This is a genomic window from Bradyrhizobium sp. LLZ17 (assembly GCF_041200145.1).
Lineage (GTDB): Bacteria > Pseudomonadota > Alphaproteobacteria > Rhizobiales > Xanthobacteraceae > Bradyrhizobium.
In genome coordinates, this window is record NZ_CP165734.1 from 7561682 (window position 1) to 7616242 (window position 54561).

General features: G+C 63.5%; 54 protein-coding genes and 6 pseudogenes (2 of these 60 only partly in view). 24 read left to right on the top strand and 36 right to left on the bottom strand.

What is annotated here, in order from left to right:
* From AB8Z38_RS35965 to AB8Z38_RS35975, 3 genes are all read left to right on the top strand, one after another.
* Positions 1 to 6: the end of a hypothetical protein gene (locus AB8Z38_RS35965; RefSeq protein WP_369722265.1), read on the top strand. Its footprint begins 201 nt before the window's first position; only the last 6 of its 207 coding nucleotides appear in the window; its start codon lies beyond the left edge, outside the window; its stop codon occupies positions 4 to 6.
* Positions 3 to 224, top strand: a complete 222-nt coding sequence (locus tag AB8Z38_RS35970) for a hypothetical protein (RefSeq protein ID WP_369722266.1) — start codon at positions 3 to 5, stop codon at positions 222 to 224. The genes AB8Z38_RS35965 and AB8Z38_RS35970 overlap by 4 nt, the downstream gene beginning before the upstream one ends.
* Before the next feature lie 119 nt (positions 225 to 343).
* Positions 344 to 1261: an NAD(P)/FAD-dependent oxidoreductase gene (locus AB8Z38_RS35975; RefSeq protein ID WP_369722268.1), complete on the top strand. Its 918-nt coding sequence runs from the start codon at positions 344 to 346 to the stop codon at positions 1259 to 1261.
* A 69-nt stretch (positions 1262 to 1330) separates the two neighbouring features.
* Here the strand turns inward: AB8Z38_RS35975 and AB8Z38_RS35980 are convergent, their stop codons facing one another.
* From AB8Z38_RS35980 to AB8Z38_RS36000, 5 genes are all read right to left on the bottom strand, one after another.
* Positions 1331 to 1480, bottom strand: a complete 150-nt coding sequence (locus tag AB8Z38_RS35980) for a hypothetical protein (protein ID WP_369722270.1) — start codon at positions 1478 to 1480, stop codon at positions 1331 to 1333.
* 201 nt (positions 1481 to 1681) lie between these two features.
* Positions 1682 to 2026 carry a response regulator gene (locus AB8Z38_RS35985; RefSeq protein WP_369722271.1) on the bottom strand — a complete coding sequence of 115 codons (345 nt, stop codon included), beginning with the start codon at positions 2024 to 2026 and terminating at the stop codon, positions 1682 to 1684.
* A gap of 34 nt (positions 2027 to 2060) precedes the next feature.
* Positions 2061 to 3221 (bottom strand): sensor histidine kinase, encoded by a 1161-nt coding sequence (locus AB8Z38_RS35990; protein ID WP_369722272.1) that lies wholly within the window; start codon positions 3219 to 3221, stop codon positions 2061 to 2063.
* 80 nt (positions 3222 to 3301) lie between these two features.
* The gene (locus tag AB8Z38_RS35995; RefSeq protein WP_369722273.1) at positions 3302 to 5209 is read right to left on the bottom strand and encodes a CheR family methyltransferase; all 1908 of its coding nucleotides are present in this window, start codon (positions 5207 to 5209) and stop codon (positions 3302 to 3304) included.
* Positions 5206 to 5445 carry a type II toxin-antitoxin system ParD family antitoxin gene (locus AB8Z38_RS36000; RefSeq protein ID WP_148777175.1) on the bottom strand — a complete coding sequence of 80 codons (240 nt, stop codon included), beginning with the start codon at positions 5443 to 5445 and terminating at the stop codon, positions 5206 to 5208. Before AB8Z38_RS36000 ends, AB8Z38_RS35995 begins: the two co-directional genes overlap by 4 nt.
* A 322-nt stretch (positions 5446 to 5767) precedes the next feature.
* Here AB8Z38_RS36000 and AB8Z38_RS36005 point away from each other — a divergent pair, with 322 nt between their 5' ends.
* Complete coding sequence (locus AB8Z38_RS36005) at positions 5768 to 6166, top strand: hypothetical protein (RefSeq protein WP_369722274.1); 399 nt, start codon at positions 5768 to 5770, stop codon at positions 6164 to 6166.
* 17 nt (positions 6167 to 6183) lie between these two features.
* On the opposite strand, the gene AB8Z38_RS36010 is transcribed toward AB8Z38_RS36005, so the two are convergent.
* Positions 6184 to 7155 (bottom strand): Crp/Fnr family transcriptional regulator, encoded by a 972-nt coding sequence (locus AB8Z38_RS36010; RefSeq protein WP_369722275.1) that lies wholly within the window; start codon positions 7153 to 7155, stop codon positions 6184 to 6186.
* Between the two features lie 497 nt (positions 7156 to 7652).
* Between AB8Z38_RS36010 and AB8Z38_RS36015 the strand changes: the two are divergent.
* Both AB8Z38_RS36015 and AB8Z38_RS36020 read left to right on the top strand, forming a co-directional pair.
* Positions 7653 to 9367, top strand: a pseudogene (locus AB8Z38_RS36015) (SDR family oxidoreductase).
* A 105-nt stretch (positions 9368 to 9472) separates the two neighbouring features.
* Complete coding sequence (locus AB8Z38_RS36020; protein WP_369722276.1) at positions 9473 to 10783, top strand: hypothetical protein; 1311 nt, start codon at positions 9473 to 9475, stop codon at positions 10781 to 10783.
* A 5-nt stretch (positions 10784 to 10788) separates the two neighbouring features.
* On the opposite strand, the gene AB8Z38_RS36025 is transcribed toward AB8Z38_RS36020, so the two are convergent.
* On the bottom strand, positions 10789 to 11742 hold the full coding sequence (locus AB8Z38_RS36025; RefSeq protein ID WP_369722277.1) for a DUF305 domain-containing protein: 954 nt from the start codon (positions 11740 to 11742) through the stop codon (positions 10789 to 10791).
* Here AB8Z38_RS36025 and AB8Z38_RS36030 point away from each other — a divergent pair.
* On the top strand, positions 11716 to 12348 hold the full coding sequence (locus tag AB8Z38_RS36030) for a hypothetical protein (protein ID WP_369722278.1): 633 nt from the start codon (positions 11716 to 11718) through the stop codon (positions 12346 to 12348). The two genes, AB8Z38_RS36025 and AB8Z38_RS36030, sit on opposite strands and share 27 nt — an antisense overlap.
* A 25-nt stretch (positions 12349 to 12373) precedes the next feature.
* On the opposite strand, the gene AB8Z38_RS36035 is transcribed toward AB8Z38_RS36030, so the two are convergent.
* A complete protein-coding gene (locus tag AB8Z38_RS36035; RefSeq protein ID WP_369722279.1) occupies positions 12374 to 13096 on the bottom strand; it encodes a DUF72 domain-containing protein in 723 nt (240 codons plus the stop codon).
* Between AB8Z38_RS36035 and AB8Z38_RS36040 the strand changes: the two genes are divergently transcribed.
* Complete coding sequence (locus AB8Z38_RS36040) at positions 13095 to 13427, top strand: hypothetical protein (RefSeq protein WP_369722280.1); 333 nt, start codon at positions 13095 to 13097, stop codon at positions 13425 to 13427. The genes AB8Z38_RS36035 and AB8Z38_RS36040 overlap by 2 nt on opposite strands.
* Positions 13428 to 13445: 18 nt before the next feature.
* Here AB8Z38_RS36040 and AB8Z38_RS36045 read toward each other — a convergent pair whose 3' ends face one another.
* The 6 genes from AB8Z38_RS36045 to AB8Z38_RS36070 form a co-directional block, all read right to left on the bottom strand.
* Positions 13446 to 14678, bottom strand: coding sequence for a Zn-dependent hydrolase (locus AB8Z38_RS36045; RefSeq protein ID WP_369722281.1), 1233 nt, complete (start codon positions 14676 to 14678; stop codon positions 13446 to 13448).
* On the bottom strand, positions 14671 to 15456 hold the full coding sequence (locus AB8Z38_RS36050; RefSeq protein ID WP_369722282.1) for an ABC transporter ATP-binding protein: 786 nt from the start codon (positions 15454 to 15456) through the stop codon (positions 14671 to 14673). Before AB8Z38_RS36050 ends, AB8Z38_RS36045 begins: the two co-directional genes overlap by 8 nt.
* Positions 15453 to 16226 (bottom strand): ABC transporter permease, encoded by a 774-nt coding sequence (locus AB8Z38_RS36055; RefSeq protein ID WP_369726694.1) that lies wholly within the window; start codon positions 16224 to 16226, stop codon positions 15453 to 15455. Before AB8Z38_RS36055 ends, AB8Z38_RS36050 begins: the two co-directional genes overlap by 4 nt.
* A gap of 69 nt (positions 16227 to 16295) precedes the next feature.
* Positions 16296 to 17240 carry an ABC transporter substrate-binding protein gene (locus AB8Z38_RS36060; protein WP_369722284.1) on the bottom strand — a complete coding sequence of 315 codons (945 nt, stop codon included), beginning with the start codon at positions 17238 to 17240 and terminating at the stop codon, positions 16296 to 16298.
* A gap of 106 nt (positions 17241 to 17346) precedes the next feature.
* Entirely contained in the window at positions 17347 to 18075 is a 729-nt protein-coding gene (gene hutC / locus AB8Z38_RS36065) for a histidine utilization repressor (protein ID WP_369722285.1), read from the bottom strand.
* Complete coding sequence (locus AB8Z38_RS36070) at positions 18072 to 19430, bottom strand: formimidoylglutamate deiminase (RefSeq protein WP_369722286.1); 1359 nt, start codon at positions 19428 to 19430, stop codon at positions 18072 to 18074. The genes hutC and AB8Z38_RS36070 overlap by 4 nt, the downstream gene beginning before the upstream one ends.
* Positions 19431 to 19529: 99 nt before the next feature.
* Here AB8Z38_RS36070 and hutI point away from each other — a divergent pair, with 99 nt between their 5' ends.
* From hutI to hutU, 3 genes are read left to right on the top strand one after another with little or no spacing between them, the layout of a single operon-like run.
* A complete protein-coding gene (gene hutI / locus AB8Z38_RS36075; RefSeq protein WP_369722287.1) occupies positions 19530 to 20744 on the top strand; it encodes an imidazolonepropionase in 1215 nt (404 codons plus the stop codon).
* The gene (hutH, locus tag AB8Z38_RS36080; RefSeq protein ID WP_369722288.1) at positions 20741 to 22300 is read left to right on the top strand and encodes a histidine ammonia-lyase; all 1560 of its coding nucleotides are present in this window, start codon (positions 20741 to 20743) and stop codon (positions 22298 to 22300) included. Before hutI ends, hutH begins: the two co-directional genes overlap by 4 nt.
* Before the next feature lie 28 nt (positions 22301 to 22328).
* On the top strand, positions 22329 to 23999 hold the full coding sequence (gene hutU, locus AB8Z38_RS36085) for a urocanate hydratase (protein ID WP_369722290.1): 1671 nt from the start codon (positions 22329 to 22331) through the stop codon (positions 23997 to 23999).
* A gap of 64 nt (positions 24000 to 24063) precedes the next feature.
* On the opposite strand, the gene AB8Z38_RS36090 is transcribed toward hutU, so the two are convergent.
* On the bottom strand, positions 24064 to 24981 hold the full coding sequence (locus AB8Z38_RS36090; RefSeq protein ID WP_369722291.1) for a hypothetical protein: 918 nt from the start codon (positions 24979 to 24981) through the stop codon (positions 24064 to 24066).
* Between the two features lie 320 nt (positions 24982 to 25301).
* Here AB8Z38_RS36090 and AB8Z38_RS36095 point away from each other — a divergent pair, with 320 nt between their 5' ends.
* Entirely contained in the window at positions 25302 to 26111 is an 810-nt protein-coding gene (locus tag AB8Z38_RS36095; protein ID WP_369722292.1) for an extracellular solute-binding protein, read from the top strand.
* Here AB8Z38_RS36095 and AB8Z38_RS36100 read toward each other — a convergent pair.
* Positions 26085 to 26783 (bottom strand): ABC transporter permease, encoded by a 699-nt coding sequence (locus AB8Z38_RS36100; RefSeq protein WP_369726695.1) that lies wholly within the window; start codon positions 26781 to 26783, stop codon positions 26085 to 26087. The genes AB8Z38_RS36095 and AB8Z38_RS36100 overlap by 27 nt on opposite strands.
* 419 nt (positions 26784 to 27202) lie before the next feature.
* Between AB8Z38_RS36100 and AB8Z38_RS36105 the strand changes: the two genes are divergently transcribed.
* Complete coding sequence (locus AB8Z38_RS36105) at positions 27203 to 28054, top strand: 3-hydroxybutyryl-CoA dehydrogenase (protein ID WP_369722294.1); 852 nt, start codon at positions 27203 to 27205, stop codon at positions 28052 to 28054.
* A 137-nt stretch (positions 28055 to 28191) separates the two neighbouring features.
* Entirely contained in the window at positions 28192 to 28656 is a 465-nt protein-coding gene (locus tag AB8Z38_RS36110; RefSeq protein ID WP_369722295.1) for a group III truncated hemoglobin, read from the top strand.
* Between the two features lie 51 nt (positions 28657 to 28707).
* Here AB8Z38_RS36110 and AB8Z38_RS36115 read toward each other — a convergent pair whose 3' ends face one another.
* On the bottom strand, positions 28708 to 28968 hold the full coding sequence (locus AB8Z38_RS36115) for a hypothetical protein (RefSeq protein ID WP_369726807.1): 261 nt from the start codon (positions 28966 to 28968) through the stop codon (positions 28708 to 28710).
* On the opposite strand from AB8Z38_RS36115, the gene AB8Z38_RS36120 reads away from it, so the two are divergent.
* Together AB8Z38_RS36120 and AB8Z38_RS36125 are read left to right on the top strand one after the other, a co-directional pair.
* Positions 28919 to 29578 (top strand): ubiquinol-cytochrome c reductase iron-sulfur subunit, encoded by a 660-nt coding sequence (locus AB8Z38_RS36120; protein WP_369722296.1) that lies wholly within the window; start codon positions 28919 to 28921, stop codon positions 29576 to 29578. The two genes, AB8Z38_RS36115 and AB8Z38_RS36120, sit on opposite strands and share 50 nt — an antisense overlap.
* 106 nt (positions 29579 to 29684) lie before the next feature.
* Positions 29685 to 31412: a methanol/ethanol family PQQ-dependent dehydrogenase gene (locus AB8Z38_RS36125; protein ID WP_369722297.1), complete on the top strand. Its 1728-nt coding sequence runs from the start codon at positions 29685 to 29687 to the stop codon at positions 31410 to 31412.
* Between the two features lie 223 nt (positions 31413 to 31635).
* On the opposite strand, the gene AB8Z38_RS36130 is transcribed toward AB8Z38_RS36125, so the two are convergent.
* From AB8Z38_RS36130 to xoxF5, 7 genes and pseudogenes are all read right to left on the bottom strand, one after another.
* Positions 31636 to 31896 (bottom strand): hypothetical protein, encoded by a 261-nt coding sequence (locus tag AB8Z38_RS36130; protein ID WP_369722298.1) that lies wholly within the window; start codon positions 31894 to 31896, stop codon positions 31636 to 31638.
* 56 nt (positions 31897 to 31952) lie between these two features.
* Positions 31953 to 34265 (bottom strand): molybdopterin cofactor-binding domain-containing protein, encoded by a 2313-nt coding sequence (locus AB8Z38_RS36135; RefSeq protein WP_369722299.1) that lies wholly within the window; start codon positions 34263 to 34265, stop codon positions 31953 to 31955.
* A gap of 1 nt (position 34266) precedes the next feature.
* On the bottom strand, positions 34267 to 34719 hold the full coding sequence (locus AB8Z38_RS36140) for a (2Fe-2S)-binding protein (protein WP_369726696.1): 453 nt from the start codon (positions 34717 to 34719) through the stop codon (positions 34267 to 34269).
* Between the two features lie 655 nt (positions 34720 to 35374).
* A pseudogene (gfa, locus tag AB8Z38_RS36145) lies at positions 35375 to 35937 on the bottom strand (S-(hydroxymethyl)glutathione synthase).
* Positions 35938 to 35970: 33 nt separating this feature from the next.
* Positions 35971 to 37080, bottom strand: coding sequence for an S-(hydroxymethyl)glutathione dehydrogenase/class III alcohol dehydrogenase (locus tag AB8Z38_RS36150; RefSeq protein WP_369722301.1), 1110 nt, complete (start codon positions 37078 to 37080; stop codon positions 35971 to 35973).
* A gap of 59 nt (positions 37081 to 37139) precedes the next feature.
* Positions 37140 to 37630: pseudogene (locus AB8Z38_RS36155) on the bottom strand (c-type cytochrome, methanol metabolism-related).
* A 110-nt stretch (positions 37631 to 37740) separates the two neighbouring features.
* A pseudogene (xoxF5, locus tag AB8Z38_RS36160) lies at positions 37741 to 39544 on the bottom strand (lanthanide-dependent methanol dehydrogenase XoxF5).
* A gap of 518 nt (positions 39545 to 40062) precedes the next feature.
* Between xoxF5 and AB8Z38_RS36165 the strand changes: the two are divergent.
* Positions 40063 to 41031 carry a helix-turn-helix domain-containing protein gene (locus AB8Z38_RS36165; protein WP_369722302.1) on the top strand — a complete coding sequence of 323 codons (969 nt, stop codon included), beginning with the start codon at positions 40063 to 40065 and terminating at the stop codon, positions 41029 to 41031.
* A 142-nt stretch (positions 41032 to 41173) separates the two neighbouring features.
* Here AB8Z38_RS36165 and AB8Z38_RS36170 read toward each other — a convergent pair whose 3' ends face one another.
* From AB8Z38_RS36170 to AB8Z38_RS36180, 3 genes are read right to left on the bottom strand one after another with little or no spacing between them, the layout of a single operon-like run.
* Positions 41174 to 42100 carry a transporter substrate-binding domain-containing protein gene (locus tag AB8Z38_RS36170; protein WP_369722303.1) on the bottom strand — a complete coding sequence of 309 codons (927 nt, stop codon included), beginning with the start codon at positions 42098 to 42100 and terminating at the stop codon, positions 41174 to 41176.
* Positions 42097 to 42444: a cytochrome c gene (locus tag AB8Z38_RS36175; RefSeq protein ID WP_369722304.1), complete on the bottom strand. Its 348-nt coding sequence runs from the start codon at positions 42442 to 42444 to the stop codon at positions 42097 to 42099. Before AB8Z38_RS36175 ends, AB8Z38_RS36170 begins: the two co-directional genes overlap by 4 nt.
* A 19-nt stretch (positions 42445 to 42463) precedes the next feature.
* On the bottom strand, positions 42464 to 44128 hold the full coding sequence (locus AB8Z38_RS36180) for a methanol/ethanol family PQQ-dependent dehydrogenase (RefSeq protein WP_369722305.1): 1665 nt from the start codon (positions 44126 to 44128) through the stop codon (positions 42464 to 42466).
* A gap of 335 nt (positions 44129 to 44463) precedes the next feature.
* On the opposite strand from AB8Z38_RS36180, the gene AB8Z38_RS36185 reads away from it, so the two are divergent.
* The 4 genes from AB8Z38_RS36185 (at position 44464) to AB8Z38_RS36200 (ending at position 46353) form a co-directional block, all read left to right on the top strand.
* On the top strand, positions 44464 to 44856 hold the full coding sequence (locus AB8Z38_RS36185; protein WP_369722306.1) for a calcium-binding protein: 393 nt from the start codon (positions 44464 to 44466) through the stop codon (positions 44854 to 44856).
* Between the two features lie 171 nt (positions 44857 to 45027).
* Positions 45028 to 45108, top strand: a complete 81-nt coding sequence (pqqA, locus tag AB8Z38_RS36190) for a pyrroloquinoline quinone precursor peptide PqqA (RefSeq protein ID WP_018460299.1) — start codon at positions 45028 to 45030, stop codon at positions 45106 to 45108.
* Positions 45109 to 45136: 28 nt separating this feature from the next.
* Positions 45137 to 46042: a hypothetical protein gene (locus tag AB8Z38_RS36195; protein ID WP_369722308.1), complete on the top strand. Its 906-nt coding sequence runs from the start codon at positions 45137 to 45139 to the stop codon at positions 46040 to 46042.
* Between the two features lie 101 nt (positions 46043 to 46143).
* On the top strand, positions 46144 to 46353 hold the full coding sequence (locus tag AB8Z38_RS36200) for a hypothetical protein (protein ID WP_369722310.1): 210 nt from the start codon (positions 46144 to 46146) through the stop codon (positions 46351 to 46353).
* Positions 46354 to 46496: 143 nt separating this feature from the next.
* Here AB8Z38_RS36200 and AB8Z38_RS36205 read toward each other — a convergent pair whose 3' ends face one another.
* The 4 genes and pseudogenes from AB8Z38_RS36205 to AB8Z38_RS36220 all read right to left on the bottom strand — a co-directional run bounded on the left by AB8Z38_RS36205 (position 46497) and on the right by AB8Z38_RS36220 (position 49312).
* Positions 46497 to 46850, bottom strand: a complete 354-nt coding sequence (locus AB8Z38_RS36205) for a hypothetical protein (RefSeq protein WP_369722312.1) — start codon at positions 46848 to 46850, stop codon at positions 46497 to 46499.
* A 47-nt stretch (positions 46851 to 46897) separates the two neighbouring features.
* Positions 46898 to 47609 (bottom strand): annotated as a pseudogene (locus AB8Z38_RS36210) (ABC transporter ATP-binding protein).
* Positions 47599 to 48336 carry an ABC transporter permease gene (locus AB8Z38_RS36215; RefSeq protein WP_369722313.1) on the bottom strand — a complete coding sequence of 246 codons (738 nt, stop codon included), beginning with the start codon at positions 48334 to 48336 and terminating at the stop codon, positions 47599 to 47601. Before AB8Z38_RS36215 ends, AB8Z38_RS36210 begins: the two are co-directional and overlap by 11 nt.
* 1 nt (position 48337) lies before the next feature.
* A complete protein-coding gene (locus AB8Z38_RS36220) occupies positions 48338 to 49312 on the bottom strand; it encodes an ABC transporter substrate-binding protein (RefSeq protein WP_369726697.1) in 975 nt (324 codons plus the stop codon).
* 87 nt (positions 49313 to 49399) lie between these two features.
* On the opposite strand from AB8Z38_RS36220, the gene AB8Z38_RS36225 reads away from it, so the two are divergent.
* The gene (locus tag AB8Z38_RS36225) at positions 49400 to 49759 is read left to right on the top strand and encodes a hypothetical protein (protein WP_369722314.1); all 360 of its coding nucleotides are present in this window, start codon (positions 49400 to 49402) and stop codon (positions 49757 to 49759) included.
* Between the two features lie 191 nt (positions 49760 to 49950).
* Here AB8Z38_RS36225 and AB8Z38_RS36230 read toward each other — a convergent pair.
* Together AB8Z38_RS36230 and AB8Z38_RS36235 are read right to left on the bottom strand one after the other, a co-directional pair.
* Positions 49951 to 50770: pseudogene (locus AB8Z38_RS36230) on the bottom strand (quinoprotein dehydrogenase-associated SoxYZ-like carrier).
* Positions 50771 to 50824: 54 nt separating this feature from the next.
* On the bottom strand, positions 50825 to 51751 hold the full coding sequence (locus AB8Z38_RS36235) for a quinoprotein relay system zinc metallohydrolase 2 (RefSeq protein WP_369722315.1): 927 nt from the start codon (positions 51749 to 51751) through the stop codon (positions 50825 to 50827).
* Between the two features lie 120 nt (positions 51752 to 51871).
* Between AB8Z38_RS36235 and AB8Z38_RS36240 the strand changes: the two genes are divergently transcribed.
* Positions 51872 to 52753, top strand: a complete 882-nt coding sequence (locus AB8Z38_RS36240; RefSeq protein WP_369722316.1) for a substrate-binding domain-containing protein — start codon at positions 51872 to 51874, stop codon at positions 52751 to 52753.
* On the top strand, positions 52750 to 53307 hold the full coding sequence (locus AB8Z38_RS36245; RefSeq protein ID WP_369722317.1) for a PQQ-dependent catabolism-associated CXXCW motif protein: 558 nt from the start codon (positions 52750 to 52752) through the stop codon (positions 53305 to 53307). Before AB8Z38_RS36240 ends, AB8Z38_RS36245 begins: the two co-directional genes overlap by 4 nt.
* A 100-nt stretch (positions 53308 to 53407) precedes the next feature.
* Here the strand turns inward: AB8Z38_RS36245 and AB8Z38_RS36250 are convergent, their stop codons facing one another.
* The 3 genes from AB8Z38_RS36250 to AB8Z38_RS36260 all read right to left on the bottom strand — a co-directional run.
* Positions 53408 to 53707, bottom strand: coding sequence for a copper-binding protein (locus AB8Z38_RS36250; RefSeq protein WP_369722318.1), 300 nt, complete (start codon positions 53705 to 53707; stop codon positions 53408 to 53410).
* A gap of 135 nt (positions 53708 to 53842) precedes the next feature.
* Entirely contained in the window at positions 53843 to 54457 is a 615-nt protein-coding gene (locus tag AB8Z38_RS36255) for a hypothetical protein (protein ID WP_369722319.1), read from the bottom strand.
* A protein-coding gene (locus AB8Z38_RS36260; RefSeq protein WP_369722321.1) for an ABC transporter permease crosses the window boundary here: on the bottom strand, positions 54454 to 54561 show its 3' portion. It continues 741 nt past the right edge of the window; the window shows 108 of its 849 coding nt (coding positions 742–849); its start codon lies off the right edge, out of view; the stop codon is at positions 54454 to 54456. The genes AB8Z38_RS36255 and AB8Z38_RS36260 overlap by 4 nt, the downstream gene beginning before the upstream one ends.

Genomic DNA, 54561 nt, shown 5'->3' on the forward strand with positions numbered 1-54561 from the left:
CAATGACCATGCACAGCATCAGGCATTACCGCGCTTTCCAGATCGACCCGAACGGTCACGTTTTTGGTTGCATCAATCTCGTCTGCGGCGACGATGAAGAGGCAAAGCGCCAGGCGGCTTCGCTCGTGCTCACCCATCGCATCGAGCTATGGCGGCTCGACAGGCGCATCGCTCGTTTCGACCTGCCCAGTGAGCGCGCTGACTCTGCCGGCCTCATTGGCTAGCTCGAAGCTGCATTGCGATTGCGCTCTGCTCGCCCCGCGGTTCGGAACTGCGCGTTGCGGCCTGGGTTGGTCGATGGCTCGCGCTGCGCGAGTTCGATCCCGAAGGCAGGTTCTCCGCGATGACGGGTCTCGATGAAACAAGCGCGGCGATGCCGCTTGATTGCCTGGTCATCGGCGGCGGGCCGGCCGGCTTAATGGCTGCGATCTATCTCGCACGCTTTCGGCGCCGCGTATGCGTCGTCGACGCCGGTGCAAGCCGCGCTGGCCTCATTCCGCGAAGCCATAATGTTCCCGGCTTTGCGCACGGCCTGTCCGGCAGCGAGTTGCTTGCACGGATGTCGGCGCAATTGGCCGAGCTTGGGGTGGCGCGAGTGAGCTCCGAGGTCAGCGATCTCGCGCCGGGCCCGGATGGGTTTCGCGCCGCATGGGCCGGAGGCGAGGCCGACACCAGGGCCATCGTGCTCGCCTGCGGGATCGTGGATAACCATCCGCCGTTCGAGCAATGGCGGACCGCGGTCGCGGACGGTCTTCTGCGCTACTGCCCGGTTTGCGACGCGTATGAAGCGATCGACCGCCGCATCGGTGTCGTCGGTCCGCCGGCTCACGCCGCAAGCAAGGCTCTGTTCCTGCGCGGTTACTCGCGCGACGTGACCCTGCTAGCGACCGAGCGTGCCGATGCCGACGCAAGAGCGCGACTGGCCGCGGCCGGGGTGGAGATCGTGGAGGCCGCCGATATGCAATTGAAGCGCCGGGGTCGCAGGCTCGAAGCCTGCTTCAACGGAGGCGACAGCGCGGAATTCGATGTCGTCTACCCCGCGATGGGAGCCGAGGTGCGCTCAGCGCTGGCGGTCTCGCTGGGCGCGGAACATACGTCGGATGGATATCTCAGGATCGATGATCATCAGCGCACGTCTGTCGCCGGCCTGTATGGCATCGGGGACGTGGTGACTGACCTGCATCAGATCTCCGTCGCGTTCGGCCACGCGGCGGTGGCTGCCTGTGCGATCAACAACAGCCTGCCACGACGTCTGGTGTAAGCCGGTCGACCCACAGCCGCTGCTCCGGAACGCGCGCGTGCTGCTGAAGCCAAGTCCTATCGCCAAGTCCTATCGCGAGGCGCGCTTCTGCGGATCATCGCGGCGCTGCGCCGCCTCCGTATTGGCGTCGAGTTGCGCACGCTCGCCTCTGCGCAACCGGCCGCTCTTCATGATGCCGTACAGGATCGCCCCGCCGAGAATGAAGGCGCCTATGAACATCAGCCAAACTGTCGTAGCCGAGAAATCTCCAAGAAGCATTCCGACGCCGCTATTGCCCATATCCGCTCCTCGCTCTGCCTTCCCAGGACGGAAAGTCGGGGCACGCGCCAAGGTTCCTCCGCCGCAGATATCGCCGACGAGGGCCGGTTGAGCAGGCGCCGTTCCCGCTGCGCACAGGCGCAGGAGGGCAAGGACGTCGCTTTAAGCCGCGCGATTGTTGAACAATGCACCAAACACTGAAAGCAGAGTGGCTTGGTCGAACGGCTTTTCACATCGCGGATGATCCCGGTAGCGACCCTCGAGCGCATCCCGGCCGTATCCGGTCGCAAACAGGAATGGAATGGAGCGCGCGACAAGCGCATCGGCGACCGGATAGGAGTTGCTGCCATGCAGATTGATGTCGAGGATGGCGCCGTCGAAGCTGCCGGGCTCGTTCTCGACCAAGGCAAGTGCTTCCTCCAGTGAACCGACCGGACCGACGACGTGGAAGTCCGCTTGCTCCAGGAAGTCGGTCAGAACCTGAGCGAGCAAATAGTCGTCCTCCACGACGAGAATCCTGCGGACTCGAAGGGTTGCAGCTTCACCCGTCACTCAATGCTCCCTGTCTTGCGGCGGCATCCGTCGCCGGGAGCGGCAATTCGATGCGGCAGAGAACCCCATCCTCGCCGAACGAAAGCTTGGTCTTGGCGCGCAAGGTGTACGCGAGCGCCCGCTCGATAAGGTCTCGTCCAAAGCCCTTGCGCGCCGGCTTCGAGAGCTTCGGGACTCCGGTTTCCTTCCAGTTCAGCAGCAGAGTCGGAATGCTCTCGCCGTTGGTCTGAATGCTCCAGCGGACCTCCAGTTTCCCTTGGCTCTCCCTGAGCGCCCCGTACTTGATGGCGTTCGTCGCAAGTTCGTGCAGGGCAAGTCCGAAGGTCTGGACCAGTTCGAATCCGAGGGCGACCGGCGGGCCGGACACCGATACCCTCTCGTCGGCCGCGCCGACGGCCTGCAATTCAAGTCGAATGATATCGCCAAGGTCGATGTGATCGTCCATCGATCCGCTGACAAGGCTCTGAACCCGGCCGAGCGCCGCAAGCCTGGTCAGGAAAGCTTCCAGCGAACCGCCCTTGCCGAGGGTCTGTTGAGCCAGTGACTGCACAACGGACAACAGGTTCCGGGTTCGGTGTTGAAGCTCGGCGATGAGAACCCGCTGCCGCGCCTCCGAGCGCGTCAGGCTGGTGACATCGATGAACGTGACGATCAAGCCTTCGATCTTGTGGCCGCCATCCCGATAGGGAGCCAGCCGCACCAAATAGTGAGGGCCTTGTCCTTCGCCACCGACCCGTCTCTCGATCGGCTCCGCGCTTGCAAACACCTTCGCAATGTCGTCTGCAAAGCCCGCAAGGCTCAGCTTGCTTGAAAGATCCGTGATCGGCCGTCCCTTATCGGTGGGAAGTATGTTGAAGACCTTCGTGACCGCCGGGGTGAAGCTGCGAATGACGAGGTTTCTATCGAGAAAAACCGTCGCGACGTCGGTACTTTCGAACAGATTCTGCAGATCGTTGTTGGCGCGGTCCAACGCGTCCACCTTGCCGTTGAGCTCGGCGTTGACGGTGTGAAGCTCTTCATTGACCGATTGCAATTCTTCCTTCGAAGCTTCGAGTTCCTCATTGGTTGACTGCATTTCCTCATTGACGGAGACGAGCTCTTCATTGGAGGACTTCAGCTCCTCGAGCGCCGTTTCGTACTCCTCGATCATGGACTGCAGGCGATCCCGGGTCTCGCGTAGCTCGCGCTCGGTATGTGCGGCCGCCCCGTCATGACTGACCCGAGCCCGGTTCAGCGCCTCCTCCCGGCTGAGCACAGGCCCCTGGTCGGAAAAAGAACCAGGTAGAGCGGTTCGCCTGCGGTCCGGTTGCCCAGCGGCTCGATCGTCACATCGACGATCTGGACGCCACCTTCCTCGCTGTCCAGCGAGATGCCGTTGCGCGCGGCCGTTCGTCCGGTCTCGACAGCTTCGCGGAACAGCGTTCGCAGGTCGAGCCGGAGGCTCTTGCGAGCCATCGTCAGCAGCTGCCGCGTCGGTGCCCCCGCCGGCGCTTCCAGATATTTGCCGGTCCGTGTCGAGTAGTAGACGACGTCGCCGTCGTGATTGACCACGACATGCGGAGGAGCGAAATGCTCGACGACCTGCTCCTCCACCGCCTGGCGCAGGGCAAGGCCGGCGAGCGGCTGCCGCCGCGCCACGAGCTCCGTACCCGGTCCCGGGCGCAGGCCCTGCAGCGCAATGGGAAGGCGTATTGGAGAGGCCGAATCGGCCCGCCGACGAAAAATCCGGTGTTTCTTCTCGACCGGCGCAAACAATTCGGCGAACTGGCTGACGTTCTCGGCCGAGCCGAGGAACAGGTAGCCTTCCGGACGCAATGCGTAATGGAAGGTCGGGATGACCTGGTTCTGCACGTCTGCCCCGAAGTAGATCAGCAGGTTGCGGCAGGACACCAGGTCGATGCGCGAGAAAGGCGGATCGCGAATGACGCTGTGCGGCGAAAAGATGCAGAGCTCGCGGACGTCCTTGGAGACGACGTAGCTGCCGCCATCCGACACAAAGAAGCGCTTGCGCCGCTCGGGCGATACGGTATCCAGCAAGGCACCGGGGTAGCGGGCTGCCCGCGCCACCGAAAGCGCGCGGTCGTCGATGTCGGTTGCAAAAATCTGCACCCGCGGTACGGCGGTCAATTGGTCCATATGCTCCCGCGTCAGGATCGCGATCGAGAACACTTCCTCTCCGGTGGCGCACCCCGGGACCCAGATTCGAACCGTGTCGTCGGCGCCGCGCCCCTCGAACAGCTTGGGAATGACTGACGCGGCGAGCGCCTCGAAGGCATCTTCGTCGCGGAAGAAGTTCGTGACGTTGATCAACAGATCGCGGAACAGGGCGCCGACTTCGGGAGGCTCCTGCCTCAGCCGCTCCACATAGGCCTCGACCGTCGTGAGTTGGGTCACCTGCATGCGGCGCTGGACGCGGCGGATGAACGTCTTGGTCTTGTAGCCGCTGAAGTCGTGGCCAATCTGATTGCGCAGGATCCCGTAGATTTCCGGCAGGGCCTGGCTGATCGTCAAATCATCTGCGCTGTCGGCCACGCCATTGACCATCTGTTCGAACAAATGGTTGGCCCGGACAAACTCGACCAGCTTCGTCCCCATGTCCTCGACCGGAATGGCGAAATCGATCAAGCCGGTCGAGATTGCAGCATCCGGCATATCCGGATGCTGGGGGCCGAAGCCGTCGCCGACCTGCGCAAAGGTAATCCCGCCGCGCTCCTTGATCGCCTTGACGCCAAGCGTGCCGTCGGAATCTCCTCCGGAGAGAATGACGCCACCGGAGAGCTCGCCGATATCGACCGCCAGCGCACTCATGAAGATGTCGATCGGCTTGCGCTCGCGGCGAGTATTGTTTTTGCGCAGGGTCAGCCGTCGGTTCTCGATACTAAGGATGGAATCCGCAGGCATCACATAGATGTTGTCGACCTCGACGGTCATGGCGTCGGCGGCGACCCGCACCGGCAGGTCCGTATAGCGGCTCACGATCTCATGAAGGAGACTTTCCCGGTCGGGACTGAGATGGGTCACGATGACCAGCGCGAGCCCCGGTTGTGGAGGCAGGCCGCGAAAGAATCCTTCCAGCGCTTCGATGCCGCCGGCTGACGCGCCAAGGCAGATGATGGGAAAGTCTGCTGTGTCGGTCACGATCGTGGACTCCGCGACCGTGCGGCAACGCCGTTAACCTTGGCTCCGGTAAGCGGTCGCTTGGTCAGGCCGGGCCAGGATGAAGGCTGCGATTGCGAAGCGTCTCTCTCCAGCAGGCGCAGTGCCGCCCTGACGACCTCGCTCGATGTCCGGAAACGGCCCGAGGCGACTTGTGCAGAGATGAAGTCGCAGAGTTCGCCCGTGAGGGACACGTTCAGGGTGTGCTTGCTGGGCATTTGCGGAGCTCCGCTGGGTGGCAACCTCTGCTACCCTCGCAGCAAACGAGCCCGTGTCAAGAACGGGATCGCCCCCTGGTAGGTTCCAAAGTCACGGTTCGTCGCGTACACCGCCGGGATCGTTCTGCGATGGAGCAAGACGAGCGAGCCAAGCGCCGGTCCGACGCCCGGCAGCGAGTATCGTCACGATATCTGTAAGTGGATAGGACGTATCGGCTCGGATCGGTGTATGATCTGCGGCAAATAGTTGAGAATGCCCAGGCACGACCAGCCGGTGACGGCGTTGTCGGCAGATTGATGCCTCTGAGGAAAGGACGCCGCGATGCCGCGTTTCTTTTTCGACTTCAGTTCGGGCGGCACGGTTGTTGCCGATGATGTCGGGACGGAATTTCCCTCGCTCGAGGAGGCGTATCTCGACGCGTGCCAGTCCGCCCTGGAGATATCTTTCGAGAAGCTTCGCATCCGCCGCGATCCCAACCTCGATTCGGTCGAAATCCTGGACGCCCGACGCCAACCCTTGATGCAAGTGCCGTTCTCGGATGTGCTTCGTCCGAAGCCTTCGTCGTCGCCTGCCAGACAAGGTCAATGCACCGAGATCGCCAGCTCCTACCAGCAGCAATTGACCCGCGGCAAACGCCTCAAGGCCGAAATCCGCGAAGAGCTGAGAAAAATGCAGACGACATTCGGCGCCATCCGCGCCAACCTTGAACGTCTCAAATAAGGAGACCGATCTCGAGACTAGCTGCGGGCACCATCACTCGAATCCAGCGCCTGCACCGGGTCGAGATACTCTGGGTCGAATTCGGCGGCCTCATACAGCCCTTCTCTGTCGACGATGGTGAGCCGGCCCCGGCTGAGGTCGACCAGTCTCCGGTTGCGGAGCTGTTGCAAGACCCTGTTCACATGGACGGTCGACAACCCCAGAATGTCGCCGAGTTCACGCTGCGTCAGGGGGAATTCGAAATCCTCGGAGCCGCTCCTGCCGGCCAGTGAACGACAGGCGATTTCGCACAGGAGATGAGCTAGGCGTGCCTCAGCCGGCTTGCGGCCTAGCCAGATCAGCCACTCCCGCTGGATCGCCGCCTTCCACGACGTTTCGCGCCATAGCGCCCGCATGATCGTGGGTCGCTGTTCCAGGAGCGGATACAATTCGGCGCCTGCAATCGACAAAACCAGCGCGGGCGAGAAGGTGCTGATCGAATTGCCGCAGCGACCGAGCACGAAATCTCCCGGATTGAGAGGATCGCCGGGCAGGAAAATGGAGACGATCTGCTGGCTGCCGTCTTCCAGGGTGCGGGTGGCGCGAGCCGCGCCGCTGCACAGCAGGAGCAAGGGGGCGGATTCGGATCCTTCTTCGACGATCAGTTCGCCCTTGGCGAAGTTTCGCGCCTGCGCAATCGAAAGCAGCGCCTGCTGATCCGCAACCGACAGCACCATTCGGAGCGCGAACGTCGTGAGCAAGGGGGTCAGATTGGGTGCGATCGGTTGTGCGGCTATCGTGGGCGCCATCTGGGCACCTCTTTGTGCAGAGGATGCTGGGGTGAGCTCCATCCAGGCCCGCAATTCGGCATAGAACTCCAGCAGGCTCGCCTCGTTCAGCAGCAGTGTTCTGAGGTGGCCTTCCTTGGACACGGCCATGGCCCGCCGTTCGGATGCGAGCTGTTGAAGCTCGCCGACAGTTCGGCCCTGTATGGTCAGGCGATGCAGCATGCCCGGGTGCCCTCTGCACTTAGAACGAAGTACAGCTTTACCGGTTCCCTGCAAGTTCCAACTTCCTTTCCGGGGTTCCCCAGGTCTCGGTGGAGTTCGGGAACTTTCAATTCCGCCGACAATTGTCGCCGCAAAATCAATGGGAAATGACCTGTGCGGCGGACAGTTTGGAGCGGCATCCTGACCGCGTCTGTGGCGGTTGACTCAATCACATCTGCTTCAGCCCACGGGGCGGCGGGGAGCCAGCCGCGGTTCGGACAGAGCGGGAGGAGGAACCGCCAGCGCAGCGGCCCTATCGGTGGGACGGTGACCCTCGGCCGGTCGAAGGAGAGGGATGCGGGTTCTAAGAACCATAGACCCGATTGCCGGTTGAGCCTCGATACCCGATCGATGTGGAGCAGCATATGCGCGAGAACGTCCAGCATGACGGCCTGACACAGGTTTCGAACGATATCTGGATATTCGATGCTGCACCGATTCAGGCCGCGGGTCTTCCGATGCCGCTGCGCATGACCGTCGTAAGACTCTCGAGCGGCGATCTGCTGCTGCATTCTCCCGTAAAATATTCACCGACGCTGCGCGCGCAGCTGGAGCGCCTGGGGACGATAAAATACCTGCTTGCGCCCAACGTCGCGCACTGGATGTTCTTGCGCGACTGGCAAACTGCTGTGCCCCACGTGGTCACGTTCGCTGTGCCGGGCCTGGCGAGCCGCAATCAGGTTCGTCGGTCCGGCGTTCGCATCGACCGCGAGCTCGGCGATGGAACTCCAGGTGAATGGGCAAACGACGTCGAGACTGTTCTGGTAAGGGCCCCGTTGTTCTGCGAGGCCGAGCTGTTCGACAAGCGCAGTCGAACGTTGATCCTGACGGACATCGTGCAGAACATTGATCCCGGCATGTTTCCGGGTGCGTCGAGACCTGTCGCCGGCCTGCTTGGCGTCACAAAGCCGGGCGGAATGGCTCCGGTCTACCTGCGCCTTCTGCTGCGCCTTGGTGGTCGTTCTGTCCAAGCGGCGGCACTGAGAATGGTCAGCTTCGTGCCGGAGCAGGTGATCTTCGCGCACGGCGACTGGTTCGACAGCCGGGGAACGGAGCGTCTGCGCCACTCGCTGCGCTGGCTGCTTCCCCAAAGCGGTTCAGGACGCGTGGCCGGACAAAAGGAAATGGCGGGAACACGCGTCGTCATCACCGGAGCCTCCAGCGGCATCGGGCGCGCGGCGGCGCTGGCCTTTGCCGAGAAGGGCGCGACTGTGGTCCTCGCCGCCCGACGTGCAGATGTGCTCGAACGGCTCGCATCGGAATGCGAATCCGTTGGTGGTCGTGCGCTTGCGGTGCCAACCGACGTGACCGAGGCGCAAGCCGTCAAGCGCCTCGCCGACAAGGCGGATCAATCCTTTGGCGGGATCGACGTTTGGATCAACAATGCCGGCACCGGCGTCTTTGGCGCCTATCAGGACGCCGACATCGCGTTGCATCGCAGAACTGTCGAGGTCAATCTGTTCGGCACCATGAACGGAGCGCACGCGGCTTTGCCGATTTTCCTGCGCCAGAATCGGGGATCCTGATCAACAATATTTCTCTCGGTGGCTGGGCGCCGATGCCGTTCGCTGCGGCCTACACGGCCAGCAAGTTCGGCCTGCGCGGCTTCACGTCGAGCTTGCGGCAGGAACTCGCGGCACACCGGGACATCCATGTGTGCGGCGTGTTCCCTGCGATGGTGGACACGCCCGGTTTCGTCCACGGCGCGAACATGTCGGGCCGCAGACTGGATCCGGGTCCGCTGCTCTACCAACCGGAGGACGTTGCCGAGACCTTCCTGAGCCTGGTGCGTCAACCCCGAAGCGAGATCGCGGTGGGTTGGCCGGCACGGGCGGGCCAGGTCGCGTTTGCGCTCGCGCCCCGTCCGACCGAGCTTCTTATGGGTTTCGCGTTTCGCCGGCTGTTGTCGCGGGCGCGTCCGGCAGAGAAGACCAAGGGGACGATGCTGGAGGCGGGGCCCCAAGGGAGGTCCGCCGATGGCGGCTGGCTCGCGCGCAAAGGACTTCCGCCCGCGGCCGAGATCAGCAAGCTCATGGTGTGGATCGGCGTTGCGACCCTGGTGCTGGTGTCGGCCTCGCGTGCGGCGGCCGTGCCGAAGCGGCGCGAAGTCCGGACATCGCCGAGCAGGTTGAAGCGCGGAAACAGCAATCTAACGAGCCATCGAAGCCGATAACGGAGTCGAACGTCACAACCGTCCGACCAGCGATCTCAGCCGCTGTCCCGGCGCAGGATCCAAATCCGATCGTCCGCGTTGTCTTCGCGCGGTCAGGGATCGGTCATGGAAACGCTCGAGACTTACCTCGACAGGAAGTACGAGGAGCTCGAGCTATTGAACGGCGCGCTCAAGAAGCCATTGACCGTTCGCCGCCCGGAATCGGTCGCCGAGGTGATCGAGCGCAAATTCCACCTCGCCGCAGCGCTAAAAGCCGAGCATGCTCTCAACGGATGGGCGTCGACTGAAACGGCTTGGGCCCAGCCGGACCGGCGGCGGTGCGGGCCGTTCGAATTCAGCTACGACTATCAGCGTGCAGACCTCGACGTCATTGGTCCGTCATTCTACCGGCTTGAGGATGCGGACGTTGACGCGTGCATTTACACCTCGTCCGGCATGGCGGCGATCTCAGCGCTGTTGCTGGCCTCCGCCCGCGTCGTGGGTGAAGCGGAATTGCTGCTGTTGCCGGGATCTTACGGCGAAACGGTGGAGCTCATCGACCTTCATGCCCGGCATCTGAGGCCTCTGGTGCTGGATAAGCCGCTCGGCGAAGCGGTGTTGCCGGCTCGCCGAGCCAGGATGCTGCTGCTCGATTCCTGCGCGGCGGCCGAGGACTTTGCCGCGACGCTGCGGTGCGCCAAGCCCGGGCTGGATCTGGTGATCTTTGATACCACCTGCTTCTCAAGCGGATCGGGGCGTATCCGCCGGGTGATTGACTGGACGCGACGTCATCGGATTCCCATTGTCCTCGTCCGCAGCCACACCAAGCTGGATTCTCTCGGGCTGGAATATGGCCGTCTCGGCTCTGCCGCGTTTGTTCGCGGCGGTCCGGCGGATACCACCGGGCGCGTCTCTGTGCGCAACCTGATTGGCGAGACGCGCGTTGCCGTCAGACTATTCGGAGGCGCGGCGCTGCCCGCGCACTTTCCGCCTTATGCGGGCAGCCGCGCTTATCGAAGTCTGACCGACAGGCGTATTGCGGCTATGTTGCAGAACAGCCGGCGCACGGCGCGTTGCTTTGCCGGGGAGCTTGCTTGCGGCTCTGCGGTACTGCATTTCGCCCACGGATTGTACGTCACGCTTGCCCCGGCAAGAGCGCTGGATGAAGCGCAGGCCAGGCGGCTCGCTGCGGAGTTGAGCCACGACCTGACCAAGGTCGGGCTGCCGCTGCGTCATGCGGGGAGCTTTGGCTTCGACTTCGGCGCCACCGAATGGAGCTACGACAGGAGGCACGAACGCCACGTCGTGAGGATTGCGGTGCCGGATCTGCCAACGGCACTCTGGGACGAGGTCGCCCTCGCCGCAGCAAACTGGTGGCGAGCCGCGCAGGCGCCAAAGCGCGCGTGTGCCGATAAAAATGTCATTTTGTTTCAATGACTTGGCTACTGTGCATGGGGTTGTTTTCGCGCTTTTTGTTCAAGATTGTTCGCAAGCATGTTGCGCATCGCCCTGCGCACCGCGTCGATGCCCTCGACGTTGTTCATCAGGGCGATCTCGCCCTGCTGCTCGTGACGTATGGCGTGCGCCATCAGGCGCAGCCGCGGGTCGCCGGCCGAATGCCATTCGGCGTCCGCCATTTCGACCGCGCCCGCATGATGCAGGCTCATCAAACGGACAAAGACCGCGTCAAATTCGCGACCCGTTGCTTTGGTTGCTTCTGCCATCTGCGACGGCGTCAAATATCCCGCCATCGCCACACGTTCTTCGCTTGTGCAAACCGGCATCGGCTCGGTGAACCAGCCGTCCCACCAGCGCGTGAAAATGCGGTTCTCTCCCGATTGCGATGCGACCATCAGAGCCGCCAAGGCGCGCAAATGCGGTGCCTGCGCTCTCGCGACGGCGAGCTGCGCAAGTTCGATGCCCTGCTGATGATGCGTCGTCATGTGGCGCATGTATTGCTGGTCGTCGTCGGCGTTGCCGCTCATGAGAGGCAAGGGAAGCGCGAGCGCGTCGGCAAGGCCGAGCGTCGCCGACATAGCCAGCACGCAGCCAGCGCCCACTGCCCAGCGCTGCGCGAAGCGCACGGCGCTGGTCGACGGCGCTTGGCCGGCCGGCCAGCGCAGCCAGGCGAACAGGGGATACAGCAGGGCGGACGAGAGATGCACCAGCAGGCCGATCCAATAGGGCTGCTGCAAGGTGAAGATCGGTTGCCAGAACGGAAGCAGCGGGACGAGCACGAACCATTCGGTCGCGGAGGTCAAAATGGCCCAGGGCACGGCCAGGCCGGCGATGGCTGCGGGATGCAGCTTCTCGGTCCATCGGCCCAGCAGGCCAAAGAACACCAGCGCCCACGAAAAGTCCGCCCATTGATGAAAGGCGACGCCGATGGCGACCACGCTCGCGGTGGGATCGGTGGACAGCATCGCGTCGCGGGCGGGTATCGCTGCGACCGTCATCCAATCGACAAGCGGATCACGGCCAAGCTGGGCCGCTGTCACCTGGCTGAGCAGCGTCGAGAAGGTGCTGCTGACGAGGCCGAGTTGGGCTGCCGCCAGCCAGCGCGACTTGCCGGGTTTAGGAAGGTCGGAATTTCTCACAGCGCGATGATGTACGCGGCGGCGCCGATGAGAACGGCGAGACCGATAAGCATAATGGCGAGAAACAGCTTTCCCACGACGCGCTCCATGCCTCCCAAGCGTGCAATGGATGGCGCCGTGATCCGTTCCATCATAACCGAACCTCGGTCAGCGGCTGGAACGAAAGATGTCGCCCGGTTTTCATTCTACGGCCGGCCGGTGTGGCGGACACGGTGGCTCAAAGAGGAAACCACGATGCTTGAAGAGAAGCTCAAGGAAGCAATTGTCGATGAGCTGAAGCGTCAGGCCGCGAACAGCCCGCAAACTCTCAAGGTCGAAGGCTCGGAAGAGCTGATCGTCAACGGCAAGATCGACCTGTCGGAGCTCGTGATGGTGATCGCAGGTTCTGTCGCTGGCGGTCCGTGATGTTTCGCGCGCTTGCCGCAAGTGCCTAGAGCAGTTCCTTCAGCCGCGCGGCATCAGCCGGAGCCGCGCTCTTCTGGTCGTTGTCGAAATAAACGTAGACGTCGCAGCCCTGCCGCTTCCAGGACCTGATGCGTCTGGCCCATTCTTCAAGCACCGCCGGCCCGTAATGACCGTGATAGCGGCCGCTTGGTCCGTGGCCCCGAATGTAGACGAAATCCGCTGTTCGCTTCCACGGCGCCGGTGCATCGTGGTGATCCGAAAGACAGAGCGAGATGTTCGCCTTTCTCAATATTTTCAAGATGTCCGGGTGATACCAGCTAGGATGCCGAAACTCGAAGCTGTAACGCGGTTTGCGCGACAGCAGTTTGAGGAAGGAACTGAGCCGATCTGCGTCTGCCTCGAATCGCGGCGGAAGCTGGAACAGGATCGGACCGGCCTTGTGACCCAACAGCGAACGGCGTTCTTCCAGCAATTCGAGACTGTTCGTTGATCTGTCGGATAGCCGCTTCCAATGCGTGATGAACTTGGAAGCCTTCCACGCGAAGACAAAATCCTTGCCGGTTTGTTCGCGCCAGCCGTTTACAGCATCCGGCGTCGGTGTCCGATAAAACACACCGTTGAGCTCGGTCGTATCAAACTGACTGGCGTAGTAACAAAGCTGCTGCTTGATCGGTAGGTCCTTGGGAAAGAAAGGCCCTCGCCAAGACGCATAATGCCAACCCGACGTACCGATATGGACGCGTGCCATGTGGAATTTCAACTCGACTCAGGAAACCTCAACGGTGTCCGTCACCGCTCGTTCCCGCGGGCGGGGATTTTGGAACATCCGTTTATGGCGCCGGTTATTCGATGACCTCGCATGGGCAACACGCGATGGGCTTTGCCGCGTCGCAAACCCCGGAGCTCCGATGTACGCATTGTTCGAAGGCGACAGACAAATCGGTGCTGCATTTCCGACGGAAAAGGAAGTGTGGGAGGCAGCGCTGATCGAAGGGCTTGTCACCGACGTTCCCGTCGCTGACGAGGAAGACGGCCAGATCCTGCCAAACGGGTATCACGTCAAACGGGTCGAGCCGTGACGGCCGCGGCACGTCGTTCTAGCCGCCGAGGATACGCCGGCACGCGTCGACGAAAACCTGCGCGCCCGTGACAATATCAGCGTCGGCGGTGTTTTCGGTCCAGTGGTGGCTGATGCCGCCGATCGAGGGCACGAACAGCATGCCTGCAGGCATGATGGTGGCGAGCATCTGCGCGTCATGGCCGGCGCCACTGGGCATGCGGAGCGATCGCCCACCGGCCAAGGCCTTGCTGGCGGCCTCGATGGCATCCTGAAAGCCGGCATTCATCATGGCAGGAGCGCCGGTGCGAATCCGCTCCAGGCTCACGGTGCAGGGGCCCCGCGCGTTGACCTCGTCCGTCATGCTCCGCAGCAAATCCTCAAGCCGCGCAATCACGGCCGGATCGTCGTCGCGGATCTGGAACAGCATCTCGGCTGCGCCGGGAATGATGCTCGGTGCGCCTGGATCCAGCGTGATGCGGCCCGTGGTCCAGACCGTGCGCGGTCCGCACGCGCCTGGGAAGCGTTCGTCGATCGCCACGCAGAACTTTGCCAGTGCCAGTCCCGCATCCTTTCGCGCGGCCATGCGGGTGGTGCCGGCATGGTTCTGTTCGCCGACGAAATTGATCTGGTACTGCCAGATGCCCACAATGGACGTCACAACGCCAATCGCGAGATGGCCGCTTTCGAGCGTGTCGCCCTGCTCGATATGCGCCTCAAGATATCCGACGTGGCGCCCTGGTTCGGCGGCGACGCGCGGCCGTCCGGCGAGCCCCATCTCGGCGAGCGCATCGCGCATGCTGCGGCCGCCGGTGCGATCGCGCGCGGCGTCGATTTCGGCCTCGGTCACTTGCCCGACATAGGAGCGCGAGCCGAGGAAATGTCCGAAATGTCCTTCCTCGTCGCACCAGACAGCAATTTCGACGGCGCCTTGCAGCGAAGCATCGCTATTGAGCACGCGCGCAGCTTCGAGCGCGTAAATCACGCCAAGCGGGCCATCAAGCCAGCCCGCGTAGTTCTGGCTTTCCAGATGTGAGCCCGCGAGCAGCTTCGGCCCGGGTTTTGCGCTGCTGCCGAAGACGTTGCCGATGCCGTCGACGGCGGCGGTGAGGCCGGCATCCGGCAGCTTATGCACCAGCCACTCCAGCGACCGCTTGTGCGGCTCGGAGAAGGTCGGCTTGTGCACGCCGGTCTTGTAGGTACCGATGGCGCGCAGCGCATTGAGATCGGCGAGAACCCGCTCGCCGTTGGCGAGACTGTGATGGTCAGGCATGTTCGGCAACCTTCAGCGCCTCGGTGCGGATTTCCTCGACCAGCCGCTCCTTGAGCTGGACGAACTCGGGCGTGGTCTTGATTTTGTAGGAGCGCGGATGCGGCAGATCCACCGCGATCTCGGCCTTGATGCGGCCGGGACGCGCGCTCATGACGACGACGCGGCTGCCGAGGAAGATCGCTTCCTCGATGTCGTGGGTCACGAAGAGCACGGTCTTCTGGTCCCGCTCCCAGATCCCGAGTAGCATTTCCTGCATCAAGGCGCGGGTCTGGTTGTCCAGCGCGCCGAAGGGCTCGTCGAGCAGCAGTATCTTCGGATCGTTCGCCAACGCGCGGGCGATCGCTGTGCGCTGCTGCATCCCGCCGGAAAGTTGTTTCGGCCAGTGGTTCTCGAAGCCGGACAATCCGACCTGGCGGATCAAGGTATCGGCGATCTTGTTCCGCTCGCCTTGCGACACGCCGCGCTCGCGCAGGCCGAAGGCGATGTTTTCGCGCACCGTCAGCCAAGGAAACAGCGTGTAGGACTGGAACACCATGCCGCGATCGGCGCCGGGGCCGGTTACCTCGCGGCCGTCGAGGGTGACGCGCCCGCCGGTTGGGCGATCGAGGCCCGCGACGATGCGGAGCAACGTGGACTTGCCGCAGCCGGAGGGGCCGAGGATGGTGACAAAATCGTTGTTGCCGATCACGAGATCGGTGGGCTCTAGCGCTTTGGTGAGTGGGCTGCCGTGGCGGGCGGGGAAGGTCCGCGAGACCTTTTCGATCTTCAGGATCGTCATGCGAGCTTCCACGGAAAAAGCCAGGCATTAAACGCCTTGAACAGGAAATCGGAGACGAGGCCGATCAGCCCGATCACGATGATGCCGAAGATGATCTGGCCGGTATTGAGCAGCGCCTGGCTGTCGGTGATCATGTGGCCGATGCCCGATGACGACCCGATCAGTTCCGCGACGATGACATAGGTCCAGGCCCAGCCGAGCACCAGTCGCAGGATTTCCGCGATCTCGGGCGCTGAGGAGGGCAGCAGCACACGGCGGATGATGCCGCGGTCGCTGGCGCCGAGCGTATAAGCCGCCTCGACCAGATCGCGCCTTGTGGCGCCGACGGTCACCGCGATCATCAGGATGACCTGGAACACCGAGCCGATGAAGATGACGAGCAGCTTTTGCAGTTCGCCGATGCCGGCCCACAGGATCAGTAGCGGAATGAAGGCGGAGGCGGGCAGGTAGCGCGCGAACGACACGAAAGGTTCGAGGAACGCTTCGATCGGCTTATAGGCGCCCATCAGCACCCCAAGCGGCACCGCGATGATGGCGGCCAGCACAAAGCCGCCGACGACCCGCCAGACCGTCATACCGATGTCGAACACGAAGCCCTGCTTGGTGAGCAGGTCAAAGCCTTCCTGCACCATGGTCAGCGGGTTGGCGAGGAACGTCTTCGACACATGGCCGCCGAACGTTGCCCAGGACCAGAGGAGGACGAACAGCACGAAGAAGGCGAGGCCATAGGCCGCGCGTTGCTTCGATGTCACGGGATCCAGGGGACGCATCAAACGATATATCCGGACAATTGTCCATCACTCCCCCGCCCTGCGGCGGGACCAGGAGTCGTATGGAAATTACTTGATGTAGCTCGCGTCGAAGAGATCCTCGACTTTCGGCGCGGCCTTGATGATGCCGATTTCGAGCAGCAGATCCGCGGCATCCTTGTTGAAGGCGAGGAAATCGCCTGCGAAGAACTTCTGGTTCGCGGCCTTGTCCTGCCAGCGCAGGTACTTTGCCGAGTTGCCGAATTGCTCGCCGGTCTGCTTCACGTCGGCGCCCATGATCTCGTAGGCCTTGGCCTGGTCTTTGGCGATCATGTCGAGCGCCTCGAAATAGCTGTCGGCGAGCGCTTGCGCGGCCTTCGGGTTTTCGCTCAGGAACTTTGGCGTGCAGCCAAAAGTATCCATCACGATCGGATAGTCGAGCGTGGTCGCGATGATCTTGCCTTTGTCGGGGGCGGCGCGCACGGTCGACAGATACGGCTCATAGGTCATCGCGGCATCGTTCTGGCCGGACACGAACGCCTGCGCTGCCGCTGCCGGCTCCAAATTCACCACCGTGACGTCCTTCACCGTGAGGCCGTTTTTCTTGAGCATCCAGGCCAGTGCGAAATAGGGCGAGGTGCCCGGCGCAGACGCCGCGACCGTCTTGCCCTTCAGTTCCTTGATTGCGGTGACGTCGTTGCGCACGGCCATGCCGTCGGCGCCAAAGCTCTTGTCGAGCTGGAAGATCTGCTTGGTTGCGACGCCATTGGCGTTCCACGAGATCCAGGTCTCGACCGTGGTTGCTGCGCACTGGACGTCGCCCGAGGCGATCGCGAGGTGGCGGTCCTTCTGCGGGATCTTCTTGATCGCGACGTCGAGGCCGTTCTTTTTGAAGATGCCGGTTTCCTTCGCGAGCGTCAGCGGCGCAAAGCCGGTCCATCCGGAGATGCCGATTCCGACCTTGACGTCGTCGGCGAGCGCCGGAGTGGAGGCCGCCAGCGCAACGATGGTCGCAAATACTTTCGAACTACGCATGATTGTCGTCCTCTTGCCGATCGATGGATTGACGTCCTGTTGATTTCTGTCGGTCCGCAAGGACCACTGCCCGAAGCGTTGCACAAAATGTGCCGACATTGTTCTCTCAGCCTCCCTTGAATCGGGCGACAAGGCGGTGAGAGTCACCGGGATAGAGCAGCCGCACCGCGGTAATCGTGCGCGCGCTGCGCCAAGTATAGCGATCGACCACCAGGCATGGTGCACCCACGGCGATCTCGAGCGCTTCCGCCGCGCGATCATCCGCGACAATGGCGCTGATCGTGTGCTCCGCTTCTGTCCATGGGACATGATGAAGCAGCCAGGAGCCGGGCGGCTCGCGCGCGAAATCCGCGGTCGCGGCGTCGGGCACGGACGACAGATCGATCAGCCTGTCCTCGACGGCAAACGGCACGTTGTCGGCGCTGTGGCGGCAGGCGATCGCGACGACCTTGCCGGCTTTCTTGACACCCAAACGGCCGCGGTCGGCGACCGTCGCCGCGCGTACCTTACGATGGATCAACTCGTAGCCATAGCTGCGACCGAGGGCGGTGATCTCGGCGCGGATATCGGCGATCTTGAGAACCGCTGATTGGTGTTGTGGCCGGCGCACGAACGAGCCGGCGCGCCGCCGCCGTTCGATCAGATCGGCCTGAGCGAGTTCCGACAGCGCCTTGTTCACTGTCATCCGCGAGCAGCCGTAGCGCGCCACCAATTCGTGTTCGAAGGGTATCCGATGCCCCGGCGGCCATTCGCCGGTCAAGATCCGCTTCTCGATATCGGCGCGGATCCGCTTGTAGAGCGTCGGCTGGTCGACTGCTTCGGTGGCGAGGCTCATGCAACGAGCCTCCGCACCGACGCGTTGAAGTTTTCGCGTGCCGACCGACGCAATTTATGCCGGCCGCCCTCGACCACCTTGTTGCCGCCGGCCCAGACGCAATCGATCGCGCCGCTGCCCGCGGCAAAGATCCAGCCGTCGATGACAGCATCACGCGAACGCCCGGCCAGCGACGGATGCGCCGTATCGAGCGTCACGATATCGCCACGTCCGCCCGGCGTAAGGCCAACGGTCGGCCTCCCCAGTGCCCGCGCACCGCCCGCGAGCGCATGGTCGAACAATGCGCGCCCGGTCGACGCGCCGGCGCCGCCGGAGAGCACGTTGCGCTCACGATGCTTCAGGCGCTGGCCATATTCGAGCTGGCGCAGCTCGTCCGCGACCCCGACCAGCACGTTGGAATCGGTGCCGATGCCAAAGGCGCCGCCGGCACCGACGAATTCCCGGGCCGGGAAAGTCCCGTCGCCAAGGCTCGCTTCGGTGACGGGACAGAGGCCCGCGACCGCGCCGGTCCTGGCGAATGCGGCCAGTTCGTCGTTCGTCGTATGGGTCGCGTGAATGAGGCACCAGCGCTGATCGACGGGGGCGTGTTCCAGCAGCCATTGCACCGGTCGCCGTCCCGACCAGGCCTGGCAATCCTCGACTTCCTTGACCTGCTCGGCGGCATGGATATGCACCGGGCCGCCGTCCGCGAGCGGAATGATGGCCGCGAGCTCGTCCGGCGTCACGGCACGCAAGCTGTGCGGCGCGATGCCGATATTGGCGCCCGGCAATTTGCTGATGGCCTTGCGCGAAGCGGCCATCAACTTGGCGAATTGATCGACCGAGCAGATGAAGCGGCGCTGTCCGGCATGCGGCGCGGCGCCGCCGAAGCCGGCATGCGCATAAAAGCTCGGCAACAGCGTGAGGCCAATGCCGGAATCCTGGGCCGCTTGCGCGATGCGCGCGGCCATCTCGGCGAGATCGGCGTAGGGCGAGCCATCACGATCGTGGTGCAGATAGTGGAATTCGCCGACGTGGGTAAAACCCTGCTCGAGCATCTCGACGTAAAGCAGCGTTGCGACGGCCGCGACGTCATCCGGCGTCATCGCGAGCGCAAAACGATACATCGTCTCGCGCCAGGTCCAGAACGTATCCGTGCTGTCACCGCGCAATTCCGCCAGCCCCGCCATGCCGCGCTGGAATGCGTGGCTGTGCAGGCTTGCAAGTCCTGGAAGCGCTATACTGTGGCGTTCGTCGCCGGCGGCTGGCGCCACATTCGGCGTCACGGCGGCGATCGCGCCGGCGGTGACGACCACCTGCACGTCAGTGGCCCAGCCCGAGGGCAGGAGCGCGGAGGCGAAATGCAGTCGTGTCATGTTTACACGCCGGCTGGACAGAACCAGGCCACGATTATATGTCTAGACATATAAGTCAAGCACCCCAGGACGAAGCCGTATCCGCGAAGGGACATCCGCATGGCAGAGCGCTTCGACCGGATCTGGCACAACGCCCGGCTCGTCACGATGCGCGCCGACCGTCCGGACCTCGGCGAGATCGAGCATGGTGTGATCGCGACGCGTGGCGGCCGCATCGTCTATGCCGGCGCGGAGACGGATTTTCCGGCCGACGCAGACGCCATCAAGCGGATCGATTGCGAAGGGCGCTGGATCACGCCCGGCCTCGTCGACTGCCACACCCATCTCGTCCATGGCGGCAATCGCGCGCACGAGTTCGAGCTGCGCCTGAAGGGCGCAAGCTACGAGGAGATCGCGCGCGCCGGCGGCGGCATCGTTTCAACGGTGGCCGCGACGCGCAAGGCGAGCGAGGCCGAGCTCGTCGCAACTGCGCTGCCGCGGCTCGACGCGCTGATCGGCGAGGGCGCAACCACAATCGAGATCAAGTCCGGCTATGGCCTCGATACCGAGACCGAGATGAAGCAGCTTGCGGCTGCGCGCAGCCTTGGCCGGATGCGGCCGGTCGCGATCCGCACCTCCTTTCTCGGCGCGCATGCGTTGCCGCCCGAAGCCGAGGGCGACAAGGATCGCTACGTCGATCTCGTCTGCAAGGAGATGCTGCCGGCCGTTGCAAAAGCTGGCCTGGCCGATGCCGTCGACGCTTTCATGGAGGGCATCGCGTTCTCAGCCGAGCAGACCGCGCGGGTGTTCGAGGCTGCCAAGGCGCTCGGGCTGCCGGTCAAGCTCCATGCCGATCAATTGTCAAACCTCGGCGGCGCGGCGCTCGCAGCGAAATTCTCCGCACTCTCGGCCGATCATCTCGAGCATAGCGACGAGGCTGGCGCGGCCGCGATGGCGAAAGTCGGGACGGTGGCCGTGCTGCTGCCCGGCGCGTTCTATTTCATTCGCGAGACCAAGACGCCGCCGGTCGAGGTGTTCCGCAACCAGGGCGTCCACATGGCGCTCGCGACCGACTGCAATCCCGGCAGCTCGCCGCTGACCTCGCTGCTGCTCGCCATGAACATGGGTGCGACCTTGTTCCGGATGACGGTGGCCGAATGCCTTGCCGGCGCCACCCGCGAAGGCGCGCGCGCACTCGGCCTGCTGGAGGAGACCGGCACGTTAGAGGCCGGCAAATGGTGCGACCTCGCGATCTGGGACATCGAGCGTCCCGCCGAGCTCGTCTACCGCGTCGGCTTCAATCCGCTGCATCGGCGCGTCTGGAGGGGACAGTGACGGAGCCGGGCGCAGCGATCGTCGTCAGACCGGGGTCGGTCAGCCTCGACGATCTCGCGCGCGTGCTCGCGGGCGCTCCTGTTGCGCTTGATCCATCGTTCTGGCCCCGCGTCGAGGCAGCCGCGGAGATCGTCGCGAAAGCCGCGCGCGCGGACGCGCCGGTCTACGGCATCAATACCGGCTTTGGAAAGCTGGCGTCGAAACGCATTCCGCCGGATCAGACCGCGGTGCTCCAGCGCAACCTCATCGTCTCGCATTGCTGCGGCGTCGGCCCGGCGACGCCCGAGGCGATCGTGCGGCTGATGATCGCGCTGAAAATCATCTCGCTCGGGCGCGGCGCCTCCGGCGTGCGCCGCGAGGTGATCGAGCAATTGCAGGCGATGCTGGCGCTGCGCGTCTATCCGCTGGTGCCACAGCAAGGATCGGTCGGCGCCTCCGGAGATCTCGCGCCGCTCGCGCACATGACGGCAGTGATGATCGGAGAGGGGCAGGCGATCGTCGACGGCAAGCCCGTATCGGGCAGCGAAGGGCTCGCAGCCGCTGGCCTCGTGCCGCTGACATTGGGCCCCAAGGAGGGGCTCGCGCTGATCAACGGCACGCAGTTCTCGACCGCCTACGCCATGTCCGGCGTGCTGCGCGCATTTCGCCTGGCCCGCGCCGCGCTCGTGACCGGCGCGCTATCGGTCGATGCAGCGATGGCGTCGACGGCGCCATTCCGTCCCGAAATTCAAGCATTGCGTGGTCATCCAGGGCAGATCGCCGCGGCTGCGGCGCTGACGGCGCTGCTCGAGGGCAGCGACATCAGGCTGTCGCATCTCGAGGGCGACGAGCGCGTGCAGGATCCCTATTGCCTGCGTTGCCAGCCGCAGGTCGCGGGCGCCGCGCTAGACTTGATCAGGCAGGCGGCGCGAACCCTCATCGTAGAGGCCAATGCCGTCACCGACAATCCACTGGTTCTGGTCGAGACCGGCGAGATCGTCTCCGGCGGCAATTTCCACGCCGAACCCGTGGCCTTCGCGGCCGACGCCATCGCGCTCGCATTGTCAGAGATCGGCGCGATCAGCGAGCGGCGCATCGCGACGCTGGTCGATCCCGCGCTCAATTTCGGCCTGCCGCCGTTCCTGACGCCCGATCCCGGCATCAATTCCGGCTTCATGATCGCCGAGGTGACGGCGGCCGCGCTCTATGCCGAGAACAAGCAGCGTGCGGCGGCCTGCTCGATCGACTCGACGCCCACCAGCGCCAACCAGGAAGACCATGTCTCGATGGCCGCGCATGCCGCGCGGCGCTTGTCCGATATGGCGGACAATCTCGCCGCCATCCTCGGGATCGAGCTGTTGGTCGCGGCGCAAGGCATCACGCTGCGCGCGCCGCATGCGACCAGCGCGCCGCTCGTCGCAGTCATCGCCGCGTTGCGCGAACAGGTGGCCGCGCTCGGCGCCGACCGCTACATGGCCGGCGATCTCGCCAAGGCGGCCGCGCTGATCGAAGCGGACGCGCTTCCGACCGTGGCCATCGACGCGCTTTCAACCGATCCGTTTCCGAGACTTGACTGAACGAGTAGCTGGCTAAAGAGGCTTTCGCATGAACCGCCGACTGGACAATGACCGCATCATTCGCGCCCCGCGTGGTAGCGAAATCAGCGCCAAAAGCTGGTTGACGGAAGCGCCGCTCCGTATGCTCATGAACAATCTCGATCCGGAGGTGGCAGAGCGCCCAAGCGAACTCGTGGTCTATGGCGGCATCGGCCGCGCCGCGCGCGACTGGGAGAGCTTTGACCGGATCGTTGCCTCGCTGCGCACGCTCGAAGGCGACCAGACCTTGCTGGTCCAGTCCGGCAAACCGGTCGGCGTGTTCCGCACCCATGCGGACGCGCCGCGCGTGCTGATCGCGAATTCCAACCTCGTGCCGCACTGGGCGACGCTCGACCATTTCAACGAGCTCGATCGCAAGGGCCTGATGATGTACGGCCAGATGACCGCCGGCTCCTGGATCTATATCGGCAGCCAGGGCATCGTGCAGGGCACTTACGAAACCTTCGTCGAAGTCGGGCGCCGGCATTTTGGCGGCAGCCTCGCGGGCAAATGGATTCTCACCGCCGGTCTCGGTGGCATGGGTGGTGCGCAGCCGCTGGCCGCGACCATGGCGGGCGCCTCGATGCTCGCTGTCGAATGCCAGCCGAGCCGGATCGAGATGCGGCTGCGCACAGGTTATCTTGATCGGCAGGCGGCGACGCTCGACGAAGCGCTTGCGATGATGGAAGAGGCCTCCAAGACCCAGAAGGCAGTCTCGGTCGGCCTGCTCGGTAATGCGGCCGAGATCTTTCCGGAGCTGGTGCGCCGCGGCGTTAAGCCCGACATCGTCACCGACCAGACCAGTGCCCATGATCCGATCAACGGCTATCTGCCGAAGGGCTGGACGCTCGCCGAATGGGAGACGAAACGCGCGGCCGATCCGAAGGCGGTCGAACGCGCCTCGAAGACCTCGATGGTTGATCACGTCCAGGCCATGCTGGATTTCCACGCGTGGGGAATCCCGACACTCGATTACGGCAACAATATTCGCCAGATGGCGAAGGACATGGGCCTGAACAACGCGTTCGATTTCCCCGGCTTCGTTCCTGCCTATATCCGTCCGTTGTTCTGTCGTGGCGTTGGACCGTTCCGCTGGGCCGCGCTCTCGGGCGATCCCGAAGACATCTTCAGGACCGATGCCAAGGTTAAGGAGCTGATGCCGCACGACAAGCATCTGCACAAGTGGTTGGACATGGCCAGGGCGCGCATCAAATTCCAGGGCTTGCCGGCGCGAATCTGCTGGGTCGGCCTCGGCGATCGCCATCGGCTTGGTCTTGCGTTCAACGACATGGTCGCGCGCGGTGAATTGAAAGCCCCTATCGTGATCGGCCGTGATCATCTCGACAGCGGCTCGGTGGCGAGCCCCAACCGCGAGACCGAGGCAATGCGTGACGGTTCCGACGCGGTGTCCGACTGGCCGTTGCTCAACGCTCTCCTGAACTGCGCGAGCGGCGCGACCTGGGTGTCGCTGCATCACGGCGGCGGCGTCGGCATCGGATATTCGCAGCATGCCGGCATGGTGATCGTCGCCGACGGTACGCCGGACGCGGCGCGTCGGATCGAGCGGGTGCTCTGGAACGATCCGGCGACTGGCGTGATGCGCCATGCCGACGCGGGTTACGACACCGCGATCGAATGTGCCAATGCCAACGGGCTCGATCTGCCAAGCCTTTCGAAGTAGCTCTGCCCAGTAAGTGTGAGGGCGCCGCGAGGTGCTTGCGTCCGATTGACCAACGGGCAGACGATCAGGCGAGAGCGGCCTGGCGTTCCCGCACCGGCTCGCGGACCCGGCCGGAGGTCTGTGGTTCGGCGAGCCGGGTGAAGCTGCGTTTGTCTGCGTGTGCTGGCGCTTCGACGATGACGCCTTCGCAGACAATCTGGCCGCCGAGCATTTTGAATTCCAGCTTGTCGTAGCGCGGTAAGTTTTCGCCGGGCGCCGGCGGCAGCAGTTCGACGCGGCCCTGGATATTCAGCGTAGCGTCACCGGTGCCGTGGAGCCGTGGATTCCACATTCTGATCCCGGTCTCAGCCCAGCGCTGCCGGATCAGCGTGGTACGATCGACGGCGTCCGCGACTCTTGCGCGAGCCTTCGGAGCGCCGCCGATCTCAGGAGCAGGCGACACCAGCACGGGAGATACAACAACAGGCTGAGGCTCGATGCTCGTCGGGACTGCGAGGGAGTCCGCCAAACAGGCCGGAGCCGTCTCGACCTCGACAGGCGAGACGAAGGCGTCGTTCGCAACCACGGGCTCGACGTGCGTCGGAAGTTCGGAAGAGGCATCGGCAGCGATGATGAGTTCCGCGATCACGGCCGGCTCGTCGTCGACGTCAGACGAGACCGAAGCCTCTGCTTCCACGATCGACTCGATGTCCAGGAGTGCCATATCAGATGGATCGTCGCCGACCTGGCTATCGGACGGCGCGGCCGATGGGCTCTCCGCGATGACAGAGAGGTTCGAGTGATCCTCTGTGACCACGTTGCCGGCGCCGTGCAACGCCTCGGTGCTGATGCTGGTCTCGAGAGCCAGAGCGGCGTTCGCAATTTCGACGATCACGGCCGGCTGCTCGTCGGCGACGACCGGTGCCACGTCAATGCTGCCGCTGTGCGGCAAGGGCCGAAGCCGGGTGAACGCCCATTTCACCGCGGGAATGCGGCGCAGCAACGATATTAATCTCGAAAGCACTGGGAGTTGTCCACGTGATACTCAGCTTGAGGCCATCGCTGATTCGCCAGCAATGCAAAAACTGCCCCGGTCGTCACATCGCTGTCAATGTAGGTGGGACCAATTGCAGAACATCCACGCATCCACAGCGTGCGAGAGAAAACGAAAGCGACGTCGCGCGTGCGCCCGCGATGTAACGTTTCGGCATGCTCTCGCGGGTTCAAAAGCCGTGGGGTAAGCGTGAGCAGCGACTCGGGGTTTTCGGAATCTGTCCCGCAGAGTAATCTCGATCGCCAATTGTCCGCATTGGGAACGATCGCATGAGAAAAATTGCCGCCATCGGAATGGCTCTGCTCTGGTCCACTGTCGCCTTTGCGCAGGATCGCACCATTACCGTGGCTTCGACGACGTCGACGGAGCAGTCCGGCCTGTTTGGCTATCTGCTGCCCCTGTTCTCGAAGGCCGAGGGTATCAACGTGAGGGTCGTGGCCGTCGGCACCGGCCAGGCGCTGGACATCGGCCGGCGCGGCGATGCCGACGTGGTGTTTGTTCATGACAGGCCTGCGGAAGACAGGTTCATGTCCGAAGGACAGGGCGTGAAGCGCTTCGACGTCATGTACAACGATTTCATCATTGTCGGGCCGCGGAGCGATCCCGCGCGGATCGCCGGCGGCAAGGACGTAGCCGAGGCGCTGCGCAAGATCGCGGCTGCGAAAGTGCCTTTCATCTCGCGGGGCGACAAGTCCGGCACGCATGCGGCGGAGCTGAGGCTGTGGAAGGAGGCAGGCGTCGAGGTCGCCGGCGGCAAGGACAGCTGGTACCGCGAGATCGGCCAGGGCATGGGACCGGCGCTGAACATGGCCTCGTCGTCGAACGCTTACCTTCTGTCGGACCGCGGCACATGGCTGTCGTTCAAGAACCGCGGCGAGCTCGCGGTCTTGACCGAGGGCGACAAGCGGCTCTTCAATCAATACGGCGTCATGCTGGTAAATCCGGAAAAACATCCGAACGTGAAAGCGCAGGATGGGCAGGCGTTCATCGACTGGCTGGTTTCGCCGAAGGGGCAGGAAGCGATCGCCGGCTACAGGGTCGGCGGCGAGCAGCTATTTTTCCCCAACGCGTCCCACTAGCAGGAAGGCGACGGTCGACACTGCGACGCTGAGCGCAAGCAGGATCAGTCCCAATCCGAGCGCGAGCGGCAGATCTCCCTTGCTGGTTTCGAGCGCGATGGCGGTTGTCATGGTGCGGGTGAAGCCACGGATGTTGCCGCCGACGACGATGATGGCGCCGACCTCCGCGATCGCGCGTCCGAAGGCTGCGAGAAAGGCCGTCAGCAGCGACGTCCGGCCGAGCGCAAACAGCAAGCCGATGCTGCGCATCGTCGACAGACCGTCGATCCGCGCCAGATCGCCATATTCGGCCCATAGCAAGCTCGCCGGCCTGTGCACCAGCGCCACCACGATCGGCGTAGCGAGCAACGTTTGCGCGATCACCATGGCGGTCGGCGTGAACAGCAATCCGGCAGCCCCAAGCGGGCCGGACCGCGACAGCACAAGATAGAGCCCCAGTCCGACCACGACCGGTGGAAGTCCGAGCAGCGCATTGGTCAGCACGACGATCACCTGCCGTCCGCGGAAGCGAACGATCGCAAGAAACGCCCCGAACGGCGCGCCGATGATCAGCGCAATGATACTGGCGGCGAGGCTGACGCGCACCGACAGCGCGACGATCCCGAGCAGCTCGGCATCGGCTTCGCCGATCAGGGTAAAAGCAGCGCCAACGGCTCGCGTGAAATCGCTCATCCGGCCCGGCGCTTCCGAGTCGGACATGAGACGTCCGGACAGTTGATATCGAGGCTCCGAAGCCGCTTCACGGATTGTCCCTTGCGACTCTCGTCGACGTTCACAGAATACCCGGCAGCGTCGGTTTGGGCACTCGATTCGTTCGGAAGCAGACGGCCACTGCCGTGCTGCGTCCATCGAAGTTCGGTTTATCGGATTCGGTGGTCGCGGCCGAGTGGCGCAGAGGAGGGGTCAACCGCGAGCTACAAAGGCCAAATCATGCCTTTTCCGATCAACAGGCGGCTTTATTCCCGCCACCGATGGGTTAAGGAAGGGCCTAGCGGACGCGGACACGATCGCAGGCGGCGTGCCGGTCGAAACAAGGTCAAACCGGGCCCGGCTCCTGCGGGGCTGTGCCCGATAGAGGAGAAGGACAGGTTATGATCCAAAACGTTGGTATCATCGGGGCAGGGACCATGGGCAACGGCATCGCCCAGATCTGTGCCGCGGCCGGGCTCTCGGTGGTGATGGTCGACATCTCCGATGCGGCGGTGAGCCGTGGTGTCGCCACCGTCGGCGGCAGCCTCGAGCGCCTGGTCAAGAAGGAGAAGATGTCGCCGGCCGATCGCGACGCCACGCTCAAGCGCATCACCGGCACGACCGATCGCGCCAAGCTTGTCGACTGCGATCTCGTCATCGAGGCTGCGACCGAGAACGAGGAGCTCAAGGTCAAGATCCTGAAGGACCTCTGCGCGACGCTGTCGCCGCGCACGCTGCTTGCGACCAACACCTCGTCGATCTCGATCACCAAGCTTGCCGCCGCGACCGATCGCCCCGACCGCTTCATCGGCATGCATTTCTTCAATCCGGTCCCCGTGATGGCGCTGCTGGAACTCATCCGCGGCTTGCAGACCTCGGACGACACTCACGCCAAGGCGCTCGATTTCGCCAAGCGCGTCGGCAAGGTGGCGATCACGGCCAAGAACAGCCCGGGCTTCGCGGTCAACCGCATTCTTTGCCCGATGATCAACGAGGCGATCTTCGCGCTTCAGGAAGGGATCGCGACGGCGGAAGAGATCGACGCCGGCATGAAGCTCGGCTGCAACCATCCGATCGGGCCGTTGGCGCTTGCCGATCTCGTCGGCCTCGACACCATGCTTTCGGTGATGGAGGTCTTTTATAAAGGCTTCAACGACCCCAAATACCGTCCAGCGCCCTTGCTCAAGGAAATGGTCGATGCCGGTTATCTCGGTCGCAAGACCGGGCAGGGCTTTTATACCTACAGCGCCTGATCATGGCGCCGGCGGCGGGCATCGAACGCCCGCCGCTTGTCCCGCAAATTTGCGCTGCGACAAAGACGTCGGGCGCGATTGTCCCGACAACGTGGCGCGGGCGGCCTGCGGGAACAATTGAACGGATAGAAAACGACATGTCGGATCGATTGAAAGCCGAGCGGCAAGCTGCGGCCGAGCGGCGGAACCTGCTGGTCCAGGACGCGATCGAGCGTACCGGGATCACGGAAGAGATGATCGGGGAGCTCGTCACCCGCTTCTACGGACGCGTGCGCGAGGATGCTTTGCTGGGGCCGGTGTTTGCCATCGTGCAAGATTGGGACGAGCATCTCGGCAAGCTCAAGAACTTCTGGTCCTCGGTCGTGCTGATGACCGGCCGGTATCAGGGTTCGCCGATGCGCGCGCACATGCCGCTGAGCCTCGTGGGCGATCATTTCGACCGCTGGCTCGACCTGTTCGAGCAGACCGCGCGCGAAGTCTGTCCCCCGCCGGCGGCTGCGTTGTTCATCGACAAGGCACGGCGCATCGCCGATAGTTTTGAAATGGCATCGGCAACGATGGCGGGCCGCATCGCCTCGCCGCGTCACGTGCTCCGCTCGTAAACTGCAAATGCCTGCCACAGAAACGTGCAGCCGCGTTGATGTTGGCAGACATCACGGCGCACGTTGGCGCGTTGCACCAATTCCAACATCATCGGTCTGATCTGCAAAATCATCATGCCGGTCGCGTGGCATGACGTTGCAATTGCAAAAGCGCGCTTGAATGCGCGAATTCGTATTCAATCCCCGCGAGCAAATCACATTGACGCACTGCGGTGCGAAATCTCCGCCTTTTTTCGGCAGAGTTCCAGCGCCTGCTAGATGCATGTCGAATTCATCATTCAACATCGCCTCAACAACATCATCGTCGGACACCACGCCGGAACCTGACGTGGATGCGTCTGCGGAACAAACGCGTCGAACGCTCCTGCTTGGTGCGCTCGCCAGCTCCGTCTGCCTCGGATGTTCGACGCAGGTGCGCGCCGGCGAGGACGCCCCCGGCTCGGACGAGCGGCCGCAGAAGGGCGACCTGCTCGTCTTCTCCGAAGGCGATCAGGAAGGCAAGCCAGTCAGCGCCGCCGACCTGCCGACCGGCGGTCCGCCGGTGCACGCCTGGCCGAAGGATCCGAAGACATCGGTCGTGCGTAGCGGATCGCGGCTGAACGAGATCCTGATCATCCGGCTAGACCCCGCCGAGCTCGACGAGCAGACCCGCGCCCGCGCCGTCGACGGCATCATCGCCTATTCGGCGATCTGTTCCCATGCCGGCTGTCCCGTCACTGCCTGGGTCAAGAGCGATGTCGGCGACAAGGAGGTGTTCAAATGCATGTGCCACAACTCCGAATACGACCCCCGCGCGGGCGCGCAGGTCGTGTTCGGGCCGGCGCCGCGACGGCTGGCCGCACTGCCGCTGGCGCTCGCTGACGGCTCGCTCAGCGTTGCCGGCAATTTCGTCGGAAAGGTAGGTGCCCAGCAGCAGGGATAACGACCGCGGGTCGCGCCCGCGTCACGACGGGACGTCCGCGCGTTGCGCGGGTGACGAGACAACGAAAAAGAATTCACAAACGAATTCATCAAAAGGGGATACGTCCATGACCAGGAAGCAATGGTTACTGTCCGGCTTCGTCGCCTTCACCTGCATCGCCTCGACCGCCGCTGTTGCGGGCCCGATCGAGAGCTATTCTCCGGTGACCGCGCAGCGCCTGGAGAATCCGGAACCCGGCAACTGGATGCTCTACCGCCGCACCTATGACGGGCAGGGCTACAGCCCGCTCGACCAGATCAACACCACCAACGTCAAGGATCTCACGCCGGTCTGGACGTTCGCCACCGGGGTCGTCGAAGGCCACGAGGCGCCGCCGATCGTCAATAACGGCGTGATGTTCGTGGCGACCCCGATGGGGCAGGTGATCGCGCTGAACGCGAAAACCGGTGACGAATATTGGCGCTACAAGCGGCAGCTCCCGGACGACCTTTTTCAGTTGCATCCGACCAGCCGCGGTGTCGGCCTGTGGGAGGACAAGCTCTACCTCGCCACCACTGACGACCATGTCGTCGCGCTCGATGCCAAGACCGGCAAGGTGGTGTGGGACACCAAGGTGCAGGACTACAAGAAGGGCCAGTACATGACCCTGATGCCGCTCGTCGTCGATGGCAAGGTCATCGTCGGCGGTTCCGGAGGCGAGTTCGGCGTGCGCGGTTATGTTGCCTCCTACGATGCCAACGACGGTAAGGAATTGTGGCGGACCTTCACCATCCCCGGCGAGGGCGAGCCCGGTCACGATACCTGGCAGGGCGAGGACTGGAAGAATGGCGGCGGCTCGGCCTGGATGACCGGCACCTACGACAAGGATACCAAGACGATCTATTGGGGCGTCGGCAACGCCGCGCCGTGGCCCGGCGAAATGCACCCCGGCGATAATCTCTATACCTCCTCGGTGCTCGCGCTCGACCCAGGCAACGGCAAGATCAAGACCTATCACCAGTACCACCAGAACGATTCCTGGGACTGGGACGAGGTCGACGCACCGATGCTGGTGGATTTGCAACGCGATGGCCGCAGCATCAAGAGTCTGATCCACCCCGGACGCGATGCGATCTTCTGGATTCTCGAACGCACGCCGACCAAGATCAATTACATCGCCGGCTGGCCGTTCGTGTCGACTGACGTCTGGAAGGGTATCGACGCCGAGAGCGGCAAGCCGATCCTCGATCCCGCACACAAGCCGGTGGTCGGCAAGCGCGTCGAATTCTGTCCGTCACTGTGGGGCGGCAAGGACTGGCCGTCGGCGGCCTATAGCCAGAAGACAGGTCTCGTCTATGTGCCCGCGAACGAGAACTTCTGTGGCGGCTTCACCGGTGAGAAGATTCCGCTCAAGCCCGGCGAACTCTGGCTCGGCACCAAGCCGGAGGATATCGGGCTGAAGACCAAGCCGGGCGCCGACCATTTCGGCGAGCTCCAGGCCTGGGATCCCGCGACGGGCAAAAAGGTGTGGCAGCACAACTTCCCGAAGTCGCAGCTGTTCGGCTCGGTGACGGCGACCGCGGGCGATCTCATCTTCGCCGGCGGCACCAACGATCGCAACTTCCGCGCCTTCAACGCCAAGACAGGCGAAGTGTTGTGGGAGCAGAAGACCAACTCCGGCATCATGGGCATGCCGGTCTCTTATGAGATCGACGGCACGCAATACATCGCGATCCAGTCCGGCTGGGGCGTGGACGCGCAGCGTATCCAGGACGCGCTCGCGACCAACAATATCGGGATCGAGTCCAACGTGCCGCAAGGCGGCGTGGTCTGGGTGTTCGCGCTGAAGAAATAAGCTCCGCGGCGGATCGAAAAAGGCGGAGCGGGGGCGAGCAAATGCGGCGGACGGCAACGTCCGCCGCATTTTTGCGTGTGCCTCGTCATAAGTTCGACGCTCGCGCCACGAACTCGTCATGCCCGGGTTTATCCCGGGCATCCACGTTCTTTGCACCCGTGCAGATCGTGGATGCCCGGGATAAACCCGGGCATGACGAAATCGGGACCTGAGCGCGCCAGATCTATTTGCCCTCGCGTTCGACCTTGTCTCTCGCCTTCTGGTTCATCTCGCGAACCTTCGGATCCGGACTGGTCTGCCCCGTCGTCTGCGTCGTCGAGGCAGGCGGAGCGTTGGCGTTGGGGAGCGAGTTCTGGTCTGGTGCTGCGGGGCGCGTCGCCGTGGTCGGCGGGGTCGCGCTGCCTTGTGCGTACGCGCTCGCGACGGCAAAGGAGAAGGCGCCCGACAGCACCAAGACCGCGAGCGCCTTTGAGATGTTGGTCATCGATCTGCTCCTGTGAGATCGATGGAAACGGCGCGACGCCGCTTAATGTTCCCGCCTCATGCCTCCAATTGCTTCCCGATCGGAAGCGCGCGGATGCGCTTTCCGGTCGCCGCGAAGATCGCATTCATCAGCGCAGGCGCGAACGGCGGCACGCCGGGCTCGCCGACGCCGCTGGGCGGCGTGTCGGGTCCGGGCGGGACGATGTAGACGTTGGTCACCAGCGGCGATTCATCGATCCTGATGACCTGGAAGTCGTCAAAGTTCTTCTGCTCCACCTTGCCGTCCTTGAAGGTGACCGCGCCGTATTTGGCGAGGCTCAGCCCCATGATCGCCGCGCCTTCGATCTGGGAGGTGATGCGCTCGGGATTGACATAGGTGCCGCAATCAATCGCGGTATCAACCCGCGGCACTGTCAGCTTGCCCTTGTCGTCGACAGCGACCTCGACGATGGTGGCGATGTAGCTGACGAAGCTGCGGTGCACGGCGATGCCGAGGCCGTGACCCTTGGGCACCTGACGTCCCCATTCGCCCTTATCGGCGACCAGCTCGACCACCTTGCGCAGGCGCGCGGTGTCGATCGGATAGCTGTCATAGGGCTCGCCATAGTTCCAGAGGTCCTTCACCGCCGGCTTGACGATGCGCGGACTTCCGATCAGCGCGAGCAGCGTCTCCTTCTGGTCGCGCCCGGTCGCTTGCGCGATCTCGCCGACCATCGATTGCACGGCGAACGCGCGCGGGATATTGGAGACCGAGCGGAACCAGCCGATACGGGTGTGCGCGGCCGCTTCCGGGTTCTCGCAAGAGACATTGGCGATCTCGAACGGCATGTCGACGAGGCCCATGCCGAGTTCGAAAGACGCCTGATGCACCGTTCCGGCCGCAAACGTCGAGGCGATGCTGGGCGCCACGCTGCGGTGGCGCCAGGCAATCACCTTGCCGTCCTTGTCCAGACCCGCCTCGATCCGCTCGACCGAGACGGTGTGCAGGAAGTCGTGATGGAGGTCGTCCTCACGTGTCCATTGCACCTTGACGGGGACGCCGAGTTCCTTGGACAGGAGCGCGGCTTCTAGCGCGAAGTCGCATTTCGACTTGCGGCCGAAGCCGCCGCCGAGCAGCGTGACGTTGACCGTGACGTTCTGCTCGGGAATGCCGAGCGTCTTGGCGACGTCCTCGCGGGTGCCGCCCGGGCTCTGCACCGGCGCCCATATCTCGGCCTTGTCGCCTTTGACATCGGCGACCGCCACCGGCGGCTCCATGCTGACATGGGCGAGATGGGGGATGTAGTACTCGCCGACGATCACCTTGTCGGCGCTCTTCAGGGCGGCATCCGCATCGCCCTCCTTGCGCACGACGAGACCCGGTTTGCGCGAGGCCTCTTCGAGCTCCTTCCGGTAGGCCACCGAGTCATATTTGCCGTTCGCCCCATCGTCCCAAACGAGCTTCAGGGCATCGCGGCCCTTGATCGCCGCACCGGTATTGCGTGCAATCACGGCGACGCCGCCAAGCGGCTGGAATTTCGACGGCCAGGGCCAGCCGCGCACTTCCATCACCTTCTCGACCCCGGAGACCTTCATCGCCTCAGCCGGATCGAACGAGACCAGTTTACCGCCGGTGACCGGCGGCCGCGCGATCACGGCGTATTTCATGCCGGGCAGGCGCACGTCGGCGCCGTAGCCTGCCTTGCCGGTGGTGATGTCGTGGAGATCGACGATGCCGATCTGGCCCTTGGTCAGGTAGCGGAAGTCCTTGGGGTCCTTCAGCTTGAGACCTTCGATGCTCGGCACCGATTCCTTGGCCGCGTCCGCGGCGAGCTCGCCGAAGCCGAGCTTGCGCCCGCTGGCGCTGTGGACCACCTCGTGGCTGACGGCCTTGACCTCGGTTGCCGGCACGGCCCAGCGCTTGGCTGCGGCCTGTTCCAGCATCGTGCGGGCAGATGCGCCGATCTGGCGCATCGGGATCAGATAGTGCCGCGTGCTGCGGGAGCCGTCGGTGTCCTGGTTGCCGAACTTGACTTCGTCGCCATGGGCCTGCTGGACCTTCACCTTCGACCAGTCAGCTTCCATCTCCTCGGCCACGATCAGCGGCAGGCTGGTGCGCACGCCGGTGCCCATCTCGGCGCGGTGTGCGACGATGGTGACGGTACCGTCGGGCGCGACCGCGACGAACACGCGCGGATCGACCACGACGCCATGAGGCATCTTTCCGGCGCCGGTCTCATAGGCAAAGGCCTGGCGCGACATCACGGGCGCGGCGAGCACGAAGCCGCCGGTGATGCCGAGCCCTTTCAGGATACTGCGGCGCGAGATTTTCTCGACCTTGACGTGCTTTTCGAAGCCGCGAAGCTTCCGGGGATTGTCGATGAAATTCATGTCACACTCCCGTCGATGCGAGATGGACTGCGTTCTCGATGCGTTGGTAGCAGCCACAGCGGCAGATATTGCCGGACATCGTCTCGCGAATCTGGTCGTGCGACGGCTTTGGATTGTCCATCAACAATGCCGCCGCCTGCATGATCTGTCCGGCCTGGCAGAAGCCGCATTGCGGGACGTTGACCTGACGCCAGGCCTTCTGGACCGGATGATCGCCGGTCGGATGCAGCCCCTCGATCGTGGTGACCTCGCGTCCGGCGACGTCATTGATCGATGTGATGCAGGAGCGCACGGCTTCCTTGTCGACGATGACCGTGCAGGCGCCGCACAGGGCCTGGCCACAGCCGAACTTGGTGCCGGTCAGCCCGGCCTCGTCACGCAGGAACCAGAGTAGCGGGAGGTCCGGGTCGCCATCCCAGCTCTGTTCCTGGCCGTTGATCTTCACCTTGATCATGATCGTCCCTCGCTCTTCATAAGCTTTGCCGATTTTGGAATAGCCGACCTCGGTCGGCGCCATGGTCCCTGCATCATCGCAACCGCGTCCGAGCCCGTTATCCCGCGCGGGCAAATCCCGGCAGGGGGCATGAAGGGTGATCGCGATGTTCGGATGTGCTCGATACCTCCCGTGTTGTTCTTAATTGATTGAACTTCGCGCGGCATCGTCACGGCGCGACCGTAGCAGAGATCGGGCCACCCCGGCATTCACAGCCGGTTGTCCTTGACGTGAACAGATTGCATCCGGGGTTTGTCAAAAGCAGGGCGCGGCAACACGTCACGCGTCCTGTGCGACTACAAAATTGTAATCGAGGTGAAAAAGCTTCGTCCGGCAGAGTGACTGCACGGACGAAGCAGGATGCCTCAGTCGAGGGAGGGAGAATCGCAGGACCCGCGGACTTCAAGGACAAAGTTCAGGGCATTGCGACGTCATTGAGAGACCAGGACTGAGACCCGAAGGCCCGCGAGCCAAGCACCACCACACGCAAAATGCAGTGGCGGCGACATCGCCGCGATCAACCGCCCGCGGTCATCTGCGCGATACGCTCGTCCGCTCGCCGGCGGTGGTCACTACCGGCGAGCTGATGGGGCCTAGCGGAGTCTGGCGGCCTTGTTCAGGCGGCTTTGGCTTTCGCTACGTGGGTCGCGATCGCGTCCATCAGCGCCGGCGACAGGCAATCATAGGGCTCGAGCCCGATCTCCTTCAGGCGGGAACGGATGCCGGCCATCTGCTCCGGCTTCACGCCCGATTCGATCACCGACGAGACGAAGGCGGCGAATTGTGGTGCCTGGGAGCCCTGCTCCTGGAACAGCTCCGGATGGATGAAGTCGAGCCCGTAGAACGGATGATTCTTGTTCTCGATCCGGCCATACAGTGTGTGCCGCAGGCCTTGCAGGCGTGACGCTGGATCGCCGCGGAAGCATCGACGATCTGGAGCTTGTCGCCGTTCTCGAGCACGGTGACGTTCTGGCGCGGCACCACCGCGACGACAGAGAAATTCGCGCCCTGCGGCTTCCAGCACTTGGTGCAGCCGCAGGCGTGATTGTGGGCGACGTCGCCCTTGACGGCGACCTTGACCGGGCGGTCGCTGCATTTGCAGACCAGCGTGCCGCCGGCAAAGTGGCCGGTGCCTTGCTTGATGCCGTTGTCGATCGAGGGGTGGAGTGCAACAGTCATGGGTCGATCCTCCTTGGGTGTGACGCTTGCGAGCTAGAACACGACGACAGAACGGATAGACTTACCCTCGTGCATCAGGTCGAAGCCCTTGTTGATGTCTTCGAGCTTGAGCGTGTGGGTAATCATCGGATCGATCTGGATCTTTCCGTTCATGTACCAGTCGACGATCTTCGGCACGTCGGTGCGGCCGCGCGCACCGCCGAAGGCAGTTCCGCGCCAGTTGCGGCCGGTAACGAGCTGGAACGGACGGGTGGCGATCTCCTTGCCGGATTCCGCAACGCCGATGATGATCGAGGTGCCCCAGCCGCGATGACAGGCTTCCAACGCCTGGCGCATCACATTGGTGTTGCCGGTGCAGTCGAACGTGTAGTCGGCGCCGCCATCGGTAAGGTTGACGAGATGCGGAACGATGTCGCCGGTGATCTTCTTGGGATTGACGAAAGCCGTCATGCCGAACCTTCGGCCCCATTCCTCCTTGGAGTCGTTGATGTCGACGCCGATGATCTTGTCGGCGCCGGCCATCTTGGCGCCCTGGATGACATTGAGCCCGATGCCGCCGAGGCCGAACACGATGACGTTGGAGCCCGGCTCGACCTTCGCGGTGTTGACCACGGCGCCGACGCCGGTGGTGACGCCGCAGCCGATGTAGCAGCTCTTGTCGAAGGGCGCGTCCTCGCGGATCTTCGCCACCGCGATCTCCGGCAGCACCGTGAAGTTCGAGAAGGTCGAGCAGCCCATATAATGGTAGACCGGCTTGCCGTTGTAGGAGAAGCGGCTGGTGCCGTCGGGCATCACGCCCTTGCCTTGCGTCGCGCGGATCGCGGTGCAGAGATTGGTCTTCCGGCTCAGGCAGCTTTTGCACTGCCGGCATTCCGGCGTGTAGAGCGGAATGACGTGATCGCCCGGCTTCACCGAGGTCACGCCGGCGCCGATCTCACGGATGATGCCGGCGCCCTCGTGGCCCAAGATCGACGGGAAGATTCCCTCGCTGTCGAAGCCGTCGAGCGTGTAGGCATCGGTATGGCAGATGCCGGTCGCCTTGATCTCGACCAGGACTTCGCCGGCCTTCGGTCCTTCCAGATCGACTTCGACGATCTCGAGCGGCTTCTTGGCTTCGAAAGCGACGGCGGCACGTGTCTTCATCGTAAACTCCTCAAATTCTCCTGGACGCCAGACTTAAGTCTCGGCCGGACCCCAAACGTTCACTTCCTGCCCATGCACGATCTTCGTTCTTGGTATAGGCGTCGTTCTTGTCGTCATGCTTGCCGGGACGGGCGCGACCCCAGGCCTCGTTGGAGCGGGCGCGCAGGTAGATGTAGAGATCGTCCATGTAGCAAGCGACGTTCGGATTATCGCCGAAAGCCGGCATCACGTTCTCCTGCGCGGTCGAGATGTTCTTGCGACCGGAGGCTACGACGCCGAGGAAATCGGCGTAGTTCATGGTCTTGAGCGAATCCTTCAGCGCCGGCGCATAGGTTGAGCCCATTCCGTCGGGGCCATGGCAGACATGGCAGTCCGAGTGATAGCGGCGATATCCGGAATAGGTGTACCAGTCCACTGTGCCATCGGCCGAGATCTTGTAAGTCGGGTTACCCTCCTTATCGAGCCATTCCCCGGTTTCGTTCTGCTTGACGGCGGTCGGGTCACCCGACCCGTCCGCGATGGCAATTCCTCCGGACGCAACGAAGAACATCGCGGCAATGACAGAGCAGAATTTGCGCAAGAGATTTTCCTCGTGGCGTTCGGTGGAGACGAGCCGGCGCGTGGAGTTGATCCACGCGCCGGAGCGATACGGAGTTGAGGTTAGTTGGTCGGCAGCGAGAACACGGTCAGCGTGCCGCCGAGCGCCGTGTAGTTGCTGAGCGCCGCATAACCACCGACTGCGCCAAGGCCCGCGGTCGGATCGGTCAGGCCCGCTGCCAAACCGATGCCGGCCCAGCCGCCCACGCCGGAGAGCACCGCGACGTACTGCTTGCCGCCGTTCTCATAGGTGGTGACGTTGCCGATGATCCCGGAAGGTCTTGAACTTGTAGAGCTCCTTGCCGGTCTTGGCGTCGACCGCCTTCAGGTAGCCTTCGAGCGTGCCGTAGAACACCACGCCGCCGGCGGTTGCGAGCGCACCCGACCAGACCGAGAACTGCTCCTTGTTCGACCACACGATCTTGCCGGTCTTGCCGTCCCAGGCGATGAAGTTACCCATATTGGTATCGCCCTGCGGCGGATACATCGAGAGCGTCGCGCCTACATAGGGCTGACCCGCGGTGTAGCTTACCTTGAACGGTTCGTAGTCCATGCAGACGTGGTTGGTCGGGACGTAGAACAGCTGCGTGTCCGGCGAGTAGGCTGCCGGCTGCTCGTCCTTGGTGCCGAGCGCGGCCGGGCAGATGCCCTTCACGTTGTGGTCCTCGCCCGCCTTGTCGGTCGAAGCGGCGTCGAGCACCTTCGGACGGCCGTAGGTGGCCGAGTTCTTGTCCATGTCGACGCCGGAGGTCCAGTTCACCTTCGGATCGTACTTCTCGGCGACCAGCAATTCGCCGGTGGCGCGATCGAGCGTATAGCCGAGGCCGTTACGATCGAAATGCGTCAACAGCTTGCGCGGCTGGCCGTTGATCTGCTGGTCCGAGAGGATCATCTCGTTGACGCCGTCATAGTCCCATTCGTCATGGGGCGTCATCTGGTAGACCCACTTGGCCACGCCGGTGTCCGGATTGCGCGCCCAGATGGTCATCGACCATTTGTTGTCGCCGGGCCGCTGCTTCGGGTTCCAGGTCGAGGGATTGCCGGACCCGTAGTAGACGAGATTGAGTTCTGGATCGTAGGAGATCCAGCCCCACGTGGCGCCGCCGCCGATCTTCCACTGATCGCCTTGCCAGGTCTTGAGGCTGGAGTCCTTACCGATCGGCTTGCCGAGCGCGGTGGTCTTGTCGTCGACCAGGATCTGGTTGTCCGGGCCTTCCGAATAACCGCGCCAGACCTCCTTGCCGGTCTTGATGTCGTAGGCGGTCATGTGGGCCTGAACGCCGAACTCGCCGCCGGAAATGCCGACCAGCACCTTGTCCTTGATGACCATCGGCGCGGACGTACCTGTCTCGCCCTTGCTGGGATCGCCGTTCTTCGCGGACCAAGCAACCTGACCGGTCTTGGCGTCGAGCGCGACAAGGGTGGTGTCAGCCTGATGCAGGAAGATCTTTCCGTCGCCGTACGACAGGCCGCGGTTGACGGTATCGCAGCACATCACCGGGATGACGTTCGGGTCCTGCTTCGGCTCGTACCTCCAGACGATCTTGTTCTCCTGCGAAAGGTCAATGGCGTAGACCTTGTTCGGGAACGGTGTGTGGACGTACATCATGTTGCCGACGATCAGCGGGCCACCCTCATGGCCGCGCAGCACGCCGGTCGAGAAGGTCCAGGCCACCTGCAGCTTGCCGACATTTTGTGCATTGATCTGATTCAGCTTGGAATAGCGGGTATTGGCATAGTCGCCCGTCGGCATCACCCAGTCTTTCGGGTTCTGCGACATCTTGATCAACTCGTCATTGGCTGACGCGCTTCCGACGGCGAGAGCCGCTGCGGAGCCAAGAAATGTCGCCAGTAGCACCTTGCGCATAGTCGTTCCTCCGTTGGATTTCGTTTTATTGATTCCGAAGCGTTGCTTGATCGCCGGGCTTCTCGTCCAGCGTCTGCTCGTGCAGGGCGGTCTCGATTGGGACCGGAAACGATGCTGGGGTGTTTTCTCCTCCTGATGAGAGCCGCAGGTCCGCGTGCAGGAGCGGCCCGTCTTCTTTTTGTTCCTGCCGCAATTCCTAACGAGTTCGTCGTGGGGAAACTTGCCCAAGAGAGAAGCCGGTTTGCTCGACAGCGCACGGACGCAAAAGATTTTGATTTTGCAGCAGCGAATTCAGCGGCTTCCGCATCGCACCGCGCGCCGCGCCAGCGCTGATGTTCCACTTGACGGCGCGGCGACTAAGGCGGAGGATTAACTTTCAAGGGTGGCAACGGAACGATGGCGCACCGTTTCAAAGACCTCCCAAATTTGAGGTAAACGTCACGCAATCTCGGCTGAGGGCTTCGGCAGCGCTGCTCGCGATTCGTGTCGAACCTCGGATAAAACCAGCGGCTGGATTCATGTCCGACACAATTCACACGCTCTCAACGACCGGAATGACGCCGAAGAGGCAGATCCAGAGCTGGGTCGACGGGTTGACGAGTCTATGCGGCTATTTCGACGTTGATCCGCTGGAGGCGTCCTCGCTCGAAGGCCGCATCGACTACACCTCCGTCTCGCGCCTGAAACTTTGTCAGATCGAGGTGAGCCAGCATCGCATCGCGCACACGCTGGCGCGCGCCAAGGCCAATGAACATCCATACATCAAGATCCACTTCCAGACCTACGGCGTGTCCTATTTCGAGCAGGAAGGCCGCCACATGGAGTTGAACCCGGGCGACATCATCGCGTACGACGTCTCCTGCCCGCATTCGATCATCAGCCCAGCCTTCACGCGCCACGACGTGGTGATCGTTCCGAAGTCACTGCTGCGCGATCGTGGATTCCCATCGCAACGGATGCCGGCCTGCAAGCTGTCGTCACGCACCGGCACGGGTCGGATCGCTCACGATTTCGTTCATGCCACCTTCGACGAGGCGGCAAAACTGTCCGCGAACAGCGCGGTCGGCGTCGCCGATTCGCTCATCGACCTGCTGCTTTTGCCGCTGCGGGAAGCCGACTCGATGTTGGATCGGGTCGGGCCCGAGGCGATGTATGTGCGCGCTCAGTTCTTCATCCGCGAGCACCTGCGCGATCCGGATCTGTGCATCGACGAGATCTCCACCGAACTCGGCTGCTCCAAGCGCTATCTGCACATGCTGTTCTCCGAGCGCGGCACCACGGTGAGCGACTACATTTGGCAGGCACGCTTGCAGAACTGCCGCCAGGAGCTCGAGGCTCACGCAGGCAAGACCATCACCGATGTCGCGTTCTCCTGGGGCTTCTCCAGCTCATCGCATTTCAGCCGCGTGTTCCGGAAGTATTTCGGCGTGGTGCCGTCCTCGATCCACAAGATACAGCACGGCGCGGCGGCCGTCGGCGAGAACTAAACGCAGGGCGGGCAGTTCTCTTCGGGCATCGCCGACGGGCCGGTGAGGCCAGTAGCGCCGTAGCTGCCTATTGCTAACCGCATCGTGCGTCATTGCGAGATGCATGCGTGTGCACGCAGGCTCGGAATGCACCGCGGCCGCTTCAACGCTGGATGATCTGCCTCCAGACATCGCCAAGGATTGCGGGCTCTCGCGGCGGCAGATAGGTGAGGCCGGCCTGTTGGCCGAATGCGGCGATCTTGCCGTCCGCGGCGAGTTTCGTCAGGGCCTTGTTGACGGCGTCGATCAGCGCAGGCTCGCTGGCAAGCCCGACATAGCCGCGATTGGCCCCGATCGGATAGTAATAGTGGGAGGCGGTGATCGCGGTCTCGGGATGCGCGGCGCGGTAAGCGTCGAAGCGGCCGAGGTCGATCAACGTGGCATCATGGTCGCCGCGCTCGAGCGCGCCGAGGAGGTCATCGCGGCCCGGCACTACATGGGTGATGCCGTCGATCAGGCGTCCCTTGTCGAAACTCATCAAGATGGCATCGCCGAGCGACCCGCTCTCGATCGCGAGACGAAGACCGGTGAGATCGCCGATATCGCCGATCTTGCGCCCGCGCGCCTTCGGTCCCAGCACCACCGTCATCGGCGAATAAACATAAGGCTGGCTCGGCGCGAGCACGCCGAGCGCGACGCGGCGGCGCCGGTCGTCGCGCGTCGCGCCGGCGAAATCCGGCAAGCGCGCCGTCTTCACGCCGGGCGCGACCAGCGAATCCGTGGTCAGCGCATAGCCGCCGACGAGCGAGCAGCGACCGTCGGAGAGCAGCGCATTGGCCTCGAGCTGCGGGCTCGAATCCTCGTCCAGCTTGCTCTCGAACCACTGGATCCTGAGCTGCCGTCCCAGCCGATCCGCGATCGCCTGGGCCAGCATCACGTCGAAGCCCGAATCGGGCTTGCCGCGGTGATGCGCTGAGAACGGCGGCCGGTCCTCGTCGAGACAGACGCTCAATGGATCGGCCGCGCCGGCCGTTGTCGCCGGACCGATCAACATCGCCGCGACACTGAGTGCCGCCAGCCTGCCTCTCATGGCTTCCTCCGACTCGAGATGAAGGCCCAGAGCTCGCCGATCTCATCGTCGTTGAGAACGTCACCCCATGGCGGCATCCTGTTGTTCTTGCCGTTCTTCACCGTGGTGACGAAGCGGGTCTTGTCATCGGGGAAGGCGCGCAGGTCCGGCGTGATGGTGCCGGAATTCATCATGTTGGGGCCGTGGCAGTGCGAGCACTTTTCGGCATAGGTCGCCTTGCCGTGGTCGATCTGCATTTGGGCGGGGTTGCCATTTGAGTCATCCGCGGCACGAACGGTCGCCGCAAGCGCGACCGTCAGCGCCGCGACGGCGGCGAAGATCGCCGCCGTCCTGTGAGATACCATTCCCAGCACGTCTTGCCGTTTACTGCTTGACAGCAAAGACCCACAGCGAGCCGCCCGGCGGCACTTTCGCCAGCCGCTCGTCGCCGGAGAACAGCGAGTAGACGCCGCCATAGCCGCTCGTCACGGCGACATACTGCACGCCGTCCTGCTGCCAGGTCACCGGCTGTCCCTCGATGCCGGAGCCGGTCTGGAACTGCCAGAGCTTCTTGCCGCTGTCGGCATCGAAGGCCTCGAACTCGCCCGTCAGCGCGCCGGTGAACACGACGCCGCCTGCGGTCGACAGCACGCCGGAGAAGCGCGGGATGTCGCTTGGTGCTTCCCACTTCGCCTTGCCGGTCATGGGATCGATCGCCTTCAGATGACCGCGCGCGCCGTCACCCCATTCCCAGGGATCCGTGAGGTCCATGCCGAGATACCATTCGCCCTGCTTGAAGGTGGCGGGCTCCGACTTGTACCTGCCGCCGAAAGCAAGCGTGTTGGCGTAAGCCAGTCCGGTCTGCGGATTGAACGACATCGGCTCCCAGTTCTTGCCGCCGAGAATGGACGGATAGACCGTGACCTTCTTGCCCTCGCGTGCGCCGGTCACGACGTCGGTCTCGATCGGACGCCCCGTCTTCATGTCGATGCCAGTCGCCCAATTCACCTTCACGTAAGGATTGGCCGCGAGCAGCTTGCCGTTGGTGCGGTCGAGCACGTAGAAGAAGCCGTTGCGGTTCGCATCCATCAGGACCTTGGTCGGCTTGCCCTCGACGTTCATGTCGGCGAGCACCATCTCGGCCACTGCGTCATAGTCGAACGGATTGTTGGGCGAGAACTGGTAATGCCACTTGATCTTGCCGGTCTTGGGATCCATCGCCAGCACGGAGCAGGTGTACAGGTTGTCGCCGGGGCGCACCGCTGCATTGAAGGGTCCGGGATTGCCGATGCCCCAATAGACCGTATTCAGCTCGGGATCATAGGAGCCGGTGATCCAGGTCGAACCGCCGCCGAGCTTCCAGGTGTCGCCCTTCCAGGTGTCGCCGCCGGGCTCGTCCGGTGAGGGGATCGAATGGGTGCGCCAGAGATGCTTACCCGTCGCTGGGTCCCAGCCGTCGATGAAGCCGCGGGTGCCGAACTCAGCGCCGGAGATTCCGGTGATGATGACCCCATCGGCGACCAGCGGGGCCACCGTCATGGAATAGCCTTCCTTGATGTCGGCCGCCTTCTGCCGCCACAATTCCTTGCCGTCCTTGGCGTCGATCGCGACCACGTTGGCGTCGAGCGTTGTGCGGAACAGCTTGCCGTCATAGAGCGCGGCGCCGCGATTGATGATGCCGCAGCAGACGATTCGCGGGGTCTCGGCCGGATACTCGATCTTGGACTTCCAGATCTGCTTGCCGGTTTTGGCGTCGACCGCCATCGTCGCGTTATGCGAGGTGACGTAGATCACGCCCTGGTAGACCAGCGGCTGTGATTCCTCGCTGCGATCGTCGTTGAAGGAGTAATTCCAGATCGGGACGAGGTTCTTGATCGTGTCCTTGTTGATCTGGTTTAGGGTCGAGAAGCGCTGGAGATTGTAGCCCATCCCGTAGTTGAGAACGTTCGATGTGTCGGTCGCACCCTTGACCAGTTGATCGGTGGTTTGTGCGCTCGCAACCGAGCATGCGGACATGACCAGGCTCGCGGCCATCGCAAGGCGTTTCATCTATTCCTCCCCAGTACGCGCGTCTTTTGACGCTGCGACAGCAACAGTCGTTCGGAAACCAAAACGCGTCAATACGAAAGTCGTAAGCGTCGTGACGAATTATTGGACGCCGAATACCAGTTACCCCGAGTAAACCTCTCAACAATGAACGCCATTTGCGTCGAGGCGCTGGTGAAATTCCGCGGCGTGAGACGGCGCGTGTGGCTGGCCAGCCACGCGGGTGTGGAGTTTGCCAGGTAGGTTGCAATACGTTGGGGCTTGAACCGCGCACCGCTTGGGGACTTATCTCGTCCGCATCCCGCGCAAATCGCGGGCTCTTGGTCAGGGAGGCTTTGATGATATCGCGCCGCTCGATTGCACTTGCGTTGACGGGGCTGCTGCTCGCTGACCCCGCCTGGTCGACCTCTGCCAGCGCGGTCAAGATGTTCGACAGCGACAATGACGGCACGCTCGATTTCGCCGAGGTGAAGAAGGCGGCGGCCGCGCTGTTCGCGAAGCTCGATCCCGATCATGACGGCACGCTGGATGTGCGCGAATTGCGCGGACGGTTAACAGCGAAAGAACTCGCCGCCGCCGATCCCGATCACGACGGGACACTCACGCTCGACGAATATCTCGCCCTGGTGGAGCAGCGCTTCAACGCAGCCGATCCCGATCACGATGGCACGCTCGACGCCAAGGAGTTGAACTCGCGTGCGGGGCGCGCTTTGCTGCGATTGTTGCGGTGAAGGGTGCAGCGCTTGACTGGGAGCGAAGGCGGTTTGCCCGGGAGCGAACAGCGCACGCGCAATTCGCTGCATCGTTGTATCAGCCGTTCGATTCCAGACTTGCGCTGTGCTTGACCCAGCCCTAGGTTTTGCCCGGCGCGATGTCGCGCTCAATCCCTTGGGAGACCCCGAATGGCTTGGAAAGCTCCGAAGATCGTGGAAGTGCCGGTCGGCATGGAAATCAACATGTACGCCTGCGCTTTGCGCAAGTAAGACCACCCGACGACCTGCCGCGGCTTCGATGGCAAATGCCGTCGAAGCCGTGGTAGTGTTCGGGATGCGCGCGAGAGCCCAAATAGTCTCGATCATAGCTGGCTGTATAGTCGCGCTTGCACCGGCATGCGTGCACGCCGAAGAGGGCTTTGATACCGAGCACATCTTCGGCTTCATGATCGGCACCGATGTTGGCAATCTCGGCGAGCGCGAATTCCAGAGCCAGACGACGGGACGGTTCGGCAAGGGCGGCGGGACCTATCGCGCCATCGGCCAGGAGGTCGAGATCGAGGTCGTCCCGCTGCCGAATTTTCGCATCGAGGCCGGCGGCATTGTGACCCTGCACGACATCACCGGGGTCCCCGACATCGACGACCGCCGTCAACTCAACTTCCAGGGCGCCTCGCTCGATTTGCGTTATCGTCTGCTCGATCGCGAGCAAGCACCGTTCGGCCTGACCGTCGCCGCGGAATTGCATGGCGATCGCATCGATGAGACCAGTGGCGCGAAGGGGCGGATGTACGGCACCGACTTCACACTGGCATTCGATCGTGAGCTGACCCCGAACTTTGTCATCGGCGCGCTCAACTTGATCTACCAGCCGGAATGGGCGCGGTTCGAGGTCAGCGGTCTCTCGGAAAAGAGCTCGACGGTCGGCGCCGCCTTTGCCGGCATGGTGCGCCTGCGCCCGGACTTTCTGCTCGGTGGCGAGCTGCGCTACTTCCGCCAGTATGAGGGCATCGGCCTCGGCGAGTTCGCCGGGCAAGCCCTGTTCGTCGGCCCGACCGCCTATTATCAGATATCGGAGCGCTCCCGCCTGACCCTGAGCTGGAGCATGCAGGCCTGGGGGCGTTCGGCTGGATCAGGCGCCAATCTCGACCTCGTCAATTTCGAGCGGCAGCAGGCGAGATTGATATTTGGGGTGAATTTCTAGCGAAGTGGGTTCCAGCTAGTCCTCACGCCAGATTGAAACTTCCCGCTCTTTGGCACGTATCGTTTGTGCTAATCTCCACTGCCCCCGCGCGAGGATCCGGCATGAACCCGATCGACCTTGTGGTGACTGTGTGTGCGGTGCTCTCGCCCGCGACCTGCGAGGAGCAGCATATTGTGTTCAACTATGCGGGGTCGCCGGCGCAATGCGCGATGGCGGCGCCGCCCTATATCGCGCAATGGGTCGGGAACCATCCGAAATGGCAGGCGGTGCGGTGGCGCTGCGAATATCCGCACCCGAACGACAAGGCGTGATCCGGCGCGAAACCCTCATGGTGAGGAGCGCGAAGCGCCTCTCGAACCATGCAGGCCCGGTTCTCGCCTGTGGCCATCCTTCGAGACGCCCGCTTCGCGGGCTCCTCAGGATGAGGAGCTAAGCCGCTTTTGATGCGCCCGCGCTACTTGGTGCAATCCTTCAGATCCTTGTCGGCGATCGAGAACACTGCGTCCGCCTTGATCTCGACATCGCGCACGATGCACTGCCGCGAATTGGGATAGGTGACCTTGGCGTCATAACGGCCGGGCTCGACGCCGGTGATGCGCAGCCGCTCGTCATGATCGACCTCCTTCTCCTTGTCGTTCAAGGTCTGGTTTGGACCCCAGTCGGTCTTGCCGGCCGGTGACAGCTGAAAGCCGGAGATCGTCTCTGTTGTCAGATTCCATAACCGGATGCCCTTGCCTTTGGCCTGCGCGAGGGCCGTGCCCGGCATCGCCAACATCAGGATGCCGATCGCAATCAGCGTACGCCGCATGGTGACCTCCCTCGACAATCTCGTTCGGTCCAGTTGACCACGAGGTTTCATTTCGATTCAAGTTGTGCTGCAGCGAGCTCGGCCTTGATCCGGCCGAGCTCGACCTCGCTACGCTGCGCGCGCGGGATCGGAATCGGGACCTCCCGAATGATGCGCGCCGGCCGTGGCGACAGGAAGAACAGGCGATCGCCGAGACGGATCGCGTCGTCCAGGCTGTGGGTGACGAGCAGCGTCATCATGGGGCGGCTTGCCACCAGTGTCGCGATCTCGTCGCGCAGGCGGCCTGCGAGCGCATCGTCGAGCGAGGCGAGGGGCTCGTCGAGCACCAGCAGATCGGGCTCGACCGCAAAGGCGCGGGCGAGTGCAACGCGGCGGGCGAGCCCCAGCGACAATTCACCGGGGAAGTGGCTGCGATGCGAGGTCAAGCTCGAGGATCCTGAAAAGCTCCGACAGCTTTGCCTCGCTGACGTCGGGGGCGGCTAGCCGTACGTTCTGCTCCACCGAACGCCACGGCAACAGCCGCGGCTCCTGGAACACCATTCCAACCCGCGCTTCGGGTGGGCGCGCGACCCTCCCGTGAAAGTCGCGGTCGAGCCCGAGGATGATGCGCAGCATCGTGCTTTTGCCGCAGCCTGACGGGCCGATCAGCACACCGACTTCGCCGGATTGAATCGCGAACTTGATCGGCGCCAGCACCTCGTGCGTTCGGCTCGCGGCGCTCTCAAATGTCTTGCCTGTGATATCGACCTCAAGCCGCACGGGGGCGCCACCGTGTTGCCCGAGACTCGAACGGCTGCACCAGCGCGGTCTCGATCACGAGCACGACGGCGGCGAATGTCAGGGAATAGGCGAGCAGCCGCGGCGTGTCGAATAGCTGGAAGGCGACCCCGATCTCGAAGCCGACGCCGTTCGGGCGTCCTAACAATTCGGCGACCAGCACGATCTTCCAGACCAGCGACAGCCCGGAGCGGGCGGAGGCCGCGACATAAGGCGCAAGCTGCGGCAGCACGACATGGCGGAACGCGCGCCAGCGCGGCATGGCGAACACGGTCGCCATCTCGTCCAGCGAACGGTCGAGCGCGCGGGTGCCCTCGCGCAAGGTGACGACTGCCGTTGGCAGCTTGTTGATGGCGATCGCCGCAATGGCGGCGGCCTCAGTGAGCCCGGCCCAGATATAGGCGAGCACGATCACGACCAGCGCCGGCAGATTCAACAGCAGGATCAGCCAGGGATCGCCGAGCCGGTCGGCAAGCTTCACCCGTCCCATCAGATAGCCAATGGCGCTGCCGAGCGACATCGCCAACACGAAGGCGAGCGCGACGCGTGCGAGCGTGGCGCCGAGATGCAGGAAAAGCGCCCCGCTCGAGGCTTCCGCGATGATGACGTTGAGCACGGCGGGTGGGGAGGGCAGTTTTGCGCCGCCGACGAACAGCGCGGCTGTCCACCAGATCACGAGAAGCAGGGCAATCGACAGAAGGCGCAGCACCTCAGTCTCCGGTCACGGCGTGATAGAAGGTGCCGGGGTCGAGCTCGGCCGCCGGTCCAACCAGATCACGGCCTCCGATTTCGGCCAGCACCCGATAGAGCACGCGCGCATCCGCCTCCTCGTCGGCGACGCTCCGGCGCGGGATGCCGTCGCGATAACGGCCGCGATAGGTCTTGAGCATGGCGGCGTCGGCCGTGCCGGTCAGCGGCGCGACCTTGTCCCAGGCCGCATCGGAGGTGACGAGCAACTGCTTGGCTTTGCGGGTCATCGCGATGAAACGCGCCACAGCGTCGCGATGGCTCGCCGCCCAGCTCTCGTCGAAGACATAACCGACCGCGGAGACCGCTCCCTTGGCGCCAAGCTTCGGCAGAATGTCTTCGATGCCGGCGAGGCGCCGGAAGCCCTTGGCCTCCAATTGCGCGCAGAAATTCCAGAAGTTGAGGCTCGCATCCATCTCGCCGTCGGCCGCTTTGGCGGCGATCAGGGGCGGCGCACCATAGGCGATGGTCGCCTCCGATTTCAGGTCGATGCCGTCTTGCTTCATCCGCGCCTGAAGCAGCAGCCAGCTCTTGTCGATGGGGCCACCGCCGACTCCGAGCTTGCGGCCCTTGAGGTCGGCGAGGGTCTTGATCGGCGAGGCCGCCGGCACCATCACCGCGCCGAGCGCGCTGGAATAGGGATAGAACGTCAGCTTGGCGCCGAGCGCGCGCTCGCGCGACACCCAGAGCCAGTCCGAGAGCATGATATCCGCATTGCCGGCGCGAAGCGCGATCTTGCCGGCCTCGGGACTCGCGAGCTCGGTGACCTCCAGCGACAGGTCGGCCTCCTTGTCGAGACCGCTCGCGCGGATCGTGGCCAGCTCCCAGGAGAAGGTTCCGGTCTTCTGGACCGCAAGACGGATAGTATCCGCGGCGTGGCCGGGTGCAACCAGCGCCAGCGTCATCGCGAGCGTCAATGTTCGACCAAGAAGTTTCATCACCTTGTGAGCCGTTTCCTCGAAGCGAGTGCTTTTCAGGACAATACGCATAGCATAGCTTCCATCGCAACCAGCGGGAGGATGCTGATGGATTTGGCCGGACAGCTACGACCGATTGTCGCCGCGCTGGCGGTGCTCGCCGCAATCGCGTCTGCGGCGCGAGCCGATGAAGCCAATGATTATCCGACGACGGCGCGCGCCGAATATGTCTATGGCTGCATGAAGGCCAACGGCGAGAGCCGGCAGTCCATCGAGCAGTGTTCCTGCTCGATCGACGTGGTCGCCTCGATCGTGCCCTACGAGCGCTACGTCACCGCGGAAACCGCGCTCAGCATGTCCCAGGTCCGCGGCAATCTCGGCGCCCAGTTTCGCACCTCGGAGCAGGCGAACGCGGCGGTGAATGATCTCAGGCGCGCGCAGGCTGAGGCAGAGGTCAGGTGTTTCTGATACTTGCGCTGCTGCCTTCCCTTCTCCCCCTGTGGGAGAAGGTGGCGCGAAGCGCCGGATGAGGGGTATTTCTCCGCAATTTCGATTGTGAGAGGTGTGCTCGCGGAAGCAACCCCTCACCCGTCTCGCCGCTGCGCGGCGATCCACCCTCTCCCACAAGGCCCACAAGGGGAGAGGGAAATACAGCGCCCTCACGTCGCCGGCTTATCAACATCCCACTCGTTGCGGAACACATGGCCGTCCGTGTCCTTGGCCTCGGCGCGAAAACGCCGGGCGCCGTTGGAGACGTAGGTGAAGCGCAGATTGGGATCTTCCGAGATGGAGATGCCGCCTTCCATCGACAGCACGGGACTGTCGTCCTGCGTCAGCTTCAGCTGGTTGACGAAGAAGGCGGGAATATAAAGCTGCGTGACCTGGTCCATCTGGAGCCCGGAATTGTTGGGATGGCCGATCATGATCTGCGCCTCGCGGACGCGGCTCGCCGGCGCCTCCTCGCGCGCGAATTGCCGATAACGCATCTGGCCGAGATGATTCCGGGCTTCCTCGGCATTCTTTCCCGCCGGTGCCGAGCAGCCGCCGGAGGCTTTTTACATAGATCTTGGAGACATAGAGCTGGCCGTCGCTTAGCTCCGCCACCGCATGGACATCGGTATAGTTGTTGACCCGCACCCGCGTCGAGATTTCGGTGACGTTGGCGTCCGGCCCAAGCTCGAACTTCGCCGCCATCGGTGCCGGGTTGCGGTCGATCACCAGCGTGATCGAACGGATGCGGCGGCTGTCGCCCGGCGAGAGCTTGCTGCGCAAACTCACCGGGACGATCGCCGCGTCCTCGGCGCGATAGGGCATCTCGATGCCGATCACGCCGGCACCGTCGTTCATTGGACGGTTATTGAAAATGTCCTGCACTAGACCCGGCCAGGGATCATAGGCCTCTTCCGCGCTCGCCGGTGCGGCAAGGGCGATGCCGGCAAACGCGGCGATCAAGGTCAGGCGGAGCATATGTCGCATCATGGGTGTGATCCCGTGCGGGCGAAGCGGCACTTGAGCTTCAGCGTAGCGCGTCCGCTACTCCCATTCAATTTCCGAAAATGCTGCGGTTGCGTTGCGGGCGTTGTAGTCGTCGAAAAGGTCCCAACGGGAACGCTCGGATGAGCCCGCTTGATCCGCCGCAGCCCGGATCGATTCGCCCTTCTTGTTGAGCGCGCGCACGTCGGACAGCAGCGTCGAAAGATAACGCCGCTCATCGGCCAATGCGGCAGGCCAGTCGCTCACGGGTCCGTGACCGGGAACGACGCGCTGCGCCGGAACGGTCTCCAATTCCTTCAGCAGGGCGAGCCAGCCACGGATGCTGCCGTCCACCACCGGAATGTGGCGGAGAAAGACGAGGTCACCCGCGAACAGCGTCTTCGTCGTCTCGTCGAACACCGTCAGGTCGTTATCGCTATGCGCCGGCGGCCACGCCCGCAAGGTCAGCCGGCGCGATCCGAGGTCGAGCGTCAGCGTCTCCGTGACCAGCAGCGTTGGCGGAACTATCTTCACGGGATCGATCAATTCGCCACCCATGATCTGCTTGAAGTTGTCCAGGTAGTAAGGCCCGCGCGTTGCCAGTGCCTGCGGCAGCTTGCTGTGGCCGATGAAGCTGGTTCTGTCGGCGATGAAGGCGGCATTGCCGAAGACATGGTCTGGATGTCCGTGGGTGTTGATGACGTAGCGGATCGGCTTGGTGGTGTGGGCCCGCACCGCCGCCAGCAACGCCTCGCCCTCGCGAACGCTGCCGCCGGTGTCGATCACGGCGACCGCCTCCTCGCCGACGATGAAACCGACATTGGCGATGTCGCCCTCGTTCTCGCGCGTCATCAGCGCGATGGTCCCGGAGTGTACGAAGATTCCCGGCGCGACTTCGCTCACAGGCAATTCGGCCGCCGCAGCGCGTGCTAACGTGGCGAGGCCCAGCAGGGCTAAGGCAGCAATCGTTGACGCGAGATGAGACACGTTTCCGCCTCAGTTCGGGGTTTTCTGCGCTGCACACGACAAGCCACCGCAGAGTTTGGCAAAACATGGTGCGTCCTGCGTTGCATGGATAGCATTGGGATGAAACGAGGAGGAAGTGCGATGACGGAGGCCGGGCGACATCGTCGCTGGTTAGTTTCACTATGTCTGATGGTCGCGTCCTGTGCGATCGGCGACGTCGCCGCGGCGCAGACCAACGAAACTGGCGATCTCTCATTCGAACTGGTCGATCCAAAGGTGCTGCGCGTCTGCGCTGATCCGCGCAACCTGCCGTTCTCCAACGAGAAGGGTGAGGGCATCGAAAACAAGGTCGCCGAACTGTTCGCCGAAAAGCTCCAGAAGAAGCTCGACTACGTGTTCTTTCCGCAGGCGACCGGCTTCGTGCGGATGACGCTGGGCGCGCACCGCTGCGACGTCATCATGGGCTTTCCGCAAGGCGATGATCTCGTGCAGGGGACCAATCCCTATTACCGCACGTCCTACGCGCTGGTCGCGAAGGTCGGCAGCGGGCTGGAAGATGTCGATACGCTTGAAGACGCGCGGCTCAAGGGCAAGCATCTCGGCATCATCGCGGGCACGCCGCCGGCCACCAACATGGCGATCGCCGGGTTGATGGGTGATGCGAAGCCGTATCCGCTGATGATCGACACCCGTTATGACAATTCGGCGCAGGCGATGATCGACGACCTTTCCGCCGGGAAGATCGATGCCGGCGTGTTGTGGGGACCGATGGCGGGCTTCTACGCCAAGAAAGCCGACTCGCTTCACGTGATGCCGCTGGTGAAAGAAACCACCGGGCCAAAGCTGGTCTATCGTATCGGCATGGGCGTGCGTGCCGCCGACCAGAATTGGAAACGTCAGCTCAACAAGCTGATCCAGGAGAACCAGGGCGAGATCAACAAGATCCTGCTCGACTTCGGCGTACCGTTATTGGACGAGAGCGACCGGCCGCTCGGCGCGGAGACGGCCAAGAAGGCGCCATGAGACGGCCTCTTGCCGCTGCGGTCGTCGCCGTCATGCTGGCGGCGCCGGCATTAGCGCAGCAGCAGGAGCCGTTCGAGCCGGAAGGTTTTCGCACCGACAATTACCGTGCGCCGGTGCCGGCGACACTGGAAGGCGCGCGCGTGCTCACGACGGCGGAAGCCGAGGCAATCTGGCGAGCCGGGAGTGGCGCGTTCATCGACGTGCTGCCGCGCGCGCCCAAGCCGAAGAACCTTCCCGAAGGCACTGTCTGGCGCGATACCCCGCGCAAAAACATTCCGGGCAGTGTCTGGCTGCCGGACACCGGCTACGGCACGCTTCCACCGGCGATGGACGACTATTTCCAGCGCGGTCTTGCGCGGGCGTCACGCGGCGACAAGGCCGCGCTGCTGGTGATCTATTGTCTGGCCGATTGCTGGATGTCGTGGAACGCCGCCAAGCGCGCGCTGGCGTACGGCTATGCCAACGTCGCCTGGTATCCGGACGGCACGAACGGCTGGGAGCGTGCGAAGCTTCCCACCGAGCAGGCGCAACCGGAGCCGCGCCCGGAACAGTGAGCGAGAGACCGTCATGCCCGGGCTTGTCCCGGGCATCCACGTTCTTCCTGAGCGTGGTTAGGCGTGGATGGCCGGGACAAGCCCGGCCATGACGCCGTGTCTACTGCTTCTGCAATTTGGTCAGCGTCCCCGTGCCGTTGGCTTCGGTCGCGGAATAGCTCACCTTGTCGCCGGCATGGACGGTATCGAGCATCGCCGCGTCCTTGGTCTTGTACTCCTGAAGCGCGCCGGCACCGCCTGCGCTGCCGCCGACCGTGCCCTTCTGCGTCTGCTGGATCGAGATCGTGTTGTTGAGCCGATCGATCCTGGTGACCATTCCGGTCATATCGTCAGCAAACGCGCTGGATGCGAGCATGCCGATGGCCGCAGCGCCTGCGAAGATAAATTTTGCTGTTCCCATCGAGGTCTCCCCGGGTTGGAGCTTCACTTCGACAAGCCATCCTAGATCGATTTGGTTCCGGCAGATAGCGCGGCAAAGAGCTTAAGGATTCTTATTGCGAGGACGGGAACCCGGGAGCCGTCAGCAACGCTGACGCTATTCCAGTTCCTGCTGGATCACGCGTCCGAGCGCAAACAGGCGCTGGTCGATCGCGGTGGGAACCTCGCAGACGAATCGCACGACCTTGCGGCGATCCTCGAAGATGCGGGTTTCCCAGATCAACTGGTTGCTGAACGCCTCGACCTTGGCCTCGTCGCGTGGTGTTGCGTCCTGCAGCGCCTGAAGCTGGACTGTATCGTCGCGGATCTTGTCCGCGGCCTCACGCTGCTTGCGGCTGACCCGTTCGAGCCCCCGCATGACCTGGGAGCGCTGGGCGTTGAGCGTGTCGAACAGGCCGGCGAACAAGAGCTTTGCGTTCCCGGTCTTGTCGGACCCGGAACCGGCCAGAAATTCCTTCACCGACTTCTCGGCGTCATCCAGCGGCGTTTTTCGCGCCGACAGCTTTGAGATCAGCGCGCTGACTTTCGCGTCGTCCTTCCACCGGGTTTCGGCGTCGTCGAGCGCCGGGCCGGCCCAGACGGCCGCGAGCGAGATCTCCGGCACCTTAGCCTGCGTGCAGGGCCAGTCCGGATAGCGCGGATCGGCCGCGCGCGCGGCCGTGCCCGACACCACGACCGCAAGGGCAGTAATGGCAAGAGCCCGAACCTTCATCCTTCGCCTCCGGCAGGCCCGCGCCGTGCTAGCCCGCGCGACGGATCATAGGCGAAAATCGCGCCGGTCATGAACACGATTGTGCAGGTCGCGACCACCGCGAG

Coding starts and splice junctions, on each gene's coding strand:
- AB8Z38_RS36120 (WP_369722296.1), top strand. CDS start 28,919: ATGTCGAATTCATCATTCAACATCGCCTCAACAACATCATCGTCGGAC.
- AB8Z38_RS36035 (WP_369722279.1), bottom strand. CDS start 13,096: ATGGCACGCGTCCATATCGGTACGTCGGGTTGGCATTATGCGTCTTGG.
- AB8Z38_RS36055 (WP_369726694.1), bottom strand. CDS start 16,226: ATGCGTCCCCTGGATCCCGTGACATCGAAGCAACGCGCGGCCTATGGC.
- pqqA (WP_018460299.1), top strand. CDS start 45,028: ATGGCTTGGAAAGCTCCGAAGATCGTGGAAGTGCCGGTCGGCATGGAA.
- hutC (WP_369722285.1), bottom strand. CDS start 18,075: ATGAGCCTCGCCACCGAAGCAGTCGACCAGCCGACGCTCTACAAGCGG.
- AB8Z38_RS36060 (WP_369722284.1), bottom strand. CDS start 17,240: ATGCGTAGTTCGAAAGTATTTGCGACCATCGTTGCGCTGGCGGCCTCC.
- AB8Z38_RS36245 (WP_369722317.1), top strand. CDS start 52,750: ATGAGACGGCCTCTTGCCGCTGCGGTCGTCGCCGTCATGCTGGCGGCG.
- AB8Z38_RS36045 (WP_369722281.1), bottom strand. CDS start 14,678: ATGCCTGACCATCACAGTCTCGCCAACGGCGAGCGGGTTCTCGCCGAT.
- AB8Z38_RS36185 (WP_369722306.1), top strand. CDS start 44,464: ATGATATCGCGCCGCTCGATTGCACTTGCGTTGACGGGGCTGCTGCTC.
- AB8Z38_RS36205 (WP_369722312.1), bottom strand. CDS start 46,850: ATGCGGCGTACGCTGATTGCGATCGGCATCCTGATGTTGGCGATGCCG.
- AB8Z38_RS36040 (WP_369722280.1), top strand. CDS start 13,095: ATGTGGAATTTCAACTCGACTCAGGAAACCTCAACGGTGTCCGTCACC.
- AB8Z38_RS36165 (WP_369722302.1), top strand. CDS start 40,063: ATGTCCGACACAATTCACACGCTCTCAACGACCGGAATGACGCCGAAG.
- AB8Z38_RS36070 (WP_369722286.1), bottom strand. CDS start 19,430: ATGACACGACTGCATTTCGCCTCCGCGCTCCTGCCCTCGGGCTGGGCC.
- AB8Z38_RS36140 (WP_369726696.1), bottom strand. CDS start 34,719: ATGATCAAGGTGAAGATCAACGGCCAGGAACAGAGCTGGGATGGCGAC.
- AB8Z38_RS36105 (WP_369722294.1), top strand. CDS start 27,203: ATGATCCAAAACGTTGGTATCATCGGGGCAGGGACCATGGGCAACGGC.
- AB8Z38_RS36000 (WP_148777175.1), bottom strand. CDS start 5,445: ATGCCCAGCAAGCACACCCTGAACGTGTCCCTCACGGGCGAACTCTGC.
- AB8Z38_RS36135 (WP_369722299.1), bottom strand. CDS start 34,265: ATGAATTTCATCGACAATCCCCGGAAGCTTCGCGGCTTCGAAAAGCAC.
- AB8Z38_RS36240 (WP_369722316.1), top strand. CDS start 51,872: ATGACGGAGGCCGGGCGACATCGTCGCTGGTTAGTTTCACTATGTCTG.
- AB8Z38_RS36050 (WP_369722282.1), bottom strand. CDS start 15,456: ATGACGATCCTGAAGATCGAAAAGGTCTCGCGGACCTTCCCCGCCCGC.
- AB8Z38_RS36250 (WP_369722318.1), bottom strand. CDS start 53,707: ATGGGAACAGCAAAATTTATCTTCGCAGGCGCTGCGGCCATCGGCATG.
- AB8Z38_RS35990 (WP_369722272.1), bottom strand. CDS start 3,221: ATGATCGAGGAGTACGAAACGGCGCTCGAGGAGCTGAAGTCCTCCAAT.
- AB8Z38_RS35970 (WP_369722266.1), top strand. CDS start 3: ATGACCATGCACAGCATCAGGCATTACCGCGCTTTCCAGATCGACCCG.
- AB8Z38_RS36125 (WP_369722297.1), top strand. CDS start 29,685: ATGACCAGGAAGCAATGGTTACTGTCCGGCTTCGTCGCCTTCACCTGC.
- AB8Z38_RS36170 (WP_369722303.1), bottom strand. CDS start 42,100: ATGAGAGGCAGGCTGGCGGCACTCAGTGTCGCGGCGATGTTGATCGGT.
- AB8Z38_RS36175 (WP_369722304.1), bottom strand. CDS start 42,444: ATGGTATCTCACAGGACGGCGGCGATCTTCGCCGCCGTCGCGGCGCTG.
- hutU (WP_369722290.1), top strand. CDS start 22,329: ATGAACCGCCGACTGGACAATGACCGCATCATTCGCGCCCCGCGTGGT.
- AB8Z38_RS36110 (WP_369722295.1), top strand. CDS start 28,192: ATGTCGGATCGATTGAAAGCCGAGCGGCAAGCTGCGGCCGAGCGGCGG.
- AB8Z38_RS36020 (WP_369722276.1), top strand. CDS start 9,473: ATGGAAACGCTCGAGACTTACCTCGACAGGAAGTACGAGGAGCTCGAG.
- AB8Z38_RS36200 (WP_369722310.1), top strand. CDS start 46,144: ATGAACCCGATCGACCTTGTGGTGACTGTGTGTGCGGTGCTCTCGCCC.
- AB8Z38_RS35975 (WP_369722268.1), top strand. CDS start 344: ATGACGGGTCTCGATGAAACAAGCGCGGCGATGCCGCTTGATTGCCTG.
- AB8Z38_RS36255 (WP_369722319.1), bottom strand. CDS start 54,457: ATGAAGGTTCGGGCTCTTGCCATTACTGCCCTTGCGGTCGTGGTGTCG.
- AB8Z38_RS36030 (WP_369722278.1), top strand. CDS start 11,716: ATGAAAGGCGACGCCGATGGCGACCACGCTCGCGGTGGGATCGGTGGA.
- AB8Z38_RS36130 (WP_369722298.1), bottom strand. CDS start 31,896: ATGACCAACATCTCAAAGGCGCTCGCGGTCTTGGTGCTGTCGGGCGCC.
- AB8Z38_RS36100 (WP_369726695.1), bottom strand. CDS start 26,783: ATGAGCGATTTCACGCGAGCCGTTGGCGCTGCTTTTACCCTGATCGGC.
- AB8Z38_RS36005 (WP_369722274.1), top strand. CDS start 5,768: ATGCCGCGTTTCTTTTTCGACTTCAGTTCGGGCGGCACGGTTGTTGCC.
- AB8Z38_RS36150 (WP_369722301.1), bottom strand. CDS start 37,080: ATGAAGACACGTGCCGCCGTCGCTTTCGAAGCCAAGAAGCCGCTCGAG.
- AB8Z38_RS36220 (WP_369726697.1), bottom strand. CDS start 49,312: ATGAAACTTCTTGGTCGAACATTGACGCTCGCGATGACGCTGGCGCTG.
- hutI (WP_369722287.1), top strand. CDS start 19,530: ATGGCAGAGCGCTTCGACCGGATCTGGCACAACGCCCGGCTCGTCACG.
- AB8Z38_RS36180 (WP_369722305.1), bottom strand. CDS start 44,128: ATGAAACGCCTTGCGATGGCCGCGAGCCTGGTCATGTCCGCATGCTCG.
- AB8Z38_RS36225 (WP_369722314.1), top strand. CDS start 49,400: ATGGATTTGGCCGGACAGCTACGACCGATTGTCGCCGCGCTGGCGGTG.
- AB8Z38_RS36095 (WP_369722292.1), top strand. CDS start 25,302: ATGAGAAAAATTGCCGCCATCGGAATGGCTCTGCTCTGGTCCACTGTC.
- AB8Z38_RS36195 (WP_369722308.1), top strand. CDS start 45,137: ATGGCAAATGCCGTCGAAGCCGTGGTAGTGTTCGGGATGCGCGCGAGA.
- AB8Z38_RS35980 (WP_369722270.1), bottom strand. CDS start 1,480: ATGTTCATAGGCGCCTTCATTCTCGGCGGGGCGATCCTGTACGGCATC.
- AB8Z38_RS36010 (WP_369722275.1), bottom strand. CDS start 7,155: ATGCTGCATCGCCTGACCATACAGGGCCGAACTGTCGGCGAGCTTCAA.